Origin of the sequence: Streptomyces sp. NPDC001717 (assembly GCF_042892775.1) — a bacterium.
Taxonomy (GTDB): domain Bacteria; phylum Actinomycetota; class Actinomycetes; order Streptomycetales; family Streptomycetaceae; genus Streptomyces.
Map to the genome: position 1 here is coordinate 1 of NZ_JBIAUK010000029.1, position 57,671 is coordinate 57,671.

39 protein-coding genes and 1 pseudogene (1 of these 40 running past the window's edge) are annotated in these 57,671 nt (G+C 70.7%); 24 read left to right on the top strand and 16 right to left on the bottom strand.

What is annotated here, in order from left to right; all coding sequences use genetic code 11:
• The 5 genes from ACFYZL_RS32085 to ACFYZL_RS32105 all read right to left on the bottom strand — a co-directional run.
• Positions 1-15,179: amino acid adenylation domain-containing protein (locus ACFYZL_RS32085; protein ID WP_388683850.1), on the bottom strand; the 15,179-nt coding region annotated here is incomplete at its 3' end.
• 53 nt (positions 15,180-15,232) lie between these two features.
• The gene (locus tag ACFYZL_RS32090; protein WP_384749400.1) at positions 15,233-15,460 is read right to left on the bottom strand and encodes an acyl carrier protein; all 228 of its coding nucleotides are present in this window, start codon (positions 15,458-15,460) and stop codon (positions 15,233-15,235) included.
• Complete coding sequence (locus ACFYZL_RS32095) at positions 15,457-17,364, bottom strand: HAD-IIIC family phosphatase (RefSeq protein WP_388683853.1); 1,908 nt, start codon at positions 17,362-17,364, stop codon at positions 15,457-15,459. The genes ACFYZL_RS32090 and ACFYZL_RS32095 overlap by 4 nt, the downstream gene beginning before the upstream one ends.
• 2 nt (positions 17,365-17,366) lie before the next feature.
• The gene (locus tag ACFYZL_RS32100) at positions 17,367-19,472 is read right to left on the bottom strand and encodes an ABC transporter ATP-binding protein (protein WP_388683855.1); all 2,106 of its coding nucleotides are present in this window, start codon (positions 19,470-19,472) and stop codon (positions 17,367-17,369) included.
• A gap of 75 nt (positions 19,473-19,547) precedes the next feature.
• Positions 19,548-19,772 carry an MbtH family protein gene (locus ACFYZL_RS32105; RefSeq protein WP_384749413.1) on the bottom strand — a complete coding sequence of 75 codons (225 nt, stop codon included), beginning with the start codon at positions 19,770-19,772 and terminating at the stop codon, positions 19,548-19,550.
• A gap of 491 nt (positions 19,773-20,263) precedes the next feature.
• Between ACFYZL_RS32105 and ACFYZL_RS32110 the strand changes: the two genes are divergently transcribed.
• Genes ACFYZL_RS32110 through panD form a run of 3 tightly spaced genes read left to right on the top strand, consistent with a single transcriptional unit; the run spans position 20,264 to position 22,903 of the window.
• Entirely contained in the window at positions 20,264-21,241 is a 978-nt protein-coding gene (locus tag ACFYZL_RS32110; RefSeq protein WP_384749416.1) for a RimK family alpha-L-glutamate ligase, read from the top strand.
• A 2-nt stretch (positions 21,242-21,243) separates the two neighbouring features.
• Complete coding sequence (locus ACFYZL_RS32115; RefSeq protein WP_384749419.1) at positions 21,244-22,479, top strand: hypothetical protein; 1,236 nt, start codon at positions 21,244-21,246, stop codon at positions 22,477-22,479.
• Between the two features lie 16 nt (positions 22,480-22,495).
• Positions 22,496-22,903, top strand: a complete 408-nt coding sequence (gene panD, locus ACFYZL_RS32120) for an aspartate 1-decarboxylase (protein WP_384731468.1) — start codon at positions 22,496-22,498, stop codon at positions 22,901-22,903.
• 38 nt (positions 22,904-22,941) lie between these two features.
• Here panD and ACFYZL_RS32125 read toward each other — a convergent pair whose 3' ends face one another.
• The gene (locus tag ACFYZL_RS32125; RefSeq protein WP_384749423.1) at positions 22,942-23,952 is read right to left on the bottom strand and encodes a LuxR C-terminal-related transcriptional regulator; all 1,011 of its coding nucleotides are present in this window, start codon (positions 23,950-23,952) and stop codon (positions 22,942-22,944) included.
• Between the two features lie 165 nt (positions 23,953-24,117).
• On the opposite strand from ACFYZL_RS32125, the gene ACFYZL_RS32130 reads away from it, so the two are divergent.
• From ACFYZL_RS32130 to ACFYZL_RS32170, 9 genes are all read left to right on the top strand, one after another.
• Positions 24,118-24,297 carry a hypothetical protein gene (locus ACFYZL_RS32130; protein WP_384749426.1) on the top strand — a complete coding sequence of 60 codons (180 nt, stop codon included), beginning with the start codon at positions 24,118-24,120 and terminating at the stop codon, positions 24,295-24,297.
• Complete coding sequence (locus ACFYZL_RS32135) at positions 24,294-25,124, top strand: enoyl-CoA hydratase/isomerase family protein (protein WP_384749429.1); 831 nt, start codon at positions 24,294-24,296, stop codon at positions 25,122-25,124. The genes ACFYZL_RS32130 and ACFYZL_RS32135 overlap by 4 nt, the downstream gene beginning before the upstream one ends.
• Before the next feature lie 104 nt (positions 25,125-25,228).
• Positions 25,229-26,506: a phenylacetate--CoA ligase family protein gene (locus ACFYZL_RS32140; protein WP_388683861.1), complete on the top strand. Its 1,278-nt coding sequence runs from the start codon at positions 25,229-25,231 to the stop codon at positions 26,504-26,506.
• A gap of 50 nt (positions 26,507-26,556) precedes the next feature.
• On the top strand, positions 26,557-27,801 hold the full coding sequence (locus ACFYZL_RS32145; RefSeq protein ID WP_388683863.1) for an aminotransferase class I/II-fold pyridoxal phosphate-dependent enzyme: 1,245 nt from the start codon (positions 26,557-26,559) through the stop codon (positions 27,799-27,801).
• 44 nt (positions 27,802-27,845) lie between these two features.
• Positions 27,846-28,946, top strand: coding sequence for a 3,5-dihydroxyphenylacetyl-CoA synthase DpgA (gene dpgA, locus ACFYZL_RS32150; RefSeq protein WP_388683965.1), 1,101 nt, complete (start codon positions 27,846-27,848; stop codon positions 28,944-28,946).
• A gap of 29 nt (positions 28,947-28,975) precedes the next feature.
• Positions 28,976-29,701 (top strand): enoyl-CoA-hydratase DpgB, encoded by a 726-nt coding sequence (dpgB, locus tag ACFYZL_RS32155; RefSeq protein ID WP_384749437.1) that lies wholly within the window; start codon positions 28,976-28,978, stop codon positions 29,699-29,701.
• 16 nt (positions 29,702-29,717) lie between these two features.
• The gene (dpgC, locus tag ACFYZL_RS32160; RefSeq protein ID WP_388683866.1) at positions 29,718-31,130 is read left to right on the top strand and encodes a (3,5-dihydroxyphenyl)acetyl-CoA 1,2-dioxygenase DpgC; all 1,413 of its coding nucleotides are present in this window, start codon (positions 29,718-29,720) and stop codon (positions 31,128-31,130) included.
• Positions 31,127-32,440, top strand: coding sequence for a PLP-dependent aminotransferase family protein (locus ACFYZL_RS32165; RefSeq protein ID WP_388683868.1), 1,314 nt, complete (start codon positions 31,127-31,129; stop codon positions 32,438-32,440). Before dpgC ends, ACFYZL_RS32165 begins: the two co-directional genes overlap by 4 nt.
• Positions 32,441-32,503: 63 nt before the next feature.
• Positions 32,504-35,668, top strand: a complete 3,165-nt coding sequence (locus tag ACFYZL_RS32170; RefSeq protein WP_388683871.1) for an amidohydrolase family protein — start codon at positions 32,504-32,506, stop codon at positions 35,666-35,668.
• Positions 35,669-35,688: 20 nt separating this feature from the next.
• Here ACFYZL_RS32170 and ACFYZL_RS32175 read toward each other — a convergent pair.
• From ACFYZL_RS32175 to ACFYZL_RS32190, 4 genes and pseudogenes are all read right to left on the bottom strand, one after another.
• Positions 35,689-35,853, bottom strand: a pseudogene (locus tag ACFYZL_RS32175) (pirin family protein); the annotation flags it as partial.
• A 281-nt stretch (positions 35,854-36,134) separates the two neighbouring features.
• Entirely contained in the window at positions 36,135-37,454 is a 1,320-nt protein-coding gene (locus tag ACFYZL_RS32180) for a hypothetical protein (RefSeq protein WP_388683873.1), read from the bottom strand.
• Positions 37,455-38,144: 690 nt separating this feature from the next.
• Entirely contained in the window at positions 38,145-39,410 is a 1,266-nt protein-coding gene (locus tag ACFYZL_RS32185; RefSeq protein ID WP_388683876.1) for a hypothetical protein, read from the bottom strand.
• A gap of 214 nt (positions 39,411-39,624) precedes the next feature.
• Positions 39,625-40,533, bottom strand: a complete 909-nt coding sequence (locus ACFYZL_RS32190; RefSeq protein WP_388683878.1) for a LysR family transcriptional regulator — start codon at positions 40,531-40,533, stop codon at positions 39,625-39,627.
• Positions 40,534-40,780: 247 nt separating this feature from the next.
• Here ACFYZL_RS32190 and ACFYZL_RS32195 point away from each other — a divergent pair, with 247 nt between their 5' ends.
• From ACFYZL_RS32195 to aspA, 5 genes are all read left to right on the top strand, one after another.
• Positions 40,781-41,608 carry a gamma-glutamyl-gamma-aminobutyrate hydrolase family protein gene (locus tag ACFYZL_RS32195; RefSeq protein ID WP_384749455.1) on the top strand — a complete coding sequence of 276 codons (828 nt, stop codon included), beginning with the start codon at positions 40,781-40,783 and terminating at the stop codon, positions 41,606-41,608.
• Positions 41,605-42,336 (top strand): FadR/GntR family transcriptional regulator, encoded by a 732-nt coding sequence (locus ACFYZL_RS32200; RefSeq protein WP_384749457.1) that lies wholly within the window; start codon positions 41,605-41,607, stop codon positions 42,334-42,336. Before ACFYZL_RS32195 ends, ACFYZL_RS32200 begins: the two co-directional genes overlap by 4 nt.
• Entirely contained in the window at positions 42,333-43,772 is a 1,440-nt protein-coding gene (locus ACFYZL_RS32205; RefSeq protein WP_384749460.1) for an amino acid permease, read from the top strand. Before ACFYZL_RS32200 ends, ACFYZL_RS32205 begins: the two co-directional genes overlap by 4 nt.
• 85 nt (positions 43,773-43,857) lie before the next feature.
• Positions 43,858-44,880: an asparaginase gene (locus tag ACFYZL_RS32210; RefSeq protein WP_384749463.1), complete on the top strand. Its 1,023-nt coding sequence runs from the start codon at positions 43,858-43,860 to the stop codon at positions 44,878-44,880.
• 63 nt (positions 44,881-44,943) lie between these two features.
• Complete coding sequence (aspA, locus tag ACFYZL_RS32215; protein ID WP_388683882.1) at positions 44,944-46,353, top strand: aspartate ammonia-lyase; 1,410 nt, start codon at positions 44,944-44,946, stop codon at positions 46,351-46,353.
• A gap of 197 nt (positions 46,354-46,550) precedes the next feature.
• Here aspA and ACFYZL_RS32220 read toward each other — a convergent pair whose 3' ends face one another.
• From ACFYZL_RS32220 to ACFYZL_RS32230, 3 genes are all read right to left on the bottom strand, one after another.
• On the bottom strand, positions 46,551-47,027 hold the full coding sequence (locus ACFYZL_RS32220; RefSeq protein WP_388683884.1) for a cupin domain-containing protein: 477 nt from the start codon (positions 47,025-47,027) through the stop codon (positions 46,551-46,553).
• A 469-nt stretch (positions 47,028-47,496) separates the two neighbouring features.
• Positions 47,497-47,856: a nuclear transport factor 2 family protein gene (locus ACFYZL_RS32225; RefSeq protein ID WP_384745327.1), complete on the bottom strand. Its 360-nt coding sequence runs from the start codon at positions 47,854-47,856 to the stop codon at positions 47,497-47,499.
• A 25-nt stretch (positions 47,857-47,881) separates the two neighbouring features.
• Positions 47,882-48,667 carry an SDR family oxidoreductase gene (locus tag ACFYZL_RS32230; RefSeq protein WP_388683887.1) on the bottom strand — a complete coding sequence of 262 codons (786 nt, stop codon included), beginning with the start codon at positions 48,665-48,667 and terminating at the stop codon, positions 47,882-47,884.
• Between the two features lie 100 nt (positions 48,668-48,767).
• Between ACFYZL_RS32230 and ACFYZL_RS32235 the strand changes: the two genes are divergently transcribed.
• Positions 48,768-49,283, top strand: coding sequence for a winged helix-turn-helix transcriptional regulator (locus ACFYZL_RS32235; RefSeq protein ID WP_388683889.1), 516 nt, complete (start codon positions 48,768-48,770; stop codon positions 49,281-49,283).
• Between the two features lie 145 nt (positions 49,284-49,428).
• Here ACFYZL_RS32235 and ACFYZL_RS32240 read toward each other — a convergent pair whose 3' ends face one another.
• Both ACFYZL_RS32240 and ACFYZL_RS32245 read right to left on the bottom strand, forming a co-directional pair.
• Complete coding sequence (locus ACFYZL_RS32240; RefSeq protein ID WP_388683891.1) at positions 49,429-50,406, bottom strand: hypothetical protein; 978 nt, start codon at positions 50,404-50,406, stop codon at positions 49,429-49,431.
• A gap of 162 nt (positions 50,407-50,568) precedes the next feature.
• A complete protein-coding gene (locus ACFYZL_RS32245; RefSeq protein ID WP_388683894.1) occupies positions 50,569-51,471 on the bottom strand; it encodes a helix-turn-helix domain-containing protein in 903 nt (300 codons plus the stop codon).
• Positions 51,472-51,983: 512 nt separating this feature from the next.
• On the opposite strand from ACFYZL_RS32245, the gene ACFYZL_RS32250 reads away from it, so the two are divergent.
• Both ACFYZL_RS32250 and ACFYZL_RS32255 read left to right on the top strand, forming a co-directional pair.
• Positions 51,984-52,121, top strand: coding sequence for a hypothetical protein (locus tag ACFYZL_RS32250; RefSeq protein WP_202198247.1), 138 nt, complete (start codon positions 51,984-51,986; stop codon positions 52,119-52,121).
• Positions 52,118-52,906 carry a hypothetical protein gene (locus tag ACFYZL_RS32255; protein WP_388683896.1) on the top strand — a complete coding sequence of 263 codons (789 nt, stop codon included), beginning with the start codon at positions 52,118-52,120 and terminating at the stop codon, positions 52,904-52,906. The genes ACFYZL_RS32250 and ACFYZL_RS32255 overlap by 4 nt, the downstream gene beginning before the upstream one ends.
• A 422-nt stretch (positions 52,907-53,328) precedes the next feature.
• Here the strand turns inward: ACFYZL_RS32255 and ACFYZL_RS32260 are convergent, their stop codons facing one another.
• A complete protein-coding gene (locus ACFYZL_RS32260; protein WP_388683898.1) occupies positions 53,329-54,294 on the bottom strand; it encodes a pirin family protein in 966 nt (321 codons plus the stop codon).
• A gap of 286 nt (positions 54,295-54,580) precedes the next feature.
• On the opposite strand from ACFYZL_RS32260, the gene ACFYZL_RS32265 reads away from it, so the two are divergent.
• The 4 genes from ACFYZL_RS32265 to ACFYZL_RS32280 form a co-directional block, all read left to right on the top strand.
• On the top strand, positions 54,581-54,973 hold the full coding sequence (locus ACFYZL_RS32265) for a tetratricopeptide repeat protein (protein WP_388683901.1): 393 nt from the start codon (positions 54,581-54,583) through the stop codon (positions 54,971-54,973).
• A 90-nt stretch (positions 54,974-55,063) separates the two neighbouring features.
• Positions 55,064-56,260 (top strand): methyltransferase, encoded by a 1,197-nt coding sequence (locus tag ACFYZL_RS32270; RefSeq protein ID WP_384745412.1) that lies wholly within the window; start codon positions 55,064-55,066, stop codon positions 56,258-56,260.
• Positions 56,261-56,288: 28 nt separating this feature from the next.
• A complete protein-coding gene (locus ACFYZL_RS32275) occupies positions 56,289-57,047 on the top strand; it encodes a MerR family transcriptional regulator (protein WP_384745341.1) in 759 nt (252 codons plus the stop codon).
• A 107-nt stretch (positions 57,048-57,154) separates the two neighbouring features.
• A protein-coding gene (locus tag ACFYZL_RS32280) for a DUF6230 family protein (protein ID WP_384745343.1) crosses the window boundary here: on the top strand, positions 57,155-57,671 show its 5' portion. It continues 146 nt past the right edge of the window; only the first 517 of its 663 coding nucleotides appear in the window; its start codon is at positions 57,155-57,157; its stop codon lies beyond the right edge, outside the window.

Here is a 57,671-nt window from a genome sequence, read left to right on the forward strand (position 1 = left end):
CCGAGATAGTTGAAGCCGATCCGCGCCGAAGGCAGCCCCTCGAACGCGGAAGCAGTCTCCGGATTCAGGTGACGCAGCAGCCCGTAGCCCAGACCATCCCCCGGAACGGCCCGCGCCTGCTCCTTGACCCGCTTCAACAGACGGCCCGCCTCCGGACCACCGGACCGGATTCCCTCGTGGTCGACCGTTCCCGGGTCGAGTCGGACCGGGTAGGAGCTGGTGAACCAGCCGGCCGTGCGCGTCAGGTCCATGGCGTCGGAGAGCGGCACACGACCGTGCCCCTCCACGTTCACCAGCACCCCGCCCGGGATCGCTCGCCACTCGTCCACGGCCGCGACCAGCCCGGCCAGCAGCACGTCGTCGATGCCCGCGTGGAAAGCCTCCGGCACCCGCGTCAGCAGTTCCGACGTCACCGACACCGGCACCCGGAGCTCCACACGACGCGTCCCACCCGCGACCGTGTCCACCGACCGGTCCAGCCCACGACCGCCCAACAGATGGTCCGGCCCCTCAAGCACCCCGATCCACGACGACAGCTCCGCCGACCGCTCCTGAGCCGCCGCCTCCGCGGCAAGGGCCCGCGCCCAACCCCGGAACGAGGTCACGACGGGATCCAAGGCCACGTCGGGGCGGTCGTACGCCGCCGCGAGATCCGGAACGAGTACGCGCCACGACACTCCGTCGATCACCAGGTGGTGCGCCACCAGCAGCAGCCGTCCGGGCTCGTCGGGTCCGGCGTCGAACCAGACGGCCCGCACCATCCCGCCGGCCACCGGATCGAGCTGCTTCGCCTCATCCTCGGCACACACCCGAACGACGTCGGTCCACTGTCCGGCGTCGCCGACTCCAGCCGCGTCCACCCGCCGCACGACGGGCACGACAGAATCCGCCTCCGGAATCACGAGCGCACTCGGTGCGCCGTCGGCGAGTTCCAGGCGGGCACGGAGTACGTCATGGTGATCCACCAGCCGCTGAAGTGCCGCCCCCAAACGCGACAGCTCCAGCCCGGCCGGCACCCGGAGCAGCATCGACTGGGAAAACGCCCCGGTGAGCGCCGTCGGCCCCGCCCGTTCCACCAGCTCGCGCATCAGCGGGGTCAACGGCACGGTGCCGGTCGCCCGCTCGGCCGCAGGGGCCCCGATCGTCTCCGTCACGGCGACCGCGGCGAGGGCGGCCGGGGTGCGGTGCTCGAACACCTGCCGGGCGTTGATCACCACGCCGGCGCGGCGGGCGCGGGAGACGACCAGCATCGACATGATCGAGTCGCCGCCGAGGGCGAAGAACGAGTCCTCGGCCCCGACCCGCTCCAGCCTCAACACCTCGGCGAACAGCCCGCAGAACAACTCCTCCAACGGAGTCCGGGGGGCGCGTCCTTCCGCGCCGCCGAACTCGGGGGCCGGCAGCGCGGCCCGGTCCAGCTTTCCGTTCACCGTGACCGGCAGCGACTCCAGCCGCACGAACGCGGCCGGCACCATGTATTCCGGCAGCCTCTCGGCAGCATGCGCCCGCAGCCGCTCCACGTCCGCGTTTTCGCCGGCCGGTACGACGTAGGCGACCAGGCGCTTCACGCCCGGCTGGTCCTCACGGACCACGACCGCGACCCGGCCCACGCCCTCATGACCGGCCAACACGCTCTCGATCTCACCGAGTTCGATCCGGAAACCACGGATCTTCACCTGGTCGTCCGCACGACCCAGATACAGCAACTCACCATCCGAGGACCACCGCACCAGGTCACCCGTCCGGTACATCCGATCCGAACCCGGGAACGGGCACGCCACGAACCGCTCCGCCGTCAAAGCAGACCGACCCGCGTAACCGCGCGCCAGCTGCACCCCCGCCAGATACAACTCCCCCGTCACACCGGGAGGCACCGGACGCAGGAACTCGTCCAACACGTACGTCTGCGTGTTCCACACCGGACGACCGATCGGCACCGAACCCGACGGCCCCACCCCGCCCGAGCAGTCCCAGAACGTCACGTCCACGGCAGCCTCGGTCGGCCCGTAGAGGTTGTGGAGCCGCACGCCGATCCGGCGGACGAATTCATCCACCAGGTCCGCCGTCAGCGCCTCGCCGCTGCAGAAGACCTGCCGCAGACCCGCGCGGTCGCCCTCACCGACCTCTTGGAGGAATGCGCCCAACATCGACGGCACGAAGTGCATCACCGTCACCGACTGCCGGGCCACCACGTCCACCAGGTACGCCGGATCCCGATGCCCACCGGGCTTGGCCATCACCAGACCCGCGCCCACCACCAACGGCCAGAACAACTCCCACACCGACACGTCGAACCCCGTCGGCGTCTTCTGCAACACCCGGTCGTCACTCGCCAACCCGTAGGTGTCCTGCATCCACAGCAACCGGTTCGCGATCGACCCATGGCTGACCACCACGCCCTTGGGACGGCCCGTCGACCCCGACGTATAGATCACGTACGCCGGAAGACCGGGCACGACCTCCGCATCCGACCCGAGCGCATCCCCCGCACACGACGCGATCTCTGCGGTCGTCGCCTCGTCGTCCCACACCACCCACGAGGCATCCCGCACCGTCGCACGCGTGCACACCACCACCGTGGGACCCGCATCGGCCAACACATAGCCGATCCGGTCCGCCGGATACTCCGGATCCACCGGAACGTACGCCGCCCCCGCCTTGAGCACACCCCACAAAACCGCCACCAGATCGACCGACCGCTCCATCAACACGGCCACCCGACCCTCCGGACCCACCCCCCTCCCCCTCAACCACCGCGCCACCCGATTCGACCACTCGTCCAACTCCGCATACGACAGCGACGGCCCCCCGTCACCGACCACCGCCACCGCATCCGGAGACCGCCCCACCTGAACCGCGAACAACTCCGGCAAGGTCACCGCCTGCAACGACTCGTCGGTGTCGTTCCACTCCTCCACGACCGTGACCCGCTCGGCCGGTTCGAGGAGGTCCAGCTGCCCCACGTGCACGCCCGGGTCGGCGGCCACCTGTTCCAGGAGCCGCAGCAGCCGTCCCGACAGGGCCCGTACGGTCGCCTCGTCCAGCACGTCGGGCCGGTAGTCGAGTCGTAGCTCCAGCCGGTCGCCCGGGATGACCCCGAGGAACAGCGGGTAATGGGCGGCGTCCTCTCCGTCGAGCGCGCCCACCGTGACACCGTCGAGCCGCAGGGGGCCCTCCGGGTGCCGTGGATAGTTCTCGTACGCCAGCAGGGTGTCGAAGGTCGCGCCGGCGCCCGCGACGCGCTGGATCTCGGTCAGCCCCAGGTGGTGGTGCGTCATCAGGTCCACTTGCCACGCCTGGAGTTCCACCAGGAGGTCCGTGACCGAACGGCCCGGGTCGAGGCGTACCCGTACCGGGACGGTGTTCATGAGCAGTCCCAGCATCCGCTCGACGCCGGGAAGTTCGGCCGGGCGACCGGCGACCGTGGCGCCGAACACCACGTCCGTGCGGCCCGCGAGCATCCCGACCAGCACGCCCCACACGCCTTGGACCACCGTGTTCAGCGTGAACCCGTTCGTGCGTGCCATGTCGCGCAGCGCCCCACTCAGCCGCGCATCGGCCGACGTGCTGATCGTCCGGGGGGCCATCGGCTCCACCGCCCGGTCGATCGGTCCGACGAGGGTGGGCTCGGACGTCCCGGCCAGGGCCGCCCGCCATGCCTTCCGCGCGGTGTCCTTGTCCTGACGGCCCAGCCATGCCAGATACTCCCGGTACGAGGTGACCGGCGGCATCCCGCCGGCGTCGCCCCGGGCCGCGTAGAGCTCGGACAGTTCGCCGAAGAGGACCGGCAGTGACCAGCCGTCCAGCACGATGTGGTGCAGCGTCACGAAGAGGCGGTGTCGCCCGGCGCCCAGCCTCACCAGCAGCACCCGCAGCAGCGGCGGGGTCGCCAGATCGAACCGGGCCTGTTCCGCCCTCGCCAGCCGCCCGGCCTCGGCCTCGGCGTCCGCCTCGGACAAGCCGGACAGGTCCGCCTCACGCCAGGGCAGCACCACCTCCGGTACGACCACCTGGACGGGTCTTTCCATCCCGGGGGGCTGCCGGAAGCCGGTGCGCAGGTTCGCGTGCCGGTCGAGCAGCGCCTGCCAGGACTTCCGGAGGGAGCCGGTGTCCAGGTCGCCGTCCAGGTCGACGAAGGTCTGCTCGACGTAGACGTCGCGCGCCCGCTCGTCGTACCGGGCGTGGAACAGCAGCCCTTCCTGCAACGGCGAAAGCGGCCATACGTCGACGAGGCCGGGGACGTCCGCCTCGAGTTCCTCCACCTCGGCCTGGCCGAGGGCGACCAGCGGGAAGTCGGCCGGGGTGTGGCCGCCGCTGTCCGGGGCGGCGGCGTGCACCGCCAGTCCGGTGAGCATCGCCACCCAGCCGGACGTCAGCCGGCGCAGGGCCTCCTCGTCGAACAGGCCGACCGGGCAGACCATGGACACGGTCAGCTCGGGGCCGTCCGGCAGTTCGGTGACGAGGCCGCCGGCCTCCAGGGCGTGGGAGGCGGCCATGCGCGGGTCCGTTCTCCCCGCGAGGCCGTGATCGCCGACGGGCCGCCAGCTCCCGCCGTCCGGCTCGGCGGCGTGCGTGACGCGGCCGAGGTAGTTGAAGCCGATCTGCGCGCGGGACAGTCCTTGGAACGCGGAGGCGGTCTCGGGGTTCAGGTGGCGGAGCATTCCGTACCCGAGCCCGTCGCCCGGTACGGCACGCACTTGTTCCTTGACCCGCTTGAGCAGTCGGCCCGCCTCCGGTCCACCGGCGCGCACCTGTGCGAAGTCCGCCGAACCGGCGTCCAGGCGCAGCGGGTGGGAGCTGGTGAACCAGCCGATCGTGCCCGTCAGGTCCATGCCGTCGGAGAGGGGCACGCGGCCGTGGCCTTCCACGTCCACGAGCAACGGGCCGGCGGCGGCCCGGCCCAGGTCGAGTCGCCACTCCTCCAGGGCTGCGACGAGGCCGGCGAGCAGCACGTCGTCGATTCCGGCGTGGAAGGCGGCCGGTACGCGCGTCAGCAGCTCCGACGTCACGGACACCGGCAGCCGGAGTTCGATCCGCCGCATCCCCGCGCCCTCGGTGTCGACGGCCGGATCGAGGGGCCGGTCGGCGATCGGCGCGTAGGTGCCTTCGAGCAGCCGGATCCAGTCGGGCAGTTCCGCCACCCGCTCCGTACTGGTGGCCTGTGCGGCCAACTCCAGGGCCCACCGGCTGAACGGAGTGCACGAGGTGTCGGGGGCCGGATGCCCGTCGTTTGCCGCCGACTCGTACGCTGCGGCCAGTTCGGGTACCAGTGTCCGCCACGACACGACATCGATCACCAGGTGATGGGCCACGAGCAGCAATCGGCCCGGCGCGTCCGGTCCGGCGTCGAACCACACCGCCCCCACCATCGCCCCGGCCTGCGGATCGATGTGGCGTAGGGCGCGCTCCGCCTCGGCCTCCACATCGTCCACGACGGCGCGGACCACACGTTCCGCGGCCGTCGGCCCGGTGTCCTGGTCCGGGATCACGAGCCGTCCCGTTCCCTCGGCGCACTCCAGCCGTGAGCGAAGGATCGGGTGCCGGTCGAGCAGTGACCGGACGGCCGTGCGCAGCCGCCCAAGGTCCAGTCCGGGCGGGACCTGGAGCAGTGTCGACTGGGACAGCGTGCCCGTCAGTGCCACCGTCCCGGCCCGTTCGGCGAGTTCGAGCATCACGGGGGTCAGGGGCACCGGTCCGGTGCTCTGCGCGGAGGGCTCCGCCGGTTCCGCGCCGGCCGTCCCGGCCACTCGTGCCAGCCCGGCCGGGGAGTTGTGTTCGAACACCTGCCGGGCCGTGATCAGCACTCCGGCGCGCCGGGCCCGGGCGACGACCAGCATGGACATGATGGAGTCGCCGCCGAGTGCGAAGAACGAGTCGTCGGCCCCGACCCGCTCCAGCCCCAACACCTCGGCGAACAGGCCGCACAGGACCTCTTCCCACGGGGTCCGTGGGTCACGACCCTCACCCCCACCGAAGTCGGGGGCCGGCAGTGCGGCCCGGTCGAGCTTCCCGTTCACGGTGACCGGCAGGGTCTCCAACAACACGAACGCGGCCGGGACCATATAGTCCGGCAGCTTCCCGGCGACGCGGTCTCCGAGCAGCTCGACGTCCACGCCCGCAGCCGGATCGGCCGGTACGACGTACGCGACAAGACGCTTGGCCCCCGGCTGGTCCTCCCGCACGACCACCGCGACCTGACCGACGCTCTCGTGCGCCGCCAGCACCGCCTCGACCTCGGCCGGCTCGATCCGGAAACCACGGATCTTCACCTGGTCATCGGCACGACCGGCGAACAGCAACTGCCCCTCGGAGGACCACCGGGCCAGGTCACCCGTCCGGTACATCCGCTCCACCGGACCGCCGAACGGGCAGGCCACGAACCGCTCCGCCGTCAGAGCCGCCCGACCGTCATACCCACGGGCCAGCCCCGACCCCGCGACGTACAACTCACCCACGACACCGGGGGGCACCGGACGCAGGAACTCGTCCAGCACGTAGGACCTGCTGTTGTCCATCGGGTACCCCAACGGCACACCGTCCGGGACCTCGTCCCCCGCGACGTACGGGATCTGCGTGGTGAACGCCGTCGTCTCCGTCGGCCCGTACGTCGAGCGAACCGTCAACCCCGGATACGCGGCCAGCAACGCCCTGATCGCCGACGCCGACACGACGTCACCACCGGTCGACACCTCGCGCACACCCGCGAAGATCTCCGGCGACTCCTCCGCCAACACCCGGAACAGGCCGGCCGTCGCGTGCACGTTCGTCACACCGTGCTCGGCGATCAACCGACCGCGCTCCGCCGCGTCCACCTCGCCCGCCGGTACGACGACCAGACCGCCGCCGCGCACCAGGGGCATCCAGACCTCGTACGTCGAGGCGTCGAAGGCGTGGTTGGCCTGGAGCAGGACTCGCTCCGAGAGGTCGCCGTCCCAGCTGCGGTCCAGGACGAAGCTGACGACGTTGCGATGGGTGACGGCGACGCCTTTGGGTACGCCGGTCGACCCGGACGTGTACATCACGTACGCCAGGCCGTCCGGGGACAGGGCGAGGCCGGGGTCCACCGGTGCGCTCGCGAACGCCTCGGCCGTGGCGGCCGTCGGGAGGCCGTCGAGGTCGCGGTCGGCCAGTACCAGTGACACCCCGGCCTCGGCCACCACCGCGCGCAGCCGCTCGACGGGGTGCCCCGCGTCGAGCGGCACGTAGGCCGCTCCCGCCTTCAGGACGCCCAGCAGGACGGCGATCAGCTCGGGTGACCGGTCCATCGCCACACCGACCCGGCACTCCGGGCGGATTCCTCGGCCGATCAGCCAGTGTGCGACCCGGTCGGAGCGCTCGTCGAGTTCGGCGTACGTCCAGGTCGTGGTGGAGCCGGTGATCGCGACGGCCTCCGGGGTGCGGGCCGCCCGGTCCCGGAAGAGCTCGGGCAACGTCGCGGCGGGGAAGGGCCGCAGGGTGTCGTTCCACTCCTCGACGACCAGGTGCCGCTCGGCGTCGTCGAGGACGTGGAGCCCGCCGACCCGCACGTGCGGGTCGGCGGCCGCCTGCTCCAGTACCCGGACGAGCCGGTCGGCGAGCGCCCTGGCGGTCGACTCGTCGAACAGGTCCGTGGGGTAGGAGAGGTCTCCGTCGATGCCGTCCGGGGCGCCCTGCCCGTCGCGGCGCTCGGTGAGGGTCACGGACAGGTCGAAGCGGGCGGGCGGGGACGCGGACTCGTGGGCGCTGACGGTCAGTCCGGGCAGCTCCCATTCGGGGTCCGGGAGGTTCTGCAGCAGCAGCATGACCTGGAAGAGCGGGTGCCGGGCGAGGGAGCGGACCGGGTTGAGTTCCTCCACCAGCCGCTCGAACGGCACGTCCTGGTGGGCGTAGGCCGCCAGGTCGGTCTCGCGGACGCGGTCGAGCAGTTCGGCGAACGTGGGGTCCCCGCTCGCGTCGGTCCGCAGCACCAGCGTGTTGACGAAGAAGCCCGCCAGATCCTCCAGGGCCGCGTCGCCGCGTCCCGCGACGACCGTGCCCATGGGCAGGTCGGTGCCGGCACCGAGCCGGGCCAGCAGCATCGCCAGTGCCGTCTGGACGGCCATGAACACGGTCGCCGAGCCCTGCCTCGCCACCTCCACCAGGCCCGCGTGCGCCCGCGCGCCGAGCACGACCGGCACCGACCCGCTCCGGAAGGAGGGCACGGCGGGCCGGACACGGTCCGTGGGGAGGGTCAGTTCCTCGGGGAGTCCGTCCAGCGCCCCCCGCCAGTAGCCGAGCTGGGCGGCGATCAGGCTGTCCTCGTCCGCCGGGTCGCCGAGCATCTCGTGCTGCCACAGTGCGTAGTCGGCGTACTGGACCGGCAGCACCGACCAGGTGGCGCAGCCGCCGTGCAGGCGGGCCTCGTAGGCGGCGCGCAGGTCCCGGGCGAGGACGCCCATCGACCAGCCGTCCACGGCGATGTGGTGGGCGACCAGCGAGAGCACGTATTCGGTGCCGGGCAGTACCAGCAGTTCGGTCCGCCACGGCAGGTCGTGGGCCAGGTCGAACCTCCGGTCGGCGGCCTCGGCGAGCGCGGCGGGCAGCTCGTCGGCGGCGATTTCGCGGACGTGGAGCTCCGGGCGGCCGTCAGGGCCGTCCAGGATGTCCTGGCGGGGTACGCCTCCCGTGGCGGGGAAGCGGGTGCGCAACGTCTCGTGCCGGTCGGCGACGTCGCCGAGGGCGGCCTCGATCGCGGCCACGTCGAGCTCACCGGACATGCGCAGGGCGAGGGGCACGTTGTACGCGGCGCCCGCTCCGGCCTCCTCCAGCCCGTTCAGGAACCACATGCGCTGCTGGCCGAAGGACAACGGCAGCGTCTCGGGTCGCTGTCGCGGGACCACTCCGGTCCGCACGGCGCGCCGGTCGTTCTCCACGAGTGCGGCGATGCCGGCGGCGGAGGGGGCGCCGAACAGCTGCCGGATGTTGATCTCGGCGCCGAGTTCCTTCCGGATCCGTACGATCAACCGCATGGCGAGCAGCGAGTCGCCGCCGAGTTCGAAGAACGAGTCGTCGGCGCCGACGCGTTCCTGACCCAGGAGGTCGCGGAACAGGCCGCACAGGAGGTCTTCCAGGGGCGTCGCCGGGCCCCGGCCGACCGTGTCGCCCGGGGTCGGGGCCGGGAGCGCGGCTCGGTCCAGCTTGCCGTTGACGGTGACCGGCAGGGAGTCCATGGAGACGAAGGCGGCGGGCACCATGTAGTCGGGCAGCGCCCGCGCGGCGTGCTCGCGCAGCGTGCCACCGTCGATGTCCTGGTCGGCGGATGCGGGTACGACATAGGCGACCAGGCGCTTCACGCCCGGATGGTCCTCACGGCCGATCACCGCCACCTGGCCGACGCTGCCGTGTCGGGCCAGCACGGCCTCGATCTCACCCAACTCGATCCGGAAACCGCGGATCTTCACCTGGTCGTCGACCCGGCCGACGAAGCGGAGCTCGCCGTCGGAGGTCCAGCGGGCCAGGTCACCGGTCCGGTACATCCTCTCCCCCGAGCCGGAGAAGGGCGAGGCCACGAACCGCTCCGACGTCAGGCCCGCGCGGCGGACGTATCCGCGTGCCAGCCCGGCCCCGGCGACGTACAGGTCGCCGGCCACGCCGGGCGGGACCGGGCGCAGGAACTCGTCCAGTACGTAGACCCTGACGTTGGCGAGGGGGCCGCCCATCGACACCGCGTCCGGTACTTCGGCCGGAGCGGCCCACGAGGTGACCGTGACGGTGGCCTCCGTCGGCCCGTACTCGTTGTGGAACGAGCGCCCGTCGGCCCAGCGTCGCACCAGCTCGGAGCCGTACTCCTCGCCGCCGAGGACGACGTGCTCGATGGTGTCCAGGACCGTCGCGGCCGGCTCGCCGTCTGCGACGAGCGACTCCAGGACGCTCGGGGTGAACGTGACGGCGTTGACCGCGAGCCGCTCCATCTCCAGCAGGGCGTCTCCGTCGCGCCGCGCGACGCACAGGGTCGCGCCGCCCGCCAGCGCGGGAAAGATCTCGGCGACGGACACGTCGAAGGACACGGAGGCGAACTGCAGGACCCGGTCGCCCGGACCCCATCCGTACTCCGCCACCCGCCAGGACACGAAGTTGGCCAGACCCCCGTGCACGACCGCCACGCCCTTCGGCGTCCCGGTCGACCCGGACGTGTAGATCACGTACGCGGGATGGGTGGGGCGCAGCAGTACGACCCGGTCGGCGTCGGTCGGCGGGGTCTCCGGAGCGGCCGCGATCGCGGCGACGGTCGACGGGTCGTCCAGGAGGAGGTGCGGGAACCCGGCTGCGGCTGCCGCGGTGCGGCGGGTGCACACCACCAGGGCCGGACTGGTGTCGGCCAGCATGAAGGCGACCCGCTCGGCCGGGTAGCCGGGGTCGATCGGCACGTAGGCGGCGCCCGACTTCAGCACGCCGAGCAGCACGGCGACGAGATCGGCCGAGCGGTCCATCAGTACGCCGACGAGGTCCTCGGGGCCCACGCCCCGGCCGATGAGCGCGTGCGCCACCCGGTTGGCCCGCGTCTCCAGTTCCGCGTAGGTCAGCGTGGTGTCGTCGCCGACCACCGCGACGGCGTTCGGGTCACGGGCGACCCGCGCCTCGAACAGTTCGGGCAGCGTCTGGGCCGGTACGTCGCGGGCGGTGTCGTTCCATGTGACGAGGGCGCGGGAGCGCTCGCCCTCGATCAGCACGTCGACCTCGCCGATCCGGACCGTCGGATCCGCCGCGACCTGCTCCAGTACCCGCACCAGCCGACGGGCCAGGGCCTGGGCCGTGGGTCGGTCGAACAGGTCGACGGCGTACTGGAGGTCGCCGTTGATCCCCGCGGGCGCGCCCTGTTCGTCGCGGTGCTCGGCGAGGCTGACGGACAGGTCGACGCGCGCGGGAACGGCCGCGTCGGGCAGGGCCCTCTCCTCCAGTGCCTGGACGGTCAGGCCCGGCAGGTCCCAGTCCGCGGGCGGAACGTTCTGCAGGACCAGCATGACCTGGAACAGCGGATGGCGGGCGAGGGAGCGGGCCGGGTTGAGGTCCTCCACGAGTCGCTCGAACGGCAGGTCCTGGTGGGCGTAGGCCGCCAGGTCCGTTTCCCGGACGCGGTCCAACAGCTCGGCGAACGTGGGATCGCCGCCGGCGTCCGTCCGCAGTACGAGGGTGTTGACGAAGAAGCCGGCCAGGTCGTCCAGGGCGCTGTCCCCGCGGCCCGCCACGGCGGTTCCGATGGGCAGGTCGGTGCCCGCCCCCAGGCGGGCCAGCAGCATCGCGAGAGCCGCCTGCACGACCATGAACACGGTCGCCGAACCCTGCCTCGCCACCTCCACCAGCCCCGCGTGCGCCTGTGCGCCGAGCTCGACCGGGACCGACCCGCCCCGGAACGACGAGACCGCGGGCCGGGTCCGGTCGGCCGGAAGGGTCAGCTGGTCCGGCAGATCGGCCAGCACCTCACGCCAGTGGGCGAGTTGGGTGTTGACGAGGCTGTCGGGGTCGGTGACCTCGCCGAGCGCCTCGCGCTGCCAGAGCGCGTAGTCAGCGTACTGGACCGGCAGCGCCGGCCATCCGGCCGTCCCGCCCGTGAGCCGGGCCTGGTAGGCGGTGCGCAGGTCCCGGGCCAGGATGCCCATCGTCCAGCCGTCGACCGCGATGTGATGCGCCACGACGATCAGTACGTGATCCGAGGGAGACAGCGTCAGCAGCTCGACCCGCCAGGGCAGCTCCCGGGCCAGGTCGAAGCCCCGGGCCAGTGCCGTGGCCAGCGCGAGGGGCAGATCGGCTTCTCCGGCCGTGCGCAGGCGGAGCTCCGGCCGGCCGGCCGGACCTTCCAGGAGGTCCTGTCGGGGAACTCCGTCGATGTCCGGGAAGACGGTGCGCAGGCTCTCGTGCCGGTCGGCGACGTCGTTCAGCGCCGCTTCCAGTGCCGCCCGGTCGAGCGCGCCGGACAGACGCAGGACCAGCGGTACGTTGTAGGCGGCGCCGGCTCCGGCTTCCTCGAGCTGGTTGAGGAACCACATCCGCTGCTGGCCGAACGACAGCGGCAGCTCCTCGGGCCGCTGCCGTGCGACCAGGGGCACGCGGACTCCGGTGGTCCGCGACCCGTCGGCGCGGTCCGCCAGTTCCGCGACGGTGGGTCCGCGGAACACGTCCCGGATGCCGATCTCGACGTCGAGGACGGAACGGACACGGGCGATCAGACGCGTCGCCAGCAGGGAGTCGCCGCCGAGTTCGAAGAACGAGTCCTCGGCGCCGACCCGCTCCAGGCCCAGCACCTCGGCGAACAGCCCGCACAACACCTCTTCCACGGCGGTGGCGGGGCCACGGCCGGCGGAACCGGAACCGGAGAACTCGGGCGCGGGCAGAGCGGCCCGGTCGAGCTTCCCGTTCACCGTGACCGGCAGCGACTCCAGCGCCACGACCGCGGCCGGGACCATGTACTCGGGCAAGGACCGTGCGGCGAACCCCCGCAGTGCCTCCCCGTCGACCTCGCGTCCGGCCGGTACGACGTAGGCGACCAGGCGCTTCACGCCCGGCTGGTCCTCACGGACCACGACCGCGACCCGGCCCACGCCCTCATGACCGGCCAACACGCTCTCGATCTCACCGAGTTCGATCCGGAAACCACGGATCTTCACCTGGTCGTCCGCACGCCCCAGATACAGCAAATCGCCGTCCGAGGACCACCGCACCAGGTCACCCGTCCGGTACATCCGATCCGAACCCGGGAACGGGCACGCCACGAACCGCTCCGCCGTCAAAGCAGACCGACCCGCGTAACCACGCGCCAACTGCACCCCCGCCAGATACAACTCCCCCGTCACACCGGGAGGCACCGGACGCAGGAACTCGTCCAACACGTACGTCTGCGTGTTCCACACCGGACGACCGATCGGCACCGAACCCGACGGCCCCACCCCGCCCGAGCAGTCCCAGAACGTCACGTCCACCGCGGCCTCGGTCGGCCCGTAGAGGTTGGACAGCTCCGCGTCCAGTACGGCCCGGAAGTCCGCCACGACCTCCGCGGACAACGCCTCACCGCTGCACACCACCCGGCGAAGGCCGGCGCAGGCACCCCGAGTCACCTCGGGAAGGAAGGCGCTGAGCATGGACGGCACGAAGTGCATCACCGTCACCGACTGCCGGGCCACCACGTCCACCAGGTACGCCGGATCCCGATGCCCACCGGGCTTGGCCATCACCAGACCCGCACCCACCACCAACGGCCAGAACAACTCCCACACCGACACGTCGAACCCCGTCGGCGTCTTCTGCAACACCCGGTCGTCACTCGCCAACCCGTAGGTGTCCTGCATCCACAGCAACCGGTTCGCGATCGACCCATGGCTAACCACCACACCCTTGGGACGACCCGTCGACCCCGACGTATAGATCACGTACGCCGCCGTTCCGGGCGTGACCCGGGACGCCAAGGCATCGCCGGAGAAGGACGCGATCTCTGCGGTCGTCGCCTCGTCGTCCCACACCACCCACGAGGCATCCCGCACCGTCGCACGCGTGCACACCACCACCGTGGGACCCGCATCGGCCAACACATAGCCGATCCGGTCCGCCGGATACTCCGGATCCACCGGAACGTACGCCGCCCCCGCCTTGAGCACACCCCACAAAACCGCCACCAGATCGACCGACCGCTCCATCAACACGGCCACCCGACCCTCAGGACCCACCCCCCTCCCCCTCAACCACCGCGCCACCCGGTTCGACCACTCGTCCAACTCCGCATACGAAACCGAAGGCCCACCGTCACCGACCACCGCCACCGCATCCGGAGACCGCCCCACCTGAACCGCGAACAACTCCGGCAGAGTCGTCGCGGGGAGCCGCCGGCCGGTGTCGTTCCACTCCTCCACGACCGTGACCCGCTCGGCGTCCGTGAGGGCGTCCAGCTGCCCCACCGGCATCCGCGGTTCCTTGGACGCCGCTTCGAGGAAGGCCACGAAGGCGTTCTGATGGGCCACGAAATCGTCGCTCCCCGGCGACGACACGTCTCCGTCGAAGTCGATCCGGATACGGCCGTCCGCGGAACCGCCGCGAACGGTGATCATCAGATCCTCGGCGGGCGGTATCGAGACGTCGTGCGTGGTGCCCTTCGAACCCGCGAAATCGAGGTCGTTGTCGAAGGTGACGACGTTGACGAGCGGTCCGAAGTGCCGTTTGCCGGCGACCGGCCATTCGAGTTCGCGGCGCAGGTCCTCGCCCCGGTACCGCTGGTGCCGCGCGATGTCGCGCAGTTCGTCCTTCACCCGTCGCGCGAGGGTGAGGATGTCTTCGCGCGGGTCCACCCGCACCCGCATCGGCACGATGTTGGCCATCGTGCCGGGGGTGCGTCCCGAGAGCGCGGTGACGCGGCCCGTCACGACGACGCTGAACACGACGTCGCAGCTGCCGGTCAGCCGGCCGAAGTGCGCGGCTGCCGCGGCGATGACGACGTTCGACCAGTTCACACCGCCGGTGGCCGCCGACCGCCGCACGCGTTCCGCGGTGGAAGGGGCGAGGTGGGTCGTCTCGCGCCGGAACTCGGCGTCCGCCGCGCCGCCGACGGCCAGGGCCACCGGATTCGGCCGGTCGGCGAAGCGACCGGTCCAGTAGGCGCGGTCCTCCTCCTGACCGGCGGAACCCCGGTACCCCTCCTGCTCGTCGAGGACGTCCGTGATCGTTCCGAACCTGGCCTCGGCACACGGGGTCCCTCGGACGAGCGAGGTGTAGATCGCCGCCGTGCGCCGTCCGAACAGCGACCAGCCGAAGGCGTCCATGACCACGTGGTTGTACCGCTGGTACCAGAGGTGGCGGTCGGCGGAGAGACGGAAGAGCGCGTACGCGAACAGCGGGCTCGCCGTCGGGTCCGCGGGGCGGTCCAGATCCTCCCGCATCCAGGCGTGCGCTTCGGCCTCCGGATCCGAGGACGCGCTCAGGTCCAGGACGGTGAGGGACCACTCGGGCCGCGTGACGACCTGGTGGGGGCCGTGGGCGTCCTCGACGATCCGGACGTTCAGTCCTTCGGCCTCTGCCACGGCCTGCCGTAGCGCGGTCTCGAACAACGGCCGGTCCAACGGCCCGTCGATCACCACGAACTCACCGGAGTTGTAGACCGGGCTGGGGGCGCCGATGCGCTGCGCGAGCCAGATGTCGTACTGGGCCGCGGACAGGGGCAGGCGAAGGTCGTCCTGAGACATGCGAGTCCCTCACTCGGGGTTCTGTGCGTTGAAGTCGGCGTACGGCTGCGGCGTCAGCCCGTCGTCACCAGGCGGTGGATGGATTCCAGGCTCGGCGCTTCGAGCAGGTCGACGACGGCGATGCTCCGACCGGTCTTCTCCTCCAGGGCGACGACGAGTCGCAGCAGGTGGAAGGAATCCCAGCCGGCGAGTTCGTGCAGCCCGCGTCCGGCGTCCTCGACGGTGACCGGCAGGGCGAGTTCGTCGCGGACGAGGGCGATGAAGTCTTCGAGGTCGTTCACGGGAGGTCGCCTTCGGGGGTTTCGTCGATGCGGATGTGCGTCGGCATCGGTTCGATCCGTTCCAGCGCGTGCCGGAAGGTCCGTACGCCGCCGCCGTCGTCGAGGCCGTCGTCCTCGCCGTCGTCGCCGGCCGGGACGAAGCCGTGCCGGGGATAGAAGTCGCGGACGCGCCGGTTCTTCGCGGTTTCGCGGTAGGAGGCGATCACGGAGGTGGCGCCGGTGGCGCGGGCGTGTCCCAGTACCCAGGACAGGCATGCCTCTTCGATGGCGCGGGAGAACACCCGACAGCTCAGCAGGAAGTTGTCGATGTGCAGCACGTGTCCGTCGCGCCGTGCCAGGATCGCGCCGACCAGGCCGTGATCCCCGAACCTGTCGCCCGCGTGAACGGCCAGGGCGAGCGCGGCCGGGTCCCTCGTCCGGTCCAGTACCTCGCCGGGCTGGAGGCGCTCGGCGGTCATGTTGAACTGGTTGGTGCGCAGCGTGAGCTGGGAGATCCTGGGCGCCTCGGCTCGTGTGGCCGGCCCGATGCGGAGGCGGACGTCCAGTTCGCGCAGGTAGTCCTCGGTCGAATCGAAGCTGTCGAGGAAGCTCTTGCGCGCGGTGTCGTCCCGGTACCGGGCCGTCCGGATCCGGTCCTCGGCCGTGACCTCCCGTACGTCGAACCAGCCGTCCCGCAGCAGGTTCCTGCGGTGCCAGGCCGGTTCTCCGTCGACTTCGACGATCGTGACGCCGGGCAGCTCCCGTCGGACGAGTTCGCGTTCGAAGGCGCTGTCGTCGACGAAGACGAAGCTGTCGACGGACAGCCCGAGGGCGTCGGCCAGGAGTTTCAGGTTGTCGTGCTTGGGCTGCCAGTTCGCGATGACCTGGACGAAGTCCTCCTCGCGCAGCGCCATGCGCGGGTGCTCGCGCAGCGCCCGTGCCACCGACTCGGGTTCGTTCTTGCTGACGGCGGCGATGAGGACGCCTTGCGATCCGAGTTGCCGCACGACCTTCTGGAACGCGAGGAACGCCTCGCCCCGGTAGCTGTCGCCGACCTCGATGCCCTCCACCCCGTCGTCGCCGAGGACGCCTCCCCAGAGGGTGTTGTCGAGGTCGAGCACGAGGCACTTCTTCGTCCGTCCGGTCATCTGCCGGGCGAGGTGGCCGATCTCGGCCGCGTAGGCGAAGAGCAGGTCGTCGGTCAGATGGGCCTTGGCATAGGTGCTGAGCCGGTCCTCGACGACCGGCACGCCCTGCGCGACGAGGGGTTCGAGGTCCAGCACGACGACCGAGGGGTTGTCTTCGGCGAGCCGCAGCAGGCGGGCGTTGGCCTCCCGCCACACCACGCCCAGCCGGGCGCGGGAGCGGTGGTCGACGAGCTGGCCGGTGTGTGCGCGCAGCAACGGCATCGTGTTCAGTACGAGAGTGCCCGCCCTCTCGGCGAACCGGGCGGCGAGCCGTTCGATGAGACCGATCTTGTCCGCGGCGACCCGTTCCACGTCCTCGGGTCGCCAGGGCAGCGGCACCTCGTCGAACACGATCATCGGGTCGAGTACGCACAGGACGAGGTCGGGTCGGGCGGCGTTCAGTTCACCGGCCGGGTCGAGCAGTTCGAGCACGTAGTTGTCGAAGTCGGCCAGTACCGGGCGTGCGACCAGGCCGTGCCGGGCGAGCTGGGCGGTCAGGGCCGGGGCCAGGGTCCCCAGGGTTCCGTGCCCGGTGACGCCGATGGTGACCAGCGGCGTCCCGGGGTGGGCTCGGGAGATCGCCTCCGGATCGAGCCGGGCGAGGAGTCGCCCGGCCTTCAGGAGTTCCGTGCCCGAGAGCCGGGCCATCAGCTCGCCCGCTCTCGGGTATTCGCTCATCAGGCGCCCGGCGTCGGCCAGTTCGCGCAGTTCGGCCGCGGCCGAAGCGTCACCGGACACGGTCACCTCCTCGGCGGTGCCGCGACGCCGGGCAGGGGCGGAGGAGGTCCGCCGTGAGGGCCTCCTCCTCCCAGGATCTGCAGCGGAGGCGGTCCACCGGGGCCACCAGGGCCGCCGGGGCCGCCGGGAGGCGGCATCATTCCGCCCATGCCGCCGGGCGGCGGACCTGCGAAGTGCTGCGGTCCCGGTCCGCCGGCGAATTCCGGTACGGATTCCCGGGGGCCGGCGGGGGGTGAGGCGAACTGGGTCCGGTAGAGCTCCGCGTAGAGCCCGCCGGCCAGCAACAGTTCCTCGTGGCGGCCCTGTTCCCGGATCTCCCCGTTCTCGACGACCAGGATCTGGTCGGCCTCGCGGATGGTGGACAGCCGGTGGGCGATCACCAGGGAGGTCCGGCCGGCGAGCGCGGTCTTCAGCGCGTGCTGGACCGCGGCTTCCGACTCCGAGTCCAGGTGCGCGGTGGCCTCGTCGAGGACCACGACCGAGGGGGCCTTCAGGAGCAGCCGGGCCAGTGCGATGCGCTGCTTCTCGCCACCGGACAGCCGGTAGCCGCGATCACCGACGATCGTGTCGAGGCCGTCGGGCAGGGACGAGATCAGCTCCCAGATCTGCGCCGACTTGCACGCTTCGGTCAGCTCGTCCTCGTCGGCCTCGGGCCGGGCGTACATCAGGTTGGCGCGGAGGGTGTCGTGGAACAGGTGCGCGTCCTGGGTGACCATGCCGACGGTCTGCCGCAGGGATTCCGTGGTGAGGTCGCGGGCGTCGACGCCGCCGATGCGTACGGTGCCCGAGGTGGGGTCGTACAGCCGGGGCACGAGATGGGTGAGCGTCGTCTTGCCGGCGCCGGACGGTCCGACCAGTGCGGTGAGTTTGCCCGCGGGGACCTTGAAGGTCAGGTCCTTCAGGGTCAGGGCGTTGTCCTTGCGGACCTGTGAGGGGAGCGCGATCGACTCCAGCGAGGCGAGTGAGACGTCGGCGGCCGCGGGGTAGCGGAAGCTCACGCCGTCGAACTCGATCTCGGGGGCGTCCGAGCCGGTGGCCGGGAGTGCCCGCGCGTCCGGCTTCTCGGCGATCAGCGGCTTGAGGTCGAGCAGTTCGAAGAGCCTGTCGAAGCTGACGAGCGCGGTCATCACGTTCGCCTGCACGCTGGACAGCTGGTTGATCGGGCCGAAGAGCCGGGTGAGCAGTGCGGCGAGCGCCACCAGGGTGCCGACCTCGAACGCGCCGTTGACGGCGAGCGTTCCACCGACCCCGTACACCACGGCGGTGGACAGTGTCGCGAGGAGGGTGACGGAGACGAGGAGCATCCGGCCGTAGACGAAGTTCAGCACTCCGATGTCGCGGACCCGTGCGGCCCGCGTGCCGAACTGCTTCGCCTCCTGGTCCGGCCGGCCGTACAGCTTCGCCAGCAGCGCACCCGCCACGTTGAACCGCTCGTGCATCATCGAGCCCATTTCGGCGTTCTGCTCCATCGACTCCCGCATGAGCCGTTGCATCCTGCGGCCGATGACCTTGCCGGGCAGGACGAAGAAGGGCAGGACCACCAGGGCGACGACGGTGATCACCCAGGAGAGGTAGAACATCGCGCCGAGCACCAGGACCAGGGACAGCAGGCCGGACACCACGGTCGACAGCAGCGTGGTGAGCGCCTGCTGGGCCCCGACCACGTCCGTGTTGAGCCTGCTGACCAGCGCGCCGGTCTGTGCCCGGGTGAAGAACGCGAGCGGCTGCCGCTGCACGTGCTCGAACACCTCGGTTCGCAGGTCGTAGATCAGGCCCTCGCTGATGCGGGCCGAGTACAGGCTCTGCGTGAATGCCGCCGCGGTCTCCAGCAGGGCGAGGCCGGCGACTCCGAAGGCGACGCCGAGCACGATCCCGTTGTCCCGGGGCAGGATTCCGTCGTCGATGAGCACCTTGAACAGCATGGGGCTCGCCACCGTCATCACCGCTTCGAGGACGGTGATGAGCAGGAGGAACCCCACGGCGCCCCGATAGGGTTTGAGATAGGGCAGGATCCGAGGCACCGTGCCTGGTTTTATTTTCTGGCGGGTCAACCCGGAATCCGAGCCGAACCCCGATATCACCATTTGCGGCCCGGGGCCTCCAATCATGACTCCGAAACCTCCTTGTCCTTTGAGTGATCGGATGCACCTGCGCCATGACGGCTGCGCGCCGCCAAGGGGCTGCTATTCGGCGTGCTCGTACTGCTTCATTTCCTCGATCAGGCTCTTCGGGCGCATATCCGTCCAGTTCTCCTCGATGAAGTCGAGGCATGCCTGGCGGGTGTTCTCACCGAACTCGACGACCCAGCCGGCCGGCACATCCGCGAAGGTCGGCCAGAGGGAGTACTGACCTTCTTCGTTGACGAGCGCGTAAAAGGTCCCGTCTTCGTTGTCGAATGGATTCGCCATGTTCGCCCTCCGGTGAAACAGATCCGACTCGATGAATGCGCGGCTTTCCACGCAATGCCGCTGCGAGCGATCGTACAGCCGTCCAACCGAACCGATTCGACAGTTGGACGTGCACACAAAAAGGGGCCTGCCACATCGGCAGGCCCCTTTGAGGAGAGGATCACATGAATACCGGCTCCCCGGCAATACCGTCCAACTGACGAACTCGAATGGAAAAGGCACGACGGTCCCGGCGCAGCCGACCCCGGCTGGTCAGCGCACCGGGCCGCGCGTCTTCAGGGGTACCGGCAGGAGTGCGGGGTGGACCTGACGAGCGGCCGCGGCCGCCCGAGGGACCCCTGTCGTATCGGCGCCAGGCAGGAACCCGAGCCTGCCTGAACGAGCGGAACCTGTCGGTCCCCTGCAAGAGTTGCGGTGTTCGAGGCCGCGCCCGTACCGGGCGTCATGTCGATGACCGGCCTGACCAAAGGTTTTCGTAGGGGAATGGGATCGTGGCGACTGAACACGTGGTGACCTGGATCTGCCATCCGGACGACTTCCTCCCGGAGTACGTGGACAAGATCTCTGCGCAGATGGAGGAGCGCTGGGCGCAGCCGTGCGCGAAGCACGGCTTCTCCTTCCGCTTCATCTCCGCCAATGAGCTGGTGCCCGCCTGCGGCGACCGGCCCCGGCTGTGGCACGACGGCGTGGACCTGCTGGAGACGCGCCAGGCGTACATCGTCGACGACGTCAGCGGCGATCCGCAGGCCACGCACTTCCTGCGGGGCATCTACCGGGCCATCGACGCGAGCGATTCCGTGCTGCTCAACCGCTCCCTCGTCGGCTCCGAGAGCCTGGAGCGCGACAAGCTGGCCATCCTGGCGCGGGCGTCCGTACTGGGTGTCAGGACGCCGAAGACGGTGGCCCTGCCCTTCGGCCGCTACGCGAGGAGGGGACTGGACGTCGTCCGCGAGGAGGTGGGCGAAGGCCCCTACATCCTCAAGGCGCGCGAGATGGGCATCGGCTTCGGAGTGCTGAAGCTGGACAGCTTCGAGCAGCTCCGCGCGGCCGTCGACATCGTGTCGCAGACCGGCCAGAACTACATCGTGCAGGAGTACCTGCCCAACCGTGGCGACCTGCGCGTCGCGATGGTGGAGGGCAAGTTCGTCGCGAGCATGCTGCGCAGCCCGGCCGAGGGTTCGTACCTCTCCAACATCTCCCAGGGCGGCAGCGCCAGCGCCAACCCGGACGTGGCGGCGGTCATGCACGACGTCGAGCGGATCGTCGCGAGCCTTCAGGCCGACTACCTCTGCGTGGACTGGCTGCTCACCGATGACGGTCCGGTCCTCGGGGAATGGGGAACGGCCATGGCCGAGTTCTCCAGCCTGCCCGAGCCCGCCCGGTCGCAGCTCGCCGACGCGTTCTTCGCCTGGGTCGGCCGACTGCTCTGCGACGGCGAGGCTGTCGCCGCGGCCGACGAGACCCGCTGACCATGGCAGACAGCAAGACGGCGGCGAGCGCCCGGCCGACGACGGGGCACCCGCCCGCCGTCGCGGCGGGGCTGGGGTTCACCCTTCTGTCGAACGCCGGCCTGGCCATGGTGCTCACTCTGCTGCCCGTGACGGTGCTGCACGGCGGCCGGATCGAGCCGACCCTCTTCTCGCTCGCGCTGTCGGTCCATGTCGGTGCGGCGCTGGTGGGCGCGGTGTGCACCCCGCTCGTGCTCGGCCGGCTCCACCCCGCGTGGACGCTGACGATCGCGTCCACGCTGAAGGCGGCCGGTTTCGCCGCCGTCGTGGTCAGTACGCGGGACCCCGCCCTCTTCCTCTTCGCGGTGCTGGCCGGTCTCGGGGTGGGCGTGTCCCGCCCCGCGGTGCGGTCGCTCCTGACGGGTGCGGCGGGTGAGGACCGTCGCAGTCAGGTGTTCCAGGTGTTCTTCATCCTCCTGAACGTGGCCTACGTCCTGGCACCGGTCGCGGCCGGACCGGTGGGCCGGGCCGGGGTCCCCGCGCTGCTCGTCCTCACGGTGGTCGAGCTCGGCGTCGGTCTGACGGTCGGTCTGCTCGGCCGCGGGCTTGCCTTCGACGTACCCGCACGCGGCACGCGCGGCTTCGGGTCGAGTCTTGCCGTACTGAAAAACCGCGCCGCGGCCGTCGTGCTCGTCTACACCTTCGCGATCTACTTCGCGATGGGCTTCCTGTACGCGATGGTCCTGCTCTACGAGGTCGTCAACCCGGCGCAGGCCGAGCACCGCACACTGTTCCTGAGCTACCAGCCGCTGGCCATCATCGCCATCCAGCTGGCCTTGCTCCCCTTCTTCGCGCGGCTGCCCCGGGGCGCGCTCTACATGACCGTGGCCGGCGCGGGCGGCGTCGGGCTGGTGCTGTCGTTCACGAGCGGTCTGGTCGTGATCCTCGCCGGACTCACCCTCTTCGCGATCGCGGAGTGCCTGGCCTTTCCCAAGATCCAGGTGGAGGCCGCGGACACCGTGCCCCCGGCCCAGCTGACCCAAGTGTTCGCCCTGGTGAGCGTGGTGACCGCGGTCGGCGAGATCGTCGGGAACATGACGGCGGGGATCCTCGCCGGTGGCGCCGCCTCCTGGCTGCCCGCGCCCGCCCACTCCGGGATGGTCGTCGGCCTGCTCGTGGGCCTCGTGCTCCTGGTCGCCGGCGTCGCCGTCACCCGCTCCATCACCCCGGACCGTGCGTCCGGCATCCCCCAACACTGAACCAGGAGACGTACCGATGTACCGCACCATGTTCAAGTCCAAGATCCACCGTGCCACAGTGACCCAGGCCGATCTGCACTATGTGGGTTCGCTGACGATCGACGCGGAACTCATGGAGGCGGCAGACCTGTTGCCCGGCGAGAAGGTGCAGATCGTCGACATAGACAACGGCGCACGCCTGGAGACCTACGTCATCGAGGGGGAGCGCGGATCTGGAGTGATCGGGATCAACGGAGCCGCGGCCCATCTGGTCCACCCCGACGACCTCGTGATCATCATCAGCTACGCGCAGGTGGCCGAGGCCGACGCCAAGGCGTTCGAACCGTGCGTCGTCCATGTGGACGGGCAGAACCGGGTGATCGCGCTCGGCACGGATCTGGGCGAGCCGGTGCCGGGTTCCCCGGAACTCGTACGCGGCAACTGACGCCTCGGCCGACGGCTCGGCCGGGCCGGGACGGCCGCTCACCGGGGGGCGTCGACGACCTTGCTGAGCAGGTAGCCCGCGTGCAGCCGGTTGCGCGCTCCGAGCCGCGCCATGACGTCCGAGATGTGTCGCTGGCAGGTCCGCAATGACATGCCCAGCCGGCGGGCGATCACCTTGTCCTCCATCCCCTCCACCAGCAGCTGGGATATGGCGAGCTTGATCTCCTCGGAGGCGCCCATCACCTGGTTCTGGTCGTAGGAGACCGGGAAGGGGCTGGCCGTGGGCCAGACCCGCTCGAAGGCCTCGACGACGAAGTCCACGATGCTCTGGTCGCTGACGATCACGGCGCCCAGCGGATTGCCGTGCAGCGGCAGCACCGCGACCTCCCGGTCGAAGACGATCAGCCGCATGAAGGCGTCACTGAGCATGCGGACTTGGGCACCGAGAGGGGTCACGTACTTGACGTAGGCCCTGGTGGCCGGGTTGAACTGCGCGGTGTGCTGGTAGATGGTCCGCATGGTGACCTTACGCCTGAGTACTAACTCGGTGCGTTTGAGAGCCTCTTCGAGCACGTCAGCCGGGCGCGCGCCACCCGGCTGGGAGGTCAGGATCTCCTGACTGGCGTGTGCCGCAAGGCCGTTCAGGGCGCTGCGCACGGAATCGACTTCCGGCAGGACCTCGATTTCCGGACGACGCAGCCGTTTGGCGGGACTCTGCTCGTAGATCTCGGCCAGGGAATCCAGCCGCTCCATCATGTGCATGATGTGCTGCTGCCTCTCCGCCAACTCCCTTACGGCCGGGGCGATGAGCTGGGCCCCGAAGATCCGCGGAGAGCTGGCGGTATATCCGCCGCCGGGGGTGGGCCACAGGAGATGGAGATCACACAGCGATCTCATCAGCTCCTCCGCTTCCTTCACGTCCGTACCGATGGCGGAGGCGACTTCCGCCGGGGTGACCTTTTCCCGTTCACAGGCGTACTCGTACGCCTGCAGGGCCCTGCCGTTCAAAGGGAGCGGTGAGGCGTCACCAGGGATGCCCGGTATGTCCATTTAGCGTCCTTTTGGGAAATTAAGCGTGGGCGGGTCGGCCCGTTTTACCGACCATCATATCTGCGCCTGGCGGTGATGCGACGTACCGGAGCCCTGGAGGCGGAGGGCCCCGCAATGGCAAAGTAAGTCCTGCCCGAGAAACTCCTTCCAGGAAATGGAAATGTGATGTCGAATTCCTTCGCGAGAATATCTGCGGCGGCCGGACTCGCTTTTTTCGCGGCGCTGCTCGTCATCGCCGCCCCGGCCGAATCGACCGCCACCCTGGCCGACGGAAACAAGGACGTCTCCTACGCCGTGCCGGCCGCAACCGGGGCGCCCGAGCTCGATCTGGGATGGGGTCGGTGATCGAAGGGAGGTTCGGTGACTCGATCATCGTTCGCAGGCTGGAGCGGGGGCGGATCGCGGAGCTGGTGCTGGACCGGCCGCACGCGATGAACGCGGTCTCCATGGAGCTCGGCGCGTCACTGGCGGCCGCCACCGCCGCCCTCGCCGGTGACCCTTCGGTCGGCGTCACCGTGATCACCTCCACTGCCGAGCGTGCCTTCTGCGTGGGCGCCGACCTCAAGGAGCGCCGGAACTACACCGAGTCGGACCGGGCCCGGGCCCGGCCGGTCAGCCGGGCCGCCTACGCCGGGGTGCTGGCGCTGCCGATGCCCGTGATCGCCGCGGTGCACGGCTACGCACTGGGCGGCGGCTACGAGCTGGCGCTCTCCTGCGATGTCATCGTCGCCGATCCCGACGCGGTCATCGGGCTCCCCGAGACCGCCGTCGGCGTCATCCCCGGCGGCGGGGGAACCCAGCTGCTGCCGCGTCGCGTGGGCGCGGCGCGTGCCGCCCACCTGATCTTCAGCGGCCGCCGGGTCCCGGCGGTCGACGCACTCGAACTGGGCCTCGTGGACACGCTCTCCCCCGCGGGTGAAGTGCGCGCGGCGGCTCTGGAAATCGCCCGCACCTACGCCGCGAACTCTCCGGTGGCGCTGCGGGCGGCCAAGCGCGCACTGAGGCTCGGACACGGCGGTGACCTCGCGACCGGACTGGAGGTCGAGGACGCGGCCTGGCATGCCGTGGCTTTCTCCGCCGACTGGGTCGAAGGGGTCGAAGCGTTCAACGAGAAGCGGCAGCCGAACTGGCCCGGTTATCGCGATATGGAATCCGTCGTCACGGAACACTGATGAAAGCTGGAAGAGACTTGTTGCGGGAAGCCGAATCGTTCTCAAAACTTCGGGAAAAGGTGCTCAGCGAAGCGTCCCGAATTCACCTGGCCGCCGATCTCGATGTGCTGACCAGAAAGCAACTGGAAGAAATCCAGCAGAGCAATCTGGCGCGCACCGTCGAGGCCCTCGGGAAGGACCCCGCGGCGGCCGCCAGGTGGCCGGGAGCACTCGATGTCCGAGTCGCCCGCGATCTGGCCAGGCTCCCGCTCTTCTCACCGGCGGACCTGCAGAGCACCTGCCCGCCCGGTACGGAGGACCTGGTCCTGGGCGACGGCGGTTCCGGGCTGGCCCTCCGCTCCAGCGGTACGTCCGGCCGGCGCAAGGTCCTCTACCACTCCTGGGAATTCGCCGAGCGGGTCGCCTTCCTCGGGGCCCGCGGCGTGCTCAGCGCCCTGGGGTCGAGCCCCCGCCGCATCGCCAACTTCCTCTACCCGGCGGAGCTCAACGGCGCGTTCGGCTTCGCCCAGGACGTGACGCGGCTGCTCGACGCCATGGCCTTCCCCATGGGCAGTAGCGCCCTGGCCTCTGCGGAGACGCCCGAGGTCCTGCGCGACCACTCGGTGGACACCGTCGTCTGCTCGCCGTCCGCCGGCATCAAGCTGCTCACCGAGGACACCGCCGGGGCGCTGGCGGCCGTACGCAACTTCCTCTACATCGGGGAGATCCTCGGGGAAAGCCGGGAGCGGCAGCTCGCCGAGGCCCGCCCCGACCTGCGGGTGCGGTCGCTGTCCTACTCGACCAGTGAGACCGGCCCCATCGGCTACCAGTGCGCGTACCAGAGCGGCTCGACCCACCACCTGCACGAGGACGCCCTCGTCGTCGAGGTCATCGACACGGCCGCCGAGCGCATCCAGCCCGACGGCCGGGTCGGCGAGGTCGTCGTCACCACGCTGACCGACTCGGGGATGCCGCTCCTGCGCTACCAGGTGGGCGACGAGGGGTACATCGAGACCGGCGCCTGCCTGTGCGGCAGTGCCGCACGCCAGTTGACCCTCATCGGCCGGGTCCGCCAGTCCGTCAACGTGGACAGCACCACCATTTCCCAGGAACTGGTGATGGACCGGCTCGCCGGACTGGGCATCACCGACCCGGCGGACTGCCAGTTCCAGGTGCTGACGCACGAGACGGGCTTCTCGATCCGGCTCCTCGTCTCCGACCGGACCCCGTCCGGGCTGACGGCGGACGACGCCGTGGCCGCCCTGCGGGGCGCCTACCACATGCAACGGGTCTTCACGGCTCCCTCCTATCGGGGGCTGACGGTGGAGCGGGTCGACAGCTCGCGGTTCCACCACACGGACCGCGGAAAGGTCCCGTTCTTCCACGAACATCACATCGACTGACGGAACCTCAGGTTCCATCACCTACACATCCGCATTCAGGAGATGTTTCGATGCCTCGTACCACAGAACCCGCCAACTGGGTCGCTGCCCGTGTCAGCAAGACGTCGGACGCATTGACCCGAGCCATCGCGGATGACCTGACCGGTCACGTCTTCACCGCGAGGGAAGGCAAGGAGGTGACTCTGAGCGGCGGCGACCGCGCCGTGGAGTTCATCTCCTGCTCCTACCTCGGACTGGACACCCACCCCGCCCTGGTGGAGGCCGCGGCCGCCACCGTGCGTCAGGTCGGCGTCCAGTTCTCCTCCTCCCGGACCCGCATGCGGTTCGAGGACCTGGAAACCCTGGAGGACATGCTCGGCACCGTCTACGGCGGCCGTCACGTCACCTGCTTCACCTCCGTGGGCAGCGTCCACCTCGGGGTGCTGCCCCTGCTGGGCACCGGCGTCCTGCCCAGCTACCCCGTCTCCGGGGACGGCGTCGCCTTCTTCGTGGAGCGCACCGCGCACGCCTCGATCCAGGTACTGCGCGGAGTGCTCGAACAGATAGGCACCGTGGCCCGGTTCGACTTCGAGGACCCGGACGGCCTCGCCGAGGCCATGGCCGGGGCGCGCGCCGCCGGACGCACGCCGATCGTGCTCGTGGACGGAGTCGGCTCCATGGGCGGTCTGATCGACGTCCGCCGGCTGTCCGAACTGTGCGCGGCCGTCGAGGGATACCTCTACGTGGACGACGCCCACGGTGTGTCGATCACCGGCCCGCGCGGCGCCGGTTTCGCCTACGAGGAGTTCGGCGGCGCCGACGGCGACCTGCCGGAGTCCGTCATCGTGGTCGGCTCCCTCGCGAAGGCCTTCGGTGCCGGCAACGGCGGCTTCGTCGTGCTGAACACCGAGGAGGACACGGTCAAGCTGCGCAAGTTCGGCAATCCGCTGATCTTCGGTGGCCCGATCGCCCTGCCCGTGATCAGCGCCTGCCGGGCCTCCGCCGAGCTCCACCTGGACGGCACCGTGGCGCGGCTCCAGGAAGACCTGTGGCGCAACACGGAACACTTCGACTCCCTCACCGGCAACGCCCTGTTCAACGCCGGTACCCGGTCCCCGATCCGCGGCGCGCTCTTCGCCGCGGAGGAGGACGCGCTCGACGCCGCCGCGCGGCTGCGCAAGGCCGGAGTCATCGTCACCCCGGCGTTCTTCCCGACGGTGGCGAAGGGCAGCGGCCTGATCCGGATGGCCGTCTCCGCGGCCCACACCACCGAGCAGATCGAGCTCGCCACCAGCGAACTGGGGAACGTGGCATGACGATGTCCGCCATGGGGGGCCTGTCCGTCACCGGACAGGAGCGGATGACAACGGCGAACTCCGGCCCGAGGCCGGCGATCGTCGGATTCGGCACCGCCACGCCCGCCAACTCCTACAGCCAGCGCGAGATGCTGGACCTCTTCCACATCGAGGACCCCAAGGTCCGGTCGGTCTTCCTCAACAGCGCCATCGAACGCCGTTACCTCACCCTGCCGCCCGAGCTCGCCGACGGAACGCGTGCGATGGAGACGCAGGGCGAACTCCTCGCCAAGCACAAGGCGCACGGGATACGCATCGGCGCGCAGGCGCTGGAGACCGCGCTCAAGCGGGCCGGTCTCGCACTGTCCGACATCGGCTACCTCTGCTGCGTCTCCACCACCGGCCTGCTGACGCCCGGCTTCTCGGCCCTGCTGATCAAGGAACTTGGACTGCCCACCTCCACCAGCCGGCTCGACGTCGTCGGCATGGGCTGCAACGCCGGGCTCAACGCGCTCAACGCCGTGGCGGGCTGGTCGACGGCCAACCCGGGCCGGCTCGCCGTCATGGTGTGCGCGGAGGTCTGCTCGGCCGCCTACGTCTTCGACGGGACCATGCGCACCGCGGTCGTGAACAGCCTCTTCGGCGACGGCGCCGCCGCCGTCGCGATGGTCACCGGCCTGCCGCGGGAGGGTTCCGCCGAGGACGACCGGGACGACCCCCTGCCGACCGGCACCGTGCTGAAGTTCGCCAGCCGCATCATTCCCGACGCGGTGGACGCCATGCGGTACGACTGGGACGACGAGCAGGGCAAGTTCAGCTTCTACCTCGACCGCGACGTCCCGTACGTCGTCGGCGCGCACGCCGAGGGCGTCATCGACCGCCTCCTCGACGGCACCGGCCTGCGGCGCGGCGACATAGACCACTGGCTCGTGCACTCCGGCGGCAAGAAGGTCGTCGACTCGGTGAAGGTCAACCTCGGCCTGACGCCGCACGCGGTGCGCCACACCACCGGCGTGCTCCGCGACTACGGAAACCTCTCCAGCGGCTCCTTCCTCTTCTCCTACGAGCGGCTGATGGAGGAAGGACGAGTGAGCCGGGGCGACTACGGCGTGCTGATGACGATGGGGCCCGGCTCCACGATCGAGACGGCGCTCGTCCAGTGGTGACAACCAATCCGACCGAAGGAAGTACGACTGTGCCCACCACTCCCCTCACCCCGAGCCTCACCGACGAGGCAGCAGCCGTCCTGACGGTCGGCGGGAACGAGCGGCTCACGCCCGAACTCGTCTCCCGTGTCGCTGCCGCGGTCGCACAGGCCGAGAGCGCCGACGGCGGAGTCGTCCTGCTGCTCCTGGGCGGCGACGCCGCGCCGACCGCGCAGGACCCGGCCGACTTCCCGTCCTCCGGCACCGGCATCCACCTCGTCAACACCTGGGAGCGCGTCCTGCGACGGCTGGAGAACACCGGCCGCCCCACCCTCGCCGTGGTCGAGGGCGACTGCACGGGTCCCGCGCTCGAAGCGCTCCTCATCGCCGACTACCGGCTCGCCGCCCCCGACGCGCGGCTGCGGCTCGCGGGTGCCGAGGACGGGGCATGGCCGGGAACGGCCGTGCACCGGCTGGCCAACCAGATCGGTACGGCCCGGGCACGCCGCCTGCTCCTGCTGCGCCCCTGGCTGAGCGCTGCCGAGGCCGCGGCCGGCGAGCTGGTGGACGAGACCGCCGGGAGCACGCAGGAGATCCGGGAGCGCGCCGCCGCCCTCGCGGGCGTACTGGCCGCGCTGCCCGGCCAGGAGTGGTCGATCCGGCGCAGGCTGCTGTTCGACTCCGGCCTCAGCTACGAAGAGGCGCTCGGCGCCCACCTCGCCGCTTGCGACCGAAGCCTGCGACGGCAGCAGCCGATGCCGTCCACCCGTCCGTGACCATCAGAGGAATCCCGTGCTGACCATCGGATCCCCCCGTCCCACTCCCTCCCCCGGTCCGCTGCCGGACGGAGCGTTCGCCGAGGCCGCCGCGGCCCTCGCGGCCGACGTCCGTGAACGCGAGGCCCCGCTGGCCGCACTGCCGCCCCGGACCCGCCGCTCGGCCGAGCAGCAGGAACAGGCCGCCCGGATCCACGAGGCGTGCCGGTCCCGGCGGGCGGGCTTCCTGCGCGCTCACGCGCAGGACGTGTACGACCACCTGACCGCGGGACGGACCCTGCGGCTCGGCCTCGCGGAGCTCGCGGCGGCAGCGGCGCAGGCCTTTCCCGGCCTCGTACCCACCGTCGAGCAGCTCGCGGAGGAACTGCGCCACGTCCAGGAGGACAAGGAAGGCCGGGAGATCGACCAGGGGATCTTCTTCCGGGAGATCCTGAGGCTGCCCGGAGCCGGGGGGCACCTGGTGGACGTCCTGCGCGACCCCACCCCCGAGGCGCTGGCGTTGCTGGACGGCTTCCGTTCGACGGGGCGCGTCGACCTCGGCAAGGTCACGCTGGAGCGCCGTGACGCGGGCGGGCACGTCACGTTCCACAACGAGTCCTGCCTCAACGCCGAGGACAACGAACTGATCGCCCAGCTGGAGGTCGCCGTCGACCTCGTACTGCTGGACGACGGGATCAAGGTCGGCGTCCTGCGCGGTGCGCCGATGACGCATCCCCGCTACCAGGGGCGCCGGGTGTTCAGCGCCGGCATCAACCTCTCCGACCTGCACCGCGGCAGGATCTCCTTCGTCGGATTCCTGCTCCAGCGCGAACTGGGCTACATCAGCAAGATGCTCCGCGGCCTGTCGACCCGCGGGCGGGGGGACGCGTACCCGGCGCACGGCATCGAGAAGCCGTGGGCCGCCGCGGTGGACGGCTTCGCCATCGGCGGCGGGACCCAACTCCTTCTGGTCATGGACAAGGTGATCGCCGCCGCGGACTCCTACCTCAGCCTTCCGGCCGCCCAGGAAGGCATCGTCCCCGGCGCCGCGAACTTCCGCCTCAGCCGTTCCGGTGCCCGGGTCGCCCGCCAGATCGTCCTGGGCGGGCGCAAGATCTGGGCCGGCGACCCGCAATCGGGACTGCTGATCGACGAGGTCGTGGACCCGAAGGCGATGGACCGCGCCGTGGAGGACGCGGTGGAACAGCTGGCCGCGCCCGCGGTGCTGGCCAACCGGCGGATGCTGCACCTCTCCGAGGAACCGGTGGACGCGTTCCGCGCCTACATGGCCGAGTTCTCGCTGGCCCAGGCCCTGCGGCTGTACGGGGACGACGTGCTGGACAAGGTCGGCAAGTTCTCGGCCAGGTCCGCCGCCGTGGCGAACGAGGCCGCGGACGTACCGGCAGACGCACGGGCACAGGCACTGACAGAGGCAGAGGCAGAGGCATGAGACCAGTGACCGGGAAGGTGCTGGAACGCGAGTCCCTGCACTCCTCCCTCGATTCGCCCGTCATGGGGTCGATCAACTTCCTCAACGAGGTGATGGGCCGCTTCCCGGACGCCATCTCGTTCGCGCCCGGCGCCCCGCACACCGCCTTCTTCGACGAGATCGACATTCCGCGGCACCTCGCCCGGTACCGGCGCCACCTCGAAGAGGAGCGCGGACTGACCTCCGCGCAGGTGGACCGGCTGCTCTACCAGTACGGCCCCAGCCGCGGCCTGATCAACGGGCTGGTGGCGCAGGCCCTGAGGGCCGACCAAGGCATCGACGTCCCCGAGGATTCGGTCGTCGTCACGGTGGGCTGCCAGGAGGCGATCCTGCTGGTCCTGCGGGCCCTCTTCACCTCCCCCCGGGACCTGCTGGCCGTGGTCAACCCCTGCTTCGTCGGACTCTCCGGGGCGGCGAACCTCCTGGGCATCGACACGGTCCCGGTGGACGACACCGAAGAGGGCCTGGACTTCGCGCAGCTGGACGAGGTGTGCCGACGGGCACGCGAGAGCGGCTCCCGGATCCGGGCCATGTACGTAGCGCCGGACTTCTCCAACCCGTCGGGCAGTCGCCTTGGTCTGGAAGCACGGCACCGGCTCCTCGCGACGGCCGAGCGGGAGGACTTCCTGCTGCTGGAGGACAACGCGTACGCCTTCACCACCACGGACGAGTCATCCCTGCCCCCGCTGAAGGCGCTGCCCGGTGGCGAGCGGGTCGTGCACCTGGGCACCTTCGCCAAGACGTGCATGCCCGGCGCCCGGGTCGGCTACGTCGTCGCCGACCAGCCGGTGCGGCGGGCCTCGGGCGGGACCGGCCTGCTCGCCGACGAACTCGCCACCGTCAAAAGCATGGTGACGGTCAACACCTCGCCGATCTCCCAGGCCGTCATCGGCGGCATCCTGCTGGAGCACCGGGGGTCGGTGGCCGAGGCCGCCCGCGCCAAGGGCGAGCTCTACCAGAGGAATCTGCGGGTGCTGCTGGACGCCCTCGACCGCCACCTCGGGGCGGGCACCGGCACCCCGGCCGGAGTGTCCTGGAACCGGCCCAGCGGAGGGTTCTTCGTGCGCCTGCGGCTCACCGTGCCGGCCGACGAGCCGCTGCTCCAGCGCTCGGCCCAGGAGTTCGGTGTGCTGTGGACACCCATGTCCCACTTCTACATCGGGTCCGGCGGCGACCACCAGCTCAGGCTCGCCTGCAGCTATCTCGACCCGGAGCAGATCGAGGAGGGCGTCCGCCGCCTGGCTCGTTTCCTGCGCGCCGTCTGCCCCTGAGCCCCTGAGCCCCTGAGCCCCTGAGCAAGCCCAGTTCACCGAACAGATCCGATGGGAATTCCGATGGACCAAGGCCACACCGACGCGAAGAACGTACGAGTCCAGGGGGTGCGGAGCCCGGCGGGACCCAGTCGGCGCCGGATCCTGATAGGGGGCGGCGTGCTGGCCGCCGGTGCGCTGACCGGCGCGGGGCAGGCGGTGGCCGACGACCTGACGCCGGAGAGCGGCGAGGACGCCTCGGCCGACAGGAAGCTCACGGTTTCGGAAGGGACCAACATCGCGGCAGCCCTCTCCCCGGACCGGGCCACGCTCGCCGTCGACGTGCTGAGCGCGATCTGGGTACTCCCGTCGGCCGGGGGGACCGCCCTGCGGCTCACCGACGAGCTCCAGGACGCGACGCAGCCGCACTGGTCGCCGGACGGCAGCGTGATCGTCTTCCAGTCCTTTCGCGACGGCGCGTACCAGCTGTGGACGGTCGGTCGCGACGGTCAGGGGCTCAGGCAGCTGACGAAGGGCGACTACGACAACCGCGAGCCGCAGTTCTCCCCCGACGGCAAGCGGATCGCCTTCTCCTCCGACCAGTCGGGCAGCAACGACCTGTGGCTGCTGGACGTGGCCACCGGAGTGCAGACCCGCGTCACGTCCGGGGACTCCGAGGAGGGCACTCCCGCCTGGTCCTCCGACGGCAGGCGCATCGTGTGCACCGTCGACGACTCCGCCATCGACGTCGTGGACGTCGCCACCGGCGAACGCACCCGCCTGGTCGGCCCCACCCCGGGCGCCAAGCTCTTCGGCCCCGCGCTGAGCCCGGACGGCACCCGCGTCAGCTACGTCCGCGTCCTCGGCACGCGCGCCGACGTCATGGTGGACGACCAGGTCGTCGCCTCGGGCGAGGACGTCCACGCCCTGCGCACCTCCTGGGTGTCGGCCGGCGAACTGCTGTACACGGCGGCCGGCGGGATCCGGCGCCTGCGCCTGAACGACGTCCCGCAGAAGGTGCCGTTCACGGCCACGGTCTCCATCGCGCGCCCGAGCTGGCGGCGGACGGTCCGGGACTTCACCGCCCCGGGGGCGCAGCCCGTCAAGGGCATCGCCGGACCCGTGGTCTCACCCGACGGCCGGCAGGTCGCGTTCCGCGCCCTCAACGCCCTGTGGGTGATGCGGATCGGTCAGGCTCCCACCCGGATCACCGACGACGGATACTTCGACTCCGACCCGGACTGGTCCCCGGACAGCTCCTCGCTCGTCTACGCGAGCGACCGCTCGGGAACCGCCGCGCTGTGGCGCCAGGACGTGAAGGGAGGGGCTCCCGTCCGGCTGACCAACCTCAGCGGCGCGCAGCTGACCCCCCGCTGGTCCCCCGACGGCACGAAGATCGCCTACCAGGACGAGAACGGCGGAACGTGGGTCCTGGAGCTCGGCTCCGGGGCGGTCCGCCAGGTACTGCCGGCCGTCTTCCAGCCCGGGCGCCCCTCGTGGGCGCCGGACGGCAAGCGGATCGTGCTCGCCGCCAACAAGCCGTACTCCAAGCGGAACCGGGCCGGCCTCAGCGAGATCCTGTCGGTCGACCTGGAGACGGGCACCACCCGCTCGGAGCCGGTGGCCGCGCACCGGTCGATCGCCACCCGCGGGGACGACGGTCCCGTGTGGACGCCGGACGGCAAGTACTTCGTCTGCGTCATGGAGAGCACGGCATGGCGGGTTCCGGTGGACGCCACCGGACGGATCACCGGCGGGCCCGAGCGGATCACCACCGAAGTCACCGACTCCGTGTCCGTGGACGGCTCCGGCACGCTCTTCTACCTCTCCAACGGCAGGCTGCGGAAGGTGGCGGTCAGCGGGGGGACACCGCAGTCCGTGCCCCTCGACCTCTCCTTCCGCCGGCCCGTCGCCGCCGGCACCACGGTCTTCCGGGCGGGTGCCCTGTGGGACGGCCGAAGCAGCAGCCTGCGCCGGCAGGTGGACGTCGTGGTCAAGGCGGGCCGTGTGGCCGAGATCCTCCCGGCGGGGCAGGGCCGCGGCGACAAGGTCGTGGACGCGTCGGGCCTGACCCTCATGCCCGGCCTGATCGACGCGCATCTGCACTGGCACATACGCGGCAGGCAGTGGGGCGACCGCACGGGACGCCTGCTGCTCTCGTACGGAATCACCACCGTCGTCTCCCCGGGAGATCCCGCCTATCAGATGGTGGAGACCCGGGAGGCCCTGGAGTCCGGCGCGAAGGCCGGGCCTCGGTTCTTCGGGACGGGCGACGCCCTCGACGGGGCCCGCGTCTTCTGGAACTTCGCCCGCCCGGTGGTCAGCGCCCCCCAGCTCCAGCTGGAGATGGAGCGGGCCCGTGCCCTGTCGTACGACCTCATCAAGACCTACATCCGGCTGCCCGCCCCGCTGGAGGCCGCGGCGACGAAGCAGGCCCACCTCAGGGGCATGCCGGTGACCTCGCACTACGCCTATCCGCAGGCGACGTACGGCATGGACTCCATGGAGCACACCGGCGGCGGCAACCGCGTCGGCTACTCCCAGACGCAGACCCGGCTGGGCCGGGCGTACGAGGACGCCATCGGCGTCCTGACCACCGCCGGGATGCCCGTCACCTCCACGCTCATGAACTCCTCGGTGCTCCTCGCCGACGACCGCTCGCTGGTCGACGACGAGCGCACCAAGTGCTTCTACCCGGCGTGGGACTACGGCGCGCTGGTGGCGAAGGCCGATGCGGCGGGCGGCCCGACAGCGGAGCTGAACCGGGCGCTCCTCGCCGGTGGCGTCGACATGTTGCTGCGGGTCCAGCGCGGCGGCGGAACCGTGGTCGCCGGCTCGGACTCCCCCCTCGACGACCCGGCGATCTCCCTGCACCAGAACCTCCGGGCGATGGTCCGGGGCGGCTTCACCCCGTACGAGGCCCTGCGCACCGCGACCGCGAATCCCGCCCAGCGGATGGGGCTGGGCACGCAGCTGGGCACGGTATCGGTCGGAGCGCTCGCCGACTTCGTGTGCGTCGAGGGCGACCCCCTCAGCGACATCAACGCGGCGGCCAGGGTGCGCAGCGTGGTGGTGGGCGGCGTCGCCCGCACCGTCGCCGCCCTGATGGAGCCCTTCACGTCCACGGCGGCCGGTGCCGCGGCCGCCGCGCCCACCAACCGCACCGCCCGGTCCCTGGTCTCCGCGGAGGCCCAGGACACCCACGGCTGGCACGACCCGCGGCCGAACGCGACGGGCTGCCTCTGCTGAGGCGCGCGCGGGCAGCACGTGCGGACACGTCCCGGACGGAGGGCGATCTCACCCCAGCGCGGGAGCGGCGGTGCGGGGATCGGGGGGCCGTCGTAGCCCTTCACCTCGCCGTAGCGGGTGCCCTCCGTCCAGTCCTTGCGGAACTGGACGATCTCCTCGTTGCTCCGCCCGATCCAGTTCCAGAACCATTGGATCGCTCCACGTTTCCGCAGGTCAGAGCGTTAAGCGTCCCTCAAAGTCAGCAAAAGTCAGCATCAGGGCACCACGGCCACGGGCCTGACCAGGAGTTGCTCGGCATCTCGCCCGACGTGGTTACGAACCCCCACAATTACCCGAGGTAGTCGATTCGGTCTCTCAGCCTCCGTCTCCGGACCAGTCACGGATCAAGCTCCCGCCTGAACAGCGGCAGACTGCAACCCTCTGACAGGAGTGTTGGCTGTCCGCGCAGCACACAGGCCTCCGTCCTTCAGCCGGTGGGCAGGCTTTCAGTCGTCGGGCGGCGGCGGACGCCGTCCGCGGTGAGCTGTACGAGTTCGCGGCGGACGGTGTCGTGGTGGGTGGGGTGGAAGCCGGGGACGGAACCGATGCGTGCGCCGGAGGTGGGGTCCCAGATCTCCAGGCCGGGTCCGCCTGCCGAGTACAGCAGGCCGTCGGCGGCGAAGAACCGGCCTTCCGGGCCTCCGAACGTCGCCGTCTCGTCGGGCCCCGAGCCGTGGACGCCGAGGTCGACCATGCGGGTGACGTCGAAGACGCGGGCGCCGGGGACCACTGCCTCGTCGTCGTCTCCGAGCCCGCCGAGGACGATCCGCGCCTCGTCCAGCCAGACCATGGGCCGGTTCCAGTGGTACTCGCAAGGAGGCAGCCGCCGGAATTCGACGGCGGGCTGCTCGCCGTGCCAGGCGGACTCCCCGTCGGCGAACCACCGGGCGAGGTCCCAGGTGACGGGCTGGCCCAGCGGGTGCCACAGCCAGGTGTCCGAAGCCAGGCGGGTGCCGCCCGGGCTGAGGTGGAGCGCGCCGTGGAAGCTGTGCGCCCAGGCGGCCTCCTTCTCGGACTCCGGCATCAGGAGGACGGGCTCGCCGGTCGCCGGGTCCGTGCCCGCGATCCGGTTCCACCGGGTGCGGTGCAGGACGACGTCGCGGCCGGCGTGCTCGGTGAACAGGAGGGAGTAGGGGACGGTCTCGCTGTGGTACCCGTCGTTCTCCAGGACCGCGGTGACCGCTCCGGCGGTCAGGTCGATCACCTCGCCGGTGCGGCCGAAGTCGACGGCGACGGCGGCGAACCGGCCGTTGCGGGAGGCGTGCAGCCGCAGGGCCTTGTCGTGCCCCTTCCACGGCTCCGCATCGGCCGGCACGCTGACGCAGGTGGTGGCCAGGTGCGTGCAGGAGCCCGCCTCGGCGTCCCACAGCAGGATCCGCCCGTCGGCCGCGAGCAGCAGCAGTCCCCGCTCGGTTGGAGCGAGGTCCAGCACCGTACCCGTGTCCGCGGGGAACGGGACCAGGGGTCCGGCGCCCGGGACGGGGCGGGAGGCGTCGATGGTCTCAGGGCGCCCGACGGAGTCGACCACGCTCCCGTACGAGGTGTCCGAACAGTCCTCACAGATGCGGCCGGTGGTGACCGGCTGGCCGTGTTGGGCTTCTTCGCGGCACAGGGCGCATATCCGCTGATGCTCGAGGCCGTGCCCGGTGTAGTGGATGGAGAAGTCGACCTCGTCGGTCGCGGTCCGGATGTGCTCGCAGACCGGGAGGCCGTAGGCGGGGGCGTCGTGGCCGCAGGCGAGTGCCATGGTGGTGTCTCCTCGAAGTGGTGTTCCGGGCCGGTGGCCGCAGGGTCGGCCACCGGTCGTCCCATTCCATCCGACGGAATACTCGATTCCGGCCCGGTGCAGCATGCGGCGGCCTGATCGAACGCCTTCCCGCGTCCGTTCGGGCAGAGTCGGGCGCAGACGGGAACCACATGTTCGGACGGGGCAGTTCCCGTCGCGACAGGCCGACGCCAAGCGGATGCCAAGCCGATGCCAGGCGTTCCAGGGCAGGGTGGGAGAGACCGCGGCGGCGGCTGTGGTGGTTCGCAGCTGCCCGCAGGCCTCGGCCGCCGGGGCCCTGGCGGGCGTGGGACGAGCTGGAGGCGGGAAGCCGGCGCTGGCGGACGTTCCACGAGGCCATCCGGACCGCGCCGGGCATGTGCGCCAGGCCCTGAGGGGCGGGCAGCATCCGTTCGCCGTCGCACTCGGGTGCGTGGCCTACGGTGTGCTGGAACTCGGCGTCCCCTCCCCGCCCGACGACCGCTTGGACCAAATCCGGACCAGCTCACACCCAAGAGCCTTGCGCAGCGCCGTTTTCCCAGGTCAGCATGAGTGCGACTGCTGTACCACCAGGAGACCAAAGGGGCCTGGTCCTGCTGGCGGCCGTCGGCTTCGACCCCTACGACAAGCGCAAGGCCGCAGCCTGACGCTCTGGCAATGGCCGCGCGTGCTTCACGGTCCGGGGGTCATGGTGGTCTGTTCGTCGGTGAGGCGGGCCCTCCAGTCACTGACGTATGCGTCGGGTATGGAGGCCAGGCGGGCGATCTCCGCGTCCCCGCGTCCGTCGGACCAGGCCAGGATCCGCGTCACGGTGCGGTTACGTGCGGCTCGAAAGTCCTTGAGCATGATTTCGAGGCGTTCGACTTCCTCGCCCTCGTGGACAAGTTGCCGGTCGACGGCGGCGCGTTCCGCGCCGCGCAGCTGCCGGAGATGGGCGGTCAGGCCCGTCAGGGCCAGCCCGTGTTTGTGCGCGGCGTTCTGAAACGTTTCGGCCAGGGACACCAGCACGCAGTCGGGGACGTCGGCGAGGGTGGCTCCGAGGGGCTTGGCCGCCTCCCAGGCGTCCCGCCCGGCCCCCGTCGTCTCCAGCCAGACGCGGGCGTCTGTCGGAGTACGGTCGCCGCAGGCCCGTGCCCGGTAGGCGTACAGGGCGGCGCGGTGGCCGTAGAAGGTGAAGCCGTCCTCTATCTGCTGGTCGGCGTCGCGACAGATCCGGCCCGGTACGCCGCCGTAGCCGTTCTGGGGGCTGTAGTCGGCGTAGGTGTCGAGTTCCGCGTCCGTGGCCAGGTCCCAGGAGGGATCGCACAGCCCGGGGTTGGCGGCCAGGAAGGCGCCGACCTCAACACGCCAGGCCGGGACCGGTGTGGTACGCGGCCTGGGCCAGAGGAGTTCCCCGGAGTGGTCGAAGGCGGGCGTCGCGGCCTGTTCGATGTCGTCCCATGCGGTGGCCGCCTCGGCCGACCACTCCAGCTCGCCGTCGGGCCCGATCCGATGGATCGAGTCCACGAGCCGCTGCACGGCCGGCAAGACGCGCACCGCGAGCGCGTGCAGTTCCTCGGCGTCGAAGAAGCGCCATGTACAGCCGCGCTGTTCGTCGTGGCTCAGGTGGCCGAGCAGCTGCACCATGATGCCGGGGTCGGGGACGTTCCCGTCGCCGAGTGCCCTGCGGGGGATGCCGGGGAGCCGGCTGCCAGAGGACTCCCGCGGGGCCCGCCAGTCGGTGTCGCCGAACCAGACGGCGCCGTCGCGGGCGTCCACCGCCAACCACTGTTGGTAGCGGACTCCCGGGCCGTAACGCTGATCCTGCTGCTCGGCGTTCTCGTCGTGCCATACGTACTCGGCCGGGGGCGGGTCCAGCTCGGCGGCCATGAAGCCGTCCTCGGGGCGGTAGCCGGTGAGGACGCGCGCCGTTCCCGGCGCGCTGTCGGCTGCGGTCATGAGGGGTTTCCTCTCGCTGGAACGTCAACCGCGGCAAACGTAGTGCGCCCGTCACACAATAGTTTAACTTTCAGCCACAGTGTCCGGTAGTCGGACACGATGGGAAGTGCGGCGTGCCGGTGAGGTCTACGCGCGTGCGACGGCCGCCAAGTTGGCCGCTTTTCGCGTTCCCCCACGATCCGTTCACCCGCTTGACCCCGGGACACCGCGGGCCTTACGCGAGCGCGGCCAACGCCTGGGCGGCGAGCATCTCTTCCAGGTCCAGGACGGCTCGCGGGGCGTGCCGGGTGTCGATGCGGACGGCGTAGATGAAGCGCGTCAGCTGTGGCTCGGCCAAGGGGCGGGCCACCACCTGGGTGTGGGTGGGGGGCAGGGCGAGTCGCGGCATGACGGCCACGCACAGGCCCGCGGCCACGAACCCCAGCACGGTGTTGAAGTCGTCCCCCTCGTATTGCAGGTGGGCCTGGAAGCCGGGCGTGTTGGCCATCTGCGAGAGCAGTTCCAGGCGCAGCGCGGCCTCCGGAGCGGCGATCCACGTCTCGGAGGCGAGGCTGGCCAGGTCGATGACCTCCCGGTCGGCCAGGGGGTGGCGCGCCGGCACGACGGCCACCACCGGATCCCGTGCGACCAGCGTCCGGCGCAGCATCCGCGGCGGCGGGACGGGGATGAAGTCGTAGTCGTAGCTGAGCGCCAGGTCCATGTCCCCCCGCTTGAGCCGGTTGTAGCCGGCTTCGGGCTCCAGCTGGCTGAGGCTGACCTGCACGTGGGGGTAGGCCGCGTGGAGTCTGGCCAGCGCCTGCGGAACGATGCCGGTGGCGGCTGAGGCGAAGGCGCCGAGCCGGATCCGTCCGGCCGTACCGGCGCGCATGGCGCCGAGTTCGACCGACGCCGCCGCCAGCGCGCTGCGGACGCCCTGCTCCGCGCCGAGGAGGACTTCGCCCGCCGGTGTGACGCGGACGGGTCGCCGCTCCAGCACCCTGAGGCCGGCGCGGCGTTCGAGTTCGGCGATCTGCTGGGAGACGGCGGGCGCGCTGTAGCCGAGTTCGCGTGCGGCGGCGCTGAAGGAGCCGTGCCGCACGACGGCTTCGAGGGTGGCGAGCAGGCGGGGGTCGAGTCCGTGCACGGAGTTAAGGCTCACTTATCTGTCGCGAAGATCTGTTTTCTTGTGATTGGAGTTGAACGCCAGCAGGATTCTTGCTTGCGGCCAGGAAAACGCAAGCCTGCGCTCCCGGACCGCCAACTCCCCTCCCTCGCCGTCCCGGTGGCCTGCGTCCGCACCGCCTCGCCACCCACCGCCGCCTGCCGTGGCGGTGGCGGCCGGCTGACTCCGGCTGTCAACGGTCACCCCTCATGCCCCGAAAGGAAGTGGTATGGCCCAGCCACCGCTCATCGGACTCACCACCTACCTCGCCCAAGCCCAGTGGGGTGAGTGGGACCTGCCGGCCGCAGTGCTGCCCGCGGCCTACGCGGACTGCGTCCGGGCGGCCGGCGGCCGCGCCGTACTGCTGCCGCCGGACGCGCCGGAGGCCGCGGCCGACGTCGTCGAGCGTCTGGACGCGATCCTCCTGGCGGGAGGCGAGGATCTGGATCCCGCCCTGTACGGAGCCGTGCCCCATCCGCGTACCGGGCCGCCGGTGCGCGAGCGCGACGCATGGGAGCGGGCCGTGCTGACCGCCGGCCTCGCCCGCGACATACCCGTGCTCGGGGTGTGCCGGGGGATGCAGCTGCTGAACGTACACGAGGGCGGCACCCTGATCCAGCACCTGCCCGACCGGGTGGGCCACGACGGCCACAACCCCTACCGGGGCCACTTCTGCTCCCACGCCGTGACCACCTCACCCGGGACGCGGGTCGGGGCCCTGCTGCCGGGGACGCACCAGGTCGCCACGCACCATCATCAGGCGGTGGACCGCCTCGGCGCGGGACTGGTCGTCGCCGCCCGTGCGGCGGACGGCACCGTCGAGGCCATAGAGAGCACCCGGCACCGCTTCGCGGTGGGTGTGCAGTGGCACCCGGAGATGGGCGCCGCCGCGCCGGTCGTGCGGGCCCTGGTGGCTGCCGCGGGCTCCGCCGGAGGTACCGCTCCCGCCCGGGGCTGCCGGACGGAACGCGCGCACGGTGCGAAGCGTGCCGGGCCGGACTCTCCCGGCACGGGTGCCTTGACACCTCGGGGCGGACCCCCCAGGATCACAGCGTGAACCTGTCAGACAGCCAGACAGGTGGCCCCCTTCCACGACGCGTCAGCGCCATGGAAGCGGTCTTCGGCCACCTGCGCAGCGCCATCGAGCGCGGTGAGTACGCCGTAGGCGACAAGCTCCCCTCCGAAGCCGAGTTGTGCCGCACCCTGGAGGTCAGCCGGCCCGTACTGCGGGAGGCCCTGCGGGCCCTGCAGGCCATGGGGTTGACCGTCTCCAAGAGCGGCAAGGGCACCTTCGTCGTGGCGAACACGGTCGAGGACCCCACCTTCGGCGACTACGCCGCCAGCGACCTGCTGGAAGTGCGCCGCCACGTCGAGATCCCGGTCGCCGGGTACGCCGCACTGCGCCGCACCCCCGAGGACCTGGACCACCTGAGCCATCTGCTGGACCGGATGGAGCAGGAGACCGACACCACCGCGTGGGTGGCGATGGACACCGTCTTCCACCTGGCGGTGGCCGAGGCCTCCCGCAACCCCGTCTTCCGCCGTGTCATCGAGGAGATCCGCGACGCACTGGCGCGTCAGTCGACCTTCCTCAACGAACTGGGCGGCCGGCGCGAGCAGTCCAACTGCGAGCACCGGGCGATCCTCGAGGCGCTGGCCGACGGCAGCGAGCACGACGCGGTGGAGGCCATGTCCCACCACCTGCTGCGGGTCGAGACGACCCTCACCGACATCGTGCGCCCCCAGCGCACGACCGCCCCTACGGAAGGCAGAGCCGAGGCGTGAGCGAGCAGTTCCTCAAAGACGAGAAGCGCCCCACGACCCGTCACGTCGACGCCGGGGACACCGGCTACAGCAAGTCCTTGAAACCCCGCCACGTCAACATGATCGCCATCGGGGGTGCGATCGGCACCGGGCTCTTCCTCGGCGCGGGCGGACGCCTCGCCGACGCCGGGCCCTCCCTGTTCGTCGCCTACGCCGTCTGCGGGGTCTTCGCGTTCCTCGTCGTGCGCGCGCTCGGCGAACTCGTCCTGTACCGGCCGTCCTCCGGCGCCTTCGTCTCCTACGCCCGGGAGTTCCTCGGGGAGAAGGGCGCGTACACGGCGGGCTGGATGTACTTCCTCAACTGGGCGACCACCGGCATAGCCGACATCACCGCTGTCGCCACGTACACCCACTACTGGCACCTGTTCTCCGATGTCCCCCAGTGGGTGATCGCCCTCATTGCGCTGGCCGTGGTCCTCAGCGTGAACCTCATCTCGGTGCGGATCTTCGGCGAACTGGAGTTCTGGTTCGCCATCGTCAAGGTTGGGGCCCTGGTCGTCTTCATGGGGATCGCGATCTTCCTCCTGGCGACCCGGCACCCCGTCGACGGCGCCGTCCCCGGTCCCGCCCTGATCACCGGCAACGGTGGGATCTTCCCCAACGGCCTGCTCCCCATGCTGCTGATCATCCAGGGCGTCGTCTTCGCCTACGCCTCCGTCGAGCTGGTCGGCGTCACGGCCGGTGAGACCGAGAACCCCGAAAAGATCATGCCGAAGGCGATCAACTCGATCATGTGGCGCGTGGGCCTGTTCTACGTCGGCTCGGTCGTCCTTCTGTCGATGCTGATGCCCTGGAGCAGCTACAGCTCCGGCCAGAGCCCCTTCGTGACCGTGCTCTCCCACATCGGCGTCCCGGCGGCCGCCGACGTGATGAACCTGGTCGTGCTCACCGCGGCCATGTCCTCGCTCAACTCCGGTCTCTACTCCACCGGCCGCATCCTGCGCTCGATGGCCGTCAACGGCTCCGCCCCGCGGTTCACCGCACGGCTCAGCCGCACCCAGGTCCCCTACGGCGGCATCCTCCTCACCAGCGGCATGTGCGTCCTGGGCGTCGGGCTCAACTTCGTGGTCCCCGCGGACGCGTTCGAGATCGTCCTCAACCTCGCCGCCATCGGCATCCTCGCCACCTGGGGCATGATCATGGTCTGCCACCTCCTCTTCTGGCGGAAGACCCGCAACGGCGAACTCACCCGCCCCTCCTACCGCCTGCCAGGCTCCCCCTGGACCGAACTCGTGACACTGGCCTTCCTCGCCTCCGTCCTGGTCCTCATGTACGCCGACGGAGGAGCGGGGCGCACCACCGTGCTGTGCGTACCGCTGATCGCCGCGGCGCTGGTCGCCGGCTGGTACGCGGTCCGCGGCCGCGTGGCGCGCGCCGCCGCCCGGAGCGACGGCTGAGCCGGACGCCCGCCCGTCCGCCTGCTGACCGGGGTGGCGGTCGCCACCCCCGGTCAGCAGCGACCCACCACAGAACGAGGCAGTGATGCGCAGCAGTTTCCTCGCGGACGCGCCCGCGATCCGCGAGCCCCGGCACGCCCCCGTCGCCCACGTCGTGCGGGGCGGCATGATCGAGGGGGTCCACTACGGTTCCGTCGCCGTCCTCGACGGCGAGGGCGAGGTCCGGACGAGCATCGGGGACATCGAGGCCGCCTGCTATCCGCGCTCTGCGCTCAAGCCGGTCCAGGCCGTCGCCATGGTGCGGGCCGGCCTGCCGCTCGACGGAGCCCTGCTCGCCCTCGCGATGGGCAGTCACTCCGGCGAGGAGCGCCACCTCGCGGGTGTCCGGCGGATCCTGGAGCTGGCCGGTCTCACCGAGGCCGACCTGCGCAACGTCCCCGACCTGCCCTACGACCCGGCCGTCCGGGACGCCTGGGTGCGCGAGGGCCGCGGGCCGTCCCGCCTCGCCCAGAACTGTTCCGGCAAGCACGCGGCGATGCTGTACCTGTGCAAGCTGTCCGGGTGGCCCCTGGAGAGCTATCTCGACGCGGACCACCCGCTCCAGCGGGCGATTGCCGAGGTCGTCGAGGAGCTCACCGGCCGGCACATCGCGAACGTCACCGTCGACGGCTGCGGATCGCCGCTGTTCGCGGTGTCCCTGCACGGCCTGGCCCGCGCCGCCGCCCGCATCGCCACGGCCGCCCCGGACACCTTCGAGCACCGCGTGGCGAACGCACTGCGCCTCCACCCGGAGATGGCCTCCGGTACCGGGAGGGACACCGCCGCACTGATGCGCGCGGTGCCCGGGCTGCTGGCCAAGGACGGCTTCGAGGGCGTCCAGCTGGCCGCGCTGCCCGACGGCCGGGCCGTCGCCGTGAAGGTCGCCGACGGGGCCGACCGAGCGCGTATCGCGGTGACGGCCGCCGCCCTCGCCTGTGCGGGAGTCGAGCCCCGCCTGCTGGCCGGGTTCGCGGGCGAGCCGGTGACCGGCGGCGGCCGGCCCGTCGGCCGCATCCGCCCGGTGGCGGCCCTGAACCCGCCCCGCCCCCCTGCCACCGTGACCCCCTGACTCCCGTTTTCTCCCTTTCCACCGCCTTGATCCGCCCACCTCAGGAAGAGGACCCGCACACTCATGACCGCCTCCAGCCGCAGTGAACACGACCTGCTCGGAGACCGCGACGTCCCTGCCGACGCCTACTGGGGCGTCCACACCCTGCGCGCCACCGAGAACTTCCCCATCACCGGCACGCCGATCTCCACCTACCCGCACCTGATCGACGCCCTCGCCGCCGTCAAGGAGTCCGCAGCCCTCGCCAACACCGAACTCGGCTTGCTGGACCCCGCGAAAGCGGCCGTCATCGTCGCCGCCTGCCAGGAGATCCGCGGCGGCGAGCTCCACGACCAGTTCGTCGTCGACGTCATCCAGGGCGGCGCCGGCACCTCGACCAACATGAACGCCAACGAGGTCATCGCCAACCGCGCGCTGGAGCTGCTGGGCCACTCCAGGGGGGAGTACGGACACCTGCACCCCAACGAGGACGTCAACCTCGGCCAGTCCACCAACGACGTCTACCCGACCGCCGTGCGGATCGCGACCGTCTTCGCGGTGCGCGGTCTCCTCGACGCCATGGCCGTCCTGCAGAACGCCTTCGCCCGCAAGGCCGCCGAGTTCCACGATGTCCTGAAGATGGGCCGCACCCAGCTCCAGGACGCCGTGCCGATGACGCTCGGACAGGAGTTCTCCGCCTTCGCCGTCATGCTGGACGAGGACCGCAGCCGACTCGCGGAGGCCCTCGGACTGATCCACGAGATCAACCTCGGCGCCACCGCCATCGGCACCGGTCTCAACGCCCCCGCCGGATACGCCGAGGCCGCCCGCCGCCACCTCGCCGACATCACCGGCCTGCCCCTGGTCACCGCTCCCGACCTGGTCGAAGCCACCCAGGACTGCGGCGCCTTCGTCCAGATGTCCGGCGTCCTCAAGCGCGTCGCCGTCAAGCTGTCCAAGACCTGCAACGACCTGCGCCTGCTGTCCTCCGGGCCCCGCGCCGGACTCGGCGAGATCAACCTGCCCCCGGTCCAGGCCGGTTCCAGCATCATGCCGGGAAAGGTCAACCCGGTGATCCCCGAGGTCGTCAACCAGGTCGCCTTCGAGGTCATCGGCAACGACATCACCATCACCATGGCCGCCGAAGCCGGACAGCTCCAGCTCAACGCCTTCGAGCCGGTCATCCTGCACTCGCTGTCCAAGTCCGTCACCCACCTGCGCGCGGCCTGCCTCACCCTCGCGGAACGCTGCGTGAGCGGCATCACCGCCAACACCGAGATGCTGCGCGCCACCGTCGAGAACTCCATCGGCCTGGTGACCGCCCTGAACCCGCACATCGGATACACCGCCGCCACCGACATCGCCAAGGAAGCCCTCGCCACCGGCCGGGGTGTGGCCGAGCTGGTCCTGGAACGGGGGCTGCTGCCGGCCGAGCGGCTCGCCTCCCTGCTGCACCCCGAGGTGCTCGCGGGAACCGGCCCGGCCCGGCCCTGACCGGGACCGGGCTTGCGGTGTCGTCGCGGGAGGACTGCGCGGCAACCGGCGCCACGCGCGGTGCATACCGCGAGGACCGACCGGACCCGGTCAGCGGGTCGTGTGCCGGAAGCCGATCCGGGTCCGGCATCCGCTCCATAGCGGAGCCCAGGTCAGCGACCTGGTGCTCGTCTGTTCTCCTGGGTCCCCACTGGTGGTCAGGCGTGCTTGTCCGCGGGGTGGTGGGTGGGCTGGACCGACCAGGTCGGGGGTTCGTCGTTGCCCGACTCTTCGTCGCTTTCCGCGTCGGCGAAGGTTGCGTGGATCTTGCCCGGGGCGTGGTGGACCGGGGCGTAGACGGCGTAGAGCTGGATGGGCTCGTCCCCGGTGTTGGTGACGTTGTGCCACGTGCCGGCGGGTACGAAGACCGCCCAGCCGTCCTCGACCTCCTGATCGAAGTCGAGGCGGTCCTTCGCGCTGCCCATCTGAACGCGGCCGCGACCCGCGTCGAGCCGGAGGAACTGGTCGGTCTCCGGGTGCGCCTCCAGGCCGATGTCCTCGCCCACCGGGATCGACATGAGGGTCAGTTGGAGGTACTTCCCGGACCAGGCGACCGAGCGGTAGTTGGTGTTCTCCAGCGTCGCCTGCTCGAGGTCGAAACTCTGAGGTTCGGGCCCGATGTCCTTGATGGTCATGCTTCTCTCCCGGTCGACGGAGGTGGTATGCGTTCCGGCACAGGTTTTGCGCCGGGCCAACCCTTCCAGACCGACCGGGGTGTTTTGGCCCGACGCCAGTGCCACCCGAGCCGGGCTGTCACGGGCCCCGGGCACACGCGGCAGCTCGGCGTCGAAGTGGAGCGGGAGCCTGTCGACGTCGATGACTTCGATGTCAGAGCCAAGTGAGACCGTCTGCCCGGGAGCTCGCCGAGATCACGTCGGACACCGAGGCGTCGATCGAGTATCTCCAGGCGGCTGACCTCCACGAGCGAACCGCCCGTCGTGAACGGGCTCCAGACCAGTCATGAGGTCTACGGCTATGTCCAGTCCGGCGGGCAGCACCGCGGGCTGGCCCGGCGGTCGGGCGGATACTGGGTACGGCTGGGAGGGGCGGGGGCGCCCCTGGGTGAGCGGGGCTTGTCGCGCAGGCGGCAACAGGTGAGCGGACTCAAGGCTCGATGACAAGGCGTTCGATGAGGTTGCCACGGAGTGCGAACTGGTAGCGCAGATCGATGGTGCCGCCGGGGAAGTTGCCTTCGAGGTGGTGGGTGGCGATGTAGTGGGCCGCGTCGGTCTGCTGAGCGTTCGCGAGGTGGATGGTGTAGGTGAATTCGGTGGCGGATCGGCCGAGCCACCCCTCGATCGCCTTGGTGCCCTCGTAGGTGTTGCCGTCGTCGATCACCGTGGCTTCGCGGGTGAACGCCGCGATTGCGGTTGCGGTGTCGTGGGCGCGGTGCGCTGTGAGGTAGCGGGTGATCACCTCGGGCAGGGTGTCCGGGGTGATGGTTCGGGGCTGGTTGTCGTGCATGACGTTCCTCGGTGTGGTGGCGGGTTCAGACGGTGGGGGTGGTGCCGCCGTCGATGACGTGTTCGGCGCCGACGATGGCCGAGGCGCGGTCGGAGACGAGGAAGGCGACGAGCTCGGCGACCTCCTCGGGCCGGTTGGGGCGGCCGAGAGGGATGCCGCCCAGGGAGTCCATGAGCCGGCCCAGCGCGGCTTCCTGGGTGATGTCTGCCTCCTGTGCGATCCGGGCGATGAGGTTGTCGGCGGCGGAGGTCTGCACGAAGCCGGGCGAGACGGTGTTGACGCGGACGCCGTGCGGGGCGACCTCGTTCGCCAGGCCCTTGCTGTAGGTGGTCAGGGCGGCCTTGGCTGCGGCGTAGGCCAGAGTTCCGTTCCACAGCGGCATGCGGCGCTGGATCGAGGTGACGTGCACGACTGCGCCCTTGCCCGTGGCGATCATGTGCGGCAGGAGCGCGCGGTCCAGACGAACGGCGGCCAGCAGGTTCGTGTTCAGCTCCCTCGCCCAGTCGTCCTCTCCGAGCGCCGCGAACCCGCCGGCCGGTGCCTCGGACCCGCCGAGGGTGTTGACCAGGATGTCGACGCCTCCCACGCGGGCCCCCACCTCGGCGGCTACGTCTGCGGCGCCCTGGGCGGTGGACAGGTCGGCGGTGACGAACGTCTTCTCCTCCACGTCGTCGGGGCGGCTGCGGGCGGTGACCAGTACGGTCGCGCCGGCCTGGGCGAGACGCCGGGCAATGGCGGCTCCAGTGCCCTTGGTGCCTCCGGTGACCAGAGCGCGCCGGCCTTCGAGAGATTCGCCGATGGATGCGGTCACGCTGCGCTCCGTTCCCGGGTGCGGGGCGCAGAGGGCGCCCCATCCCTTGCTACTGCTAAAATGGAAGTCACTAACTTCGACTTTAGCAGTAACTGAGGGGATGGTCGCCTTGGCAAGCCGGATCAGGCTGGAGGACCGGGAATGCCCGCTTTCCACGACGGTGGAACACGTCGGCGAGTGGTGGACGCTGCTGATCCTCCACGACGCCTTCGACGGCTACACCCGCTTCGACCAGTTCCAGGAGAGCCTGGGCATCTCCTCCAGCATGCTCACCACCCGGCTTAAAACCCTCGTCGCGGACGGACTACTGGAGCGCCGGCCCTACCAGACCAACCCGGTGCGCCACGAGTACGTCCTCACCGAACTCGGACACTCCCTGCGACCGGTGATCGTCGCCCTGGCCGCGTGGGGAAACTCCCGCCTCACACCGGCCGAACGCAGCATGATCCTCGTCAACGCGCACAGCGGCGAGGAAGTCGAGCCCGTCGTCGTCGACGCCAAGACCGGCTGCCGGCTCGACGACAGCGACACCTACGTCTTCACCGCAGGCCCCGCAGCCAGCGACGCCATGCGCCACCGTTACGCGACGCGGCCGGCCACACCCTCGGAGGCGTAGCGATGCCGCGGCCAAGCACCGAACGTTTCCAAGAACCGCGATCAGCGCCTCGGCCGATGTGGCGTCGGCTGCGGGGACCGTCGCACCGGCCGCAACGCCGGGTGGCGAGTGCCATGAATCCTGATGGACCCTCAGGACATTGGGGCTAGCCGTTCAGGTGGGCCAGGAGGAGGTTGGGGTCCTTGGCCGTGACGTACGCGGCGCTCAGGACGTAGGCGGTGTCGCCGCGCAGGGCGATGGAGGTGGGGTTCTGCAGGCCGTCGGCGGCGGTCAGGACGGTGGAGTGGGTGCCGTCGGGCTGGACGAGGGCGACCTCGCCGGGGCCGTTGAGGGCGGCCAGGATCTGGTCGCCGTGGCCGGTGAAGGCGAAGTCGTCGATCCCGGCCAGGCCGGTGGCCCGGGTCTGGACCTGGCCGGTGCGACCGTCGCGCTGGACGGGTATGCGGAGGACGACGCCCCGGTCGAGGTTGGTGACCCACAGGGCCCCGCCCCGGATCTTCAGCCCGTTGGCGCCGAGGAATCCGTTGGAGGCCAGCTCGGGGGCGGCGGACCAGGTGCGGGGGGTGCCGCCGGTGGTGGGCACACTGGAGATGGTGCCGAGGACGGAGTCGGTGACGTAGAGGGTGCGGGTGCGCGGGTCCAGGGCCAGGCCGTTGGGCAGTCCGGCCGCGGGCAGCGCGGCGATGCGCTGCGGTGTGCCGCCGGGGCGCAGGCGCCACAGGCCGGTCAGTTCGGAGGTGCCGGTGGCGTACAGGAAGTACAGGGTGCCGTCGTGTGCACGGACGATGCCGGTGGTCAGGGCGAAGCCCAGGACCGGGGTGTGGACGCCGCCGTCGGCGGGTGCGGGCAGGGTGGCCAGGATCCGGGTGGATCCCCCGGGGGCGATGCGGGCGACCTGGCGAGCGGCGGCGAAGGTGACGTACGCGCTGCCGTCGGGAGCCAGCGCGATGTTCTCCGGCGTCTGGTGCCGGGCCAGGTCGAAGTGCGTGGCGACGCGTGCGCAGCTCAGCGGGGCGGAGAGGGCTGACGCGACGCCGGGGGTGGCCGCGAGGACCGCTGCCGCGGTCAGTACGACGGCTGCTGCCGTGGCGGACTTGGACCACGTGTACGTGTTCTTGAACATGGTTCCTTCACTGTTTTCGGGCATGCGGCAGCGGTACGCCGACGCGCGGGGGTTGGGGATGGCTTCAGGGAGGGGCGGCCGGTGGCCGCTCGTACCGGGGCGAGTGGAGGGACGGACGGGCACTCGCGGACGTCTGTGCGGCGTCCGATGGTGTGGGCCGGGTCAGCCGGACCCGGCCCGGACTCCCGGTCGCGCCGGGTCGTGCTGCGGGGTGACCTGGTCGAGCAGGGCCAGCGTGGTCCGCGCGGGCGAGTCGGCCTCGGTGGTGGCGACCACGATGCTCTGCCCCTGATCCGGGTCCTGGTCTGGGCTCAGGGTCTGCTGGGTGACGGTCAGCGGGCCGACCAGCGGATGCCGCATCTCGTAGGTCGCGACGGCGCAGGCCGTGACGCGGTGGTCGGCCCACATCGAGGCGAAGTCCGCGCTCTTCGCACTCAGTTCGCCCACCAGCGCATGGAGCGCGGTGTCGTCCGGGTGCCGGCCCGCCACCAGGCGCAGATTCCCCACCACGGCCCTGGCCTTCGCCGGCCAGTCGGCGTACAGGTCGCGGGTGTGCGCATCGAGGAACACCAGCCGGGCCATGTTGGGCCGCTGTGGCGGCCGGTACGGCGTGCCCGGGTCCAGGTGTCCGGCGAACAGCGCATGGCCCAGCCGGTTCCATGCCAGGACGTCACTGCGGCGGCCGGTCACGATGGCCGGGACGTGGACCAGTGCCTCCAGCAGCTGGCCGGTCGCCTCCGTCACCCGCTCCGGGGCGGGCCGGCGGCCTCGTACCGAGCCCGTGGCCGAGGATCGGGCCAGGTTCTGCAGGTGCAGGCGCTCGGCCTCCTCCAGCCGCAGGGCCCGTGCGATCGCGTCCAGCACCTGCGGTGAGGCGTTCAGGGACTGCCCCTGTTCCAGCCGGGTGTAGTAGGACACGCTGACACCCGCCAGCGACGCCAGCTCCTCGCGTCGAAGACCCTGCACCCGGCGCCGCTCGCCGTAGTCGGGTATCCCGAGATCCTCCGGCTGCAGCTGGGATCGCCGCGTCTGCAGGAACTCCCCGAGCCGCACTTTTGCTTTCATGGATCCGAGTATGGGCGGGGCCCGACCGCACAGCCTGACCCTGGCGTGGATAGGCACCAGCGGGTCCTGGGCACATCGGATTTCACCTTCACCCGGCACGGCTGGGTCGATGCCGCGCCGCCCGGGTCTACGACCTGGTCAGTGACGTGTCCGCCGTCGGGCGCTGGAGCCCCAACGCGAGGGCGTCGGGCCCCAGGTCGGGGCCTGGGCTCCCCCACGACCACGATCCGGGCCAGATGCGGGCCAGTACTCTCCTGCCGCCTCGACCTCCGCTTCCGAATAGGCCTCGACAAGCCGTGGGAGTACAGCCTGATACTCCTCCACCCCGGAAGCCGCACGGTCCTCCGCCGCCTCGATGTTCGGGGGACACACCTCGACCGTGAAACGGGCGAGCACTTCATCAATCGCACGCACAAACACAGGTGGAGCGAACACCGAGGCAACGGGGACGTCTACGCCCGGACGACATCCGTCACGCGCCGGACCCGATCGCCAATGCGACGCTCACCTCTATGGACGAAGAGTACGACCGCGTCGTCAGGGACTTCGTCCTGGAATGCAAGATGGACATCTCCGCAGGCTACGTTTGGGTTCCGCCCACGCCGCCGATACCGGCCCCGACGCTAGAGGGATTCGAGGAATACCCATGAGCGCCTCCCCCCTCGACCCTCGCCTCACCGAGGACTTGCGCTGCTGGCACATCGCACCGGCAGGCCGCCCGGGATCCGTCGCACTCACAGGACGCTCGTACTTCGCCGACGGAGACGGCCTGACCGTCCTTCTCCGATTGTCCGGAGACGACGCCTTGGCCAGCGACGGCGGCACCATGGTTTCTCGCTTGGCCGATGCCGGAGTCGATGTCTGGGGCCCAACCCGAGCAGCGACCGCCTGGACCGAGACACTCAGCGCATTCCGCCTCAGCGAAGTGGACGGACGAATCGTTGGCCGCCGGCCCCTGCAACAGGCGGCGACGCTCGTATCGGACATCAGTAGTGCGATGCTGACCACCGACGGCCTGCGATGGCTCGCAGCCCCTGACCGGGACAGCAAGCTCGTGCGTCAGTTCTACGCGTACCTCGACGATGCCCGCATCGCCTACGACCGGCGCCCCACCGTGGAGCTCCCCCGCGGCGCCAAGGTACGCCCCACCGCGCGCATCAACCTGCCCAAGCGAACAGTCCTGGTGCAGGCCGTCGGCGGCTCTGAGCAGGGCCTGGAGCATGCCCTGTCGCTCGTGCAGCGCATCGAGCGCGCGGACTACGCCTTCGACCAGCGCCTCGTGCTGCTGAAGGGCAACCCCCAAGCTTGGCCCGCCGATCACCTCGACCTCTTGGCGGACCACACACCAGTCGGATTCTCCGACCGCATGGACGCGGTCACCCGATTCCTCAAAGAGGGCACTCCACTGGAACGCCCCGTCACATCGGAGCCGTAGGCTTCCCGCTCTCACACGACGTTTCCAGCTCCGCGCGGCGAAGAGGACCGGCCGAGCAATGTCTTGTCACTTGTGCACAACACCCGCCGCGCACTAACCCGCCCCCCTCATCCATGGATCGCAGACCCCGGCATGGTTCGCCGCCAGGGTGGTGGGAGGCGACGGCCCGGCGGCGCCCACCATCGCCCTTGACCGCCAAGAGGCGGCGACGCAGCCGCCAACCAGATCTAACTACTCGTCAGTAAAGTCAGCAAAAGGTCAGCATTCGTCCGACCAAACCTGGTGACAGCCTGCGACACATGAGACTCGACCGTCGGCGCCGAAGGCTCTCGCCCCGCATTCGACAGCCTCCCCTGAGAATCCAAAACCGGAGGGCCGGGCGCGATTTCCACACCCAGCCCTCGCGCACACAAACCAGCAGGTCAACGCACCCTTCCTCGCGCCTTCAGGTGGGTTGGGGGAAGCTCTGGGGCCGGAATCGGAGGGCCGTCGTAGCCCTTCACCTCGCCGAATCGGGACCCGTTCATCCAGTCTTCTCGGGCCTGCGCGATATCATCGTGTGACCGTCCGATCCAGTTCCAGAACATGACGATCTCCTCCTCGAACGGCTCGCCGCCCAGCAGCATCAGCCCCGCGTCCGAGGCCGCCCGCAGCGGCAGTTCCGTGCGGCCGCAGCCGAGGTAGAGCATCGAGCCCGGGAGGACCGGGACGCCGTCGACGTGGGCCTCGCCCGACATGGACAGGACCGCGTACTCGAAGTCCGGGTCGAGCGGGAGGCGGGTTTCGGTGCCCGCCGCGAGGGCCAGGTCCGCGCCGACGATCGGGGTGTACGCGGTGCCCGGCGAGGTCGCCGTGTCCAGGGTGCCCAGGATGACCGTCGCCGTCAGGCCCGGGGCCGTGACGTGGGGGAGCTCCTGGTGGTGCTGGAAGTGGGGTTCCACGTTGCGGTGGGCGTCCGGGAGGGCCACCCACAGCTGGGCACCGTGCAGGAACCGGGCGTGCGGCCGGGGGCTCTCCTCCGAGTGGCTGATGCCGCGTCCGGAAGTCATCAGGCCCAGTTCGCGCGGGCGGATCGTCTCCAGGCTGCCGACGCTGTCGCGGTGCAGGACCTCGCCCTCGTGGAGCCAGCTGACCGTCTGGAGTCCGGAGTGGGGATGCGGCGGGACCTGCATGCCGGGCTCGTCCGCGATGTCGTCCGGGCCGTAGTGGTCCACGAAGCACCACGCACCGACCATGCGGCGGCCCAGGTTCGGCAGGAGCCGGCGGACCTCCGAGGACTCGCCGAGCTTCACGGTGCGCGGGCTGAGGAGCTCTCGCACCGGTTCGGCCACGACGAATCCGCGGCCGCCGCAGGCGGAGAGAGCGGGCTGGCGATCGAGATTGCTCATGCGGACAACCTAGTGCCCGGGCCGGAAAGGTTTGCCGCTTCGCGGCGTCTGGTGCCGTGGGTCGCACGGCAGAGGGCACCACGGCTCGTACTGGACGTACTCGCGTGGCCCGACGACGCGGCGAGGTGCCGTGCCGGGCGTCGTGAGGCGGTCAACCCTTCCGGTCGGGGCACTGGCCGCGCGGCGGCACCGGCGTGAGGTGGAATGTTCCACCGGCCGGGCGTGTTGGAGGCTCCGTACAGACCACCCGAGCGCCGGAAGGGACGCTGTGGAGCACGTGGAGCACATGGACCCGATCGAGCCGGCCGAGCCCGTGGACGCGATCTTCGCGATCAAGGACCCGGCCTACCTGGAGCACGGAACGGCCGCCGACCGTTGGACGCGGGCCGGGCTCTTCTTCGACGCGAAGGAATACGCGACGGCCGCCCGCCTCCTGGAGGGCCTGGCGAGCGAGGCGCCCGAACAGTTGGCGCCCCGGTTGCTGCTGGCCCGCGCCTACTACCACTCCGCGCGGCTCGCGCGCGCCGAGCGGGAGCTGCGGTCCATCCTGGAGCGCTGGCCCGTGGAGGACTACGCGCAGCTGATGCTCGGTCGCACCCTGGAGCGCCAGGGCCGGGCCGCCGAGGCCCGTCCGTACCTGCGGATCGCCGCCGCGATGGCCGGCGAGTTCCCCGAGTAGGTCCCGGCGGGGGGGGGCCGCGGGGCGCCCCCCGCCGCGCGGGGGGGGGCGGGGGCGCGGCTCGGTTAGCCTGGGGCGGATATGAACCGTCTGACCACGCCTTTCGGCTCCTACGAGCTCACCCGCTTCCCCGAGGACCCGCGCGACCGGCTCCGTGCCTGGGACGCCGCCGACGAGTACCTGCTGCGCCATCTCGACTCCGGTACCGGCGAGCGCGGCCCGGTGGACCTGGCCTCCGCGGGCCGGATCGTCGTGCTCGGGGACCGGTGGGGGGCGCTGACCACGGCGCTCGCCGCCCATCACCCCATCCAGATCACCGATTCCGCGCTGAGCCGGTCCGCCACCGCCGCGAACCTGGACCGGGCCGGGATCGGCACCGCCAAGAGCACGGTCACGCTGCTGACCACGCAGGACCCGCCGCCGGAGCGGATCGACGTACTGCTGGTGCGCGTGCCCAAGAGCCTGGCGCTGCTGGAGGACCAGCTGTACCGGCTGGCGCCGCACGTGCACGCCGGCACCGTCGTGGTCGGCACCGGCATGGTCAAGGAGATCCACACCTCGACGCTGCGGCTCTTCGAGAAGATCCTCGGCCCGACGAGGACCTCGCTCGCCGAGAAGAAGGCCCGGCTGATCTTCTGCACCCCGGACGCGCCCGGTGCCGTGCGTCCCGTGGCCGCCGATCCGTGGCCGCTGACGTACACGGTGGACCAGGAGGCGGGCTCGGGTTCCGGGCTGACCGTCGTCAACCACGCCGGCATCTTCTGCGCCGACCGGCTGGACATCGGCACCCGTTTCTTCCTGCAGAGCCTGCCGACCAACACCGACGGCGCCCGGGTCGTGGACCTGGGCTGCGGCAACGGTGTCGTGGGCACGGCGATCCAGGTGCACGACCCGGACGCGGAGGTCGTGTTCACGGACGAGTCGTACCAGGCGGTCGCCTCGGCGCGGGCCACGTACGAGGCGAACGTCCGCGCGGGCCGTCGGACCGCCGAGTTCCACGTCGGCGACGGGGTGGCGATGTTGTCGCCGAACTCCGTGGACCTGGTGCTGTGCAACCCGCCGTTCCACTCCCATCAGGCGACGACGGACGCGACGGCGCTGCGGATGTTCGCGCAGTCGCGCAAGGTGCTGCGGCCTGGCGGCGAGCTGTGGGTGGTGGCGAACCGGCACATGGGCTACCACACGCATCTGCGGCGGCTCTTCGGCAACAGCGAAGTCGTCGCGAGCGAACCGAAGTTCGTGGTGCTGCGGGCGGTCAAGCGGCGCGAGTCGTCGCGCCCCATGTGACCTGCCGGTACGTCCTATGCTTCGCCGCGTGAGCAGCGAGGCTGAGAGTGATGACACGGGCGGCGGCAGGCGCTACCGCCGGGAGGACGTGGCCCGGGCGGCCGGCGTCAAGGTACGCAACCTGCGCTACTACCAGGAGCGCGGGTTGCTGCCGCCGCCGCGCCGGGAGGGCCGGATCGCCTGGTACTCCGAGGACCATCTGACGAGGCTGCGGCTGATCAGCGATCTGCTGGGTCGCGGGTACACGGTCAACGGCATCGCGGAGCTGCTGCACGCCTGGGAGGGCGGCGGCGGGCTGTCCGGACTGCTGGGCCTGGAGCGGGAGATGACCCGGGACTGGGTCCGGGAGGAGCCGGTGACGATGACCCGGGCCGAACTGCGGGAGCTGTTCGGGCCGACGGCGACCGCCGAGGACACCCGTCGGGCCGCCGAACTGGGGTACGTCACCGTGGACGGGGACCTGGTCACGCACCCGAGTCGGCGGCTGCTGGACGCGACGCTGGCGCTGGTGCGGCAGGGGGTTCCGCTGGCCGAGATCCTGGACGCGGGTGACTTCGTACAGGCGCAGGCGGCGGCCCTCGCGGACCGGTTCGTGGGGCTGTTCCGGCAGCACGTGATCGGACCGGAGGGGCTGGAGCGACTTTCGGCCACGCAGCTGCGGCACGTCACCGAGGCGGTCGCGGCGCTCCGGCCGGTGGCCGGCGAGGTCGTGGCCACGGAGTTCGCTCGGGCGATGGCCCGGCGGGTGGACGCGGAGGTCGCCGAACTGCTGCGTACGGAGCAGTAGGAGTCGGCTCAAAGGGTGCGCTCGCACAACCTTGCCAACCCCCATTGGCACTCTTACATTCAACTCGTCGGTAACAACGGTGCACAGCCGAAAAAAGGGACGATCTCATGGTCAATTCCCCGCATTTATCCGGCACTTCCGATGACTCTGATCCTTCCGGTCTCGATGAGGACGCCGGCTCCGGCCGGGTCCGCTGGCGGCGGTTCGCCGTCCTGACCGTACCCGCCGTCGCCGTGACCGCCGGCCTCGGCATCGCCCTCGCGCAGGGCGCCCTCGCCGCCTCCTTCGCCGTATCGGGGCAGCAGTTCAAGGTGTCGGCGCAGAGCCTGGAGGGCGAGGGCTTCGCCCAGTACGGCAGCGTCGACGTCAACGCCCGCGAGGAGCTCATCCCGGTGGCCGTGACCGCCATCCGGGAGGCGAAGCTGAACAGCCTGTGCCAGTCGGTGGTCACCTCGCTCCCGGTGATCGGCGACATCTCGCTCAACCTGACGGCCGGCCGGGACAAGCCCGTGGAAGCGAGCAACCTGTTCGTGGACGCGACGCAGCTCTCCGGCGACGCGGTCTTCAGCAACATCGAGATCGGGCGCGACGCCTCCACCCTCGACAAGGGCCCGGCCGAGGCCC

Coding starts and splice junctions, on each gene's coding strand:
- ACFYZL_RS32100 (WP_388683855.1), bottom strand. CDS start 19,472: ATGATTGGAGGCCCCGGGCCGCAAATGGTGATATCGGGGTTCGGCTCG.
- ACFYZL_RS32105 (WP_384749413.1), bottom strand. CDS start 19,772: ATGGCGAATCCATTCGACAACGAAGACGGGACCTTTTACGCGCTCGTC.
- ACFYZL_RS32115 (WP_384749419.1), top strand. CDS start 21,244: ATGGCAGACAGCAAGACGGCGGCGAGCGCCCGGCCGACGACGGGGCAC.
- panD (WP_384731468.1), top strand. CDS start 22,496: ATGTACCGCACCATGTTCAAGTCCAAGATCCACCGTGCCACAGTGACC.
- ACFYZL_RS32125 (WP_384749423.1), bottom strand. CDS start 23,952: ATGGACATACCGGGCATCCCTGGTGACGCCTCACCGCTCCCTTTGAAC.
- ACFYZL_RS32130 (WP_384749426.1), top strand. CDS start 24,118: ATGTCGAATTCCTTCGCGAGAATATCTGCGGCGGCCGGACTCGCTTTT.
- ACFYZL_RS32145 (WP_388683863.1), top strand. CDS start 26,557: ATGCCTCGTACCACAGAACCCGCCAACTGGGTCGCTGCCCGTGTCAGC.
- dpgA (WP_388683965.1), top strand. CDS start 27,846: ATGACAACGGCGAACTCCGGCCCGAGGCCGGCGATCGTCGGATTCGGC.
- ACFYZL_RS32165 (WP_388683868.1), top strand. CDS start 31,127: ATGAGACCAGTGACCGGGAAGGTGCTGGAACGCGAGTCCCTGCACTCC.
- ACFYZL_RS32170 (WP_388683871.1), top strand. CDS start 32,504: ATGGACCAAGGCCACACCGACGCGAAGAACGTACGAGTCCAGGGGGTG.
- ACFYZL_RS32180 (WP_388683873.1), bottom strand. CDS start 37,454: ATGGCACTCGCCTGCGGCCACGACGCCCCCGCCTACGGCCTCCCGGTC.
- ACFYZL_RS32185 (WP_388683876.1), bottom strand. CDS start 39,410: ATGACCGCAGCCGACAGCGCGCCGGGAACGGCGCGCGTCCTCACCGGC.
- ACFYZL_RS32195 (WP_384749455.1), top strand. CDS start 40,781: ATGGCCCAGCCACCGCTCATCGGACTCACCACCTACCTCGCCCAAGCC.
- ACFYZL_RS32210 (WP_384749463.1), top strand. CDS start 43,858: ATGCGCAGCAGTTTCCTCGCGGACGCGCCCGCGATCCGCGAGCCCCGG.
- aspA (WP_388683882.1), top strand. CDS start 44,944: ATGACCGCCTCCAGCCGCAGTGAACACGACCTGCTCGGAGACCGCGAC.
- ACFYZL_RS32220 (WP_388683884.1), bottom strand. CDS start 47,027: ATGACCATCAAGGACATCGGGCCCGAACCTCAGAGTTTCGACCTCGAG.
- ACFYZL_RS32225 (WP_384745327.1), bottom strand. CDS start 47,856: ATGCACGACAACCAGCCCCGAACCATCACCCCGGACACCCTGCCCGAG.
- ACFYZL_RS32235 (WP_388683889.1), top strand. CDS start 48,768: ATGGTCGCCTTGGCAAGCCGGATCAGGCTGGAGGACCGGGAATGCCCG.
- ACFYZL_RS32240 (WP_388683891.1), bottom strand. CDS start 50,406: ATGTTCAAGAACACGTACACGTGGTCCAAGTCCGCCACGGCAGCAGCC.
- ACFYZL_RS32245 (WP_388683894.1), bottom strand. CDS start 51,471: ATGAAAGCAAAAGTGCGGCTCGGGGAGTTCCTGCAGACGCGGCGATCC.
- ACFYZL_RS32250 (WP_202198247.1), top strand. CDS start 51,984: ATGGACGAAGAGTACGACCGCGTCGTCAGGGACTTCGTCCTGGAATGC.
- ACFYZL_RS32255 (WP_388683896.1), top strand. CDS start 52,118: ATGAGCGCCTCCCCCCTCGACCCTCGCCTCACCGAGGACTTGCGCTGC.
- ACFYZL_RS32260 (WP_388683898.1), bottom strand. CDS start 54,294: ATGAGCAATCTCGATCGCCAGCCCGCTCTCTCCGCCTGCGGCGGCCGC.
- ACFYZL_RS32265 (WP_388683901.1), top strand. CDS start 54,581: ATGGACCCGATCGAGCCGGCCGAGCCCGTGGACGCGATCTTCGCGATC.